This is a genomic window from Haloferula sp. (genome assembly GCF_049672945.1).
In the GTDB taxonomy this organism is placed as follows: domain Bacteria; phylum Verrucomicrobiota; class Verrucomicrobiia; order Verrucomicrobiales; family Akkermansiaceae; genus Haloferula.
Window position 1 is genome coordinate 1 of the sequence record NZ_JBATWY010000181.1, and the last position, 57,671, is coordinate 57,671.

Annotated in this window: 49 protein-coding genes (1 of these 49 running past the window's edge); 25 read left to right on the plus strand and 24 right to left on the minus strand. The window is 57.7% G+C overall.

Annotated features, from left to right (window positions below; genetic code table 11):
- The coding region (locus WBG04_RS16235) for an amino acid adenylation domain-containing protein (RefSeq protein ID WP_424315577.1) at positions 1-2,542 on the plus strand (2,542 nt) is incomplete at its 5' end.
- Positions 2,543-2,582: 40 nt separating this feature from the next.
- On the opposite strand, the gene WBG04_RS16240 is transcribed toward WBG04_RS16235, so the two are convergent.
- A complete protein-coding gene (locus WBG04_RS16240) occupies positions 2,583-3,029 on the minus strand; it encodes a nucleoside deaminase (protein WP_424315579.1) in 447 nt (148 codons plus the stop codon).
- 71 nt (positions 3,030-3,100) lie between these two features.
- On the opposite strand from WBG04_RS16240, the gene WBG04_RS16245 reads away from it, so the two are divergent.
- A complete protein-coding gene (locus WBG04_RS16245; protein WP_424315581.1) occupies positions 3,101-4,159 on the plus strand; it encodes an LOG family protein in 1,059 nt (352 codons plus the stop codon).
- 3 nt (positions 4,160-4,162) lie between these two features.
- Here WBG04_RS16245 and WBG04_RS16250 read toward each other — a convergent pair whose 3' ends face one another.
- The 4 genes from WBG04_RS16250 to WBG04_RS16265 form a co-directional block, all read right to left on the minus strand.
- Complete coding sequence (locus WBG04_RS16250) at positions 4,163-5,260, minus strand: pyridoxal-phosphate-dependent aminotransferase family protein (RefSeq protein WP_424315583.1); 1,098 nt, start codon at positions 5,258-5,260, stop codon at positions 4,163-4,165.
- A 65-nt stretch (positions 5,261-5,325) separates the two neighbouring features.
- Positions 5,326-6,612, minus strand: a complete 1,287-nt coding sequence (aroA, locus tag WBG04_RS16255; protein WP_424315585.1) for a 3-phosphoshikimate 1-carboxyvinyltransferase — start codon at positions 6,610-6,612, stop codon at positions 5,326-5,328.
- A gap of 86 nt (positions 6,613-6,698) precedes the next feature.
- On the minus strand, positions 6,699-7,613 hold the full coding sequence (locus WBG04_RS16260) for a hypothetical protein (protein ID WP_424315587.1): 915 nt from the start codon (positions 7,611-7,613) through the stop codon (positions 6,699-6,701).
- Positions 7,606-8,151 (minus strand): RNA polymerase sigma factor, encoded by a 546-nt coding sequence (locus WBG04_RS16265; RefSeq protein WP_424315588.1) that lies wholly within the window; start codon positions 8,149-8,151, stop codon positions 7,606-7,608. The genes WBG04_RS16260 and WBG04_RS16265 overlap by 8 nt, the downstream gene beginning before the upstream one ends.
- An 820-nt stretch (positions 8,152-8,971) precedes the next feature.
- Here WBG04_RS16265 and rpmB point away from each other — a divergent pair.
- Entirely contained in the window at positions 8,972-9,235 is a 264-nt protein-coding gene (gene rpmB / locus WBG04_RS16270) for a 50S ribosomal protein L28 (RefSeq protein WP_424315590.1), read from the plus strand.
- 69 nt (positions 9,236-9,304) lie between these two features.
- On the opposite strand, the gene WBG04_RS16275 is transcribed toward rpmB, so the two are convergent.
- Together WBG04_RS16275 and ruvA are read right to left on the minus strand one after the other, a co-directional pair.
- Positions 9,305-10,582, minus strand: a complete 1,278-nt coding sequence (locus WBG04_RS16275; RefSeq protein WP_424315592.1) for a hypothetical protein — start codon at positions 10,580-10,582, stop codon at positions 9,305-9,307.
- Positions 10,579-11,172, minus strand: a complete 594-nt coding sequence (ruvA, locus tag WBG04_RS16280) for a Holliday junction branch migration protein RuvA (protein ID WP_424315594.1) — start codon at positions 11,170-11,172, stop codon at positions 10,579-10,581. Before ruvA ends, WBG04_RS16275 begins: the two co-directional genes overlap by 4 nt.
- Positions 11,173-11,558: 386 nt before the next feature.
- Here ruvA and WBG04_RS16285 point away from each other — a divergent pair, with 386 nt between their 5' ends.
- Together WBG04_RS16285 and WBG04_RS16290 are read left to right on the plus strand one after the other, a co-directional pair.
- Positions 11,559-11,870 carry a hypothetical protein gene (locus WBG04_RS16285; protein WP_379709842.1) on the plus strand — a complete coding sequence of 104 codons (312 nt, stop codon included), beginning with the start codon at positions 11,559-11,561 and terminating at the stop codon, positions 11,868-11,870.
- 170 nt (positions 11,871-12,040) lie between these two features.
- The gene (locus WBG04_RS16290) at positions 12,041-12,412 is read left to right on the plus strand and encodes an NADH-quinone oxidoreductase subunit A (protein WP_424315596.1); all 372 of its coding nucleotides are present in this window, start codon (positions 12,041-12,043) and stop codon (positions 12,410-12,412) included.
- Positions 12,413-12,487: 75 nt separating this feature from the next.
- Here WBG04_RS16290 and gyrA read toward each other — a convergent pair whose 3' ends face one another.
- The 10 genes from gyrA to WBG04_RS16340 form a co-directional block, all read right to left on the minus strand.
- Entirely contained in the window at positions 12,488-15,100 is a 2,613-nt protein-coding gene (gene gyrA / locus WBG04_RS16295) for a DNA gyrase subunit A (protein ID WP_424315598.1), read from the minus strand.
- 35 nt (positions 15,101-15,135) lie between these two features.
- The gene (gyrB, locus tag WBG04_RS16300; RefSeq protein ID WP_424315600.1) at positions 15,136-17,691 is read right to left on the minus strand and encodes a DNA topoisomerase (ATP-hydrolyzing) subunit B; all 2,556 of its coding nucleotides are present in this window, start codon (positions 17,689-17,691) and stop codon (positions 15,136-15,138) included.
- Between the two features lie 159 nt (positions 17,692-17,850).
- Positions 17,851-18,924 (minus strand): ribonuclease D, encoded by a 1,074-nt coding sequence (locus tag WBG04_RS16305; protein WP_424315602.1) that lies wholly within the window; start codon positions 18,922-18,924, stop codon positions 17,851-17,853.
- 135 nt (positions 18,925-19,059) lie between these two features.
- Positions 19,060-20,583, minus strand: a complete 1,524-nt coding sequence (locus tag WBG04_RS16310; protein ID WP_424315604.1) for a hypothetical protein — start codon at positions 20,581-20,583, stop codon at positions 19,060-19,062.
- An 85-nt stretch (positions 20,584-20,668) separates the two neighbouring features.
- The gene (rho, locus tag WBG04_RS16315; RefSeq protein ID WP_424315606.1) at positions 20,669-22,588 is read right to left on the minus strand and encodes a transcription termination factor Rho; all 1,920 of its coding nucleotides are present in this window, start codon (positions 22,586-22,588) and stop codon (positions 20,669-20,671) included.
- A 153-nt stretch (positions 22,589-22,741) separates the two neighbouring features.
- Positions 22,742-25,324 carry an Amuc_1098 family type IV pilus outer membrane protein gene (locus tag WBG04_RS16320; RefSeq protein ID WP_424315608.1) on the minus strand — a complete coding sequence of 861 codons (2,583 nt, stop codon included), beginning with the start codon at positions 25,322-25,324 and terminating at the stop codon, positions 22,742-22,744.
- Positions 25,325-25,392: 68 nt separating this feature from the next.
- Entirely contained in the window at positions 25,393-26,487 is a 1,095-nt protein-coding gene (locus WBG04_RS16325; RefSeq protein ID WP_424315610.1) for an Amuc_1099 family pilus-like system protein, read from the minus strand.
- A 14-nt stretch (positions 26,488-26,501) separates the two neighbouring features.
- Positions 26,502-27,479 carry an Amuc_1100 family pilus-like protein gene (locus tag WBG04_RS16330; protein ID WP_424315612.1) on the minus strand — a complete coding sequence of 326 codons (978 nt, stop codon included), beginning with the start codon at positions 27,477-27,479 and terminating at the stop codon, positions 26,502-26,504.
- 12 nt (positions 27,480-27,491) lie between these two features.
- Positions 27,492-29,300 (minus strand): Amuc_1101 family PilM-like pilus complex protein, encoded by a 1,809-nt coding sequence (locus WBG04_RS16335; RefSeq protein ID WP_424315614.1) that lies wholly within the window; start codon positions 29,298-29,300, stop codon positions 27,492-27,494.
- 50 nt (positions 29,301-29,350) lie between these two features.
- On the minus strand, positions 29,351-29,974 hold the full coding sequence (locus tag WBG04_RS16340) for an Amuc_1102 family pilus-like protein (RefSeq protein ID WP_424315616.1): 624 nt from the start codon (positions 29,972-29,974) through the stop codon (positions 29,351-29,353).
- Positions 29,975-30,134: 160 nt separating this feature from the next.
- On the opposite strand from WBG04_RS16340, the gene WBG04_RS16345 reads away from it, so the two are divergent.
- Positions 30,135-30,848 (plus strand): type I 3-dehydroquinate dehydratase, encoded by a 714-nt coding sequence (locus WBG04_RS16345; RefSeq protein WP_424315618.1) that lies wholly within the window; start codon positions 30,135-30,137, stop codon positions 30,846-30,848.
- Positions 30,849-30,885: 37 nt separating this feature from the next.
- Here WBG04_RS16345 and WBG04_RS16350 read toward each other — a convergent pair whose 3' ends face one another.
- Positions 30,886-31,926, minus strand: coding sequence for a transposase (locus WBG04_RS16350; protein WP_424315620.1), 1,041 nt, complete (start codon positions 31,924-31,926; stop codon positions 30,886-30,888).
- Positions 31,927-32,231: 305 nt separating this feature from the next.
- Between WBG04_RS16350 and pnuC the strand changes: the two genes are divergently transcribed.
- The 4 genes from pnuC (at position 32,232) to WBG04_RS16370 (ending at position 35,771) form a co-directional block, all read left to right on the plus strand.
- Entirely contained in the window at positions 32,232-32,870 is a 639-nt protein-coding gene (pnuC, locus tag WBG04_RS16355) for a nicotinamide riboside transporter PnuC (protein ID WP_424315621.1), read from the plus strand.
- Positions 32,867-33,859, plus strand: coding sequence for an AAA family ATPase (locus tag WBG04_RS16360; protein WP_424315623.1), 993 nt, complete (start codon positions 32,867-32,869; stop codon positions 33,857-33,859). Before pnuC ends, WBG04_RS16360 begins: the two co-directional genes overlap by 4 nt.
- 88 nt (positions 33,860-33,947) lie before the next feature.
- A complete protein-coding gene (gene mgtE / locus WBG04_RS16365; protein ID WP_424315625.1) occupies positions 33,948-35,348 on the plus strand; it encodes a magnesium transporter in 1,401 nt (466 codons plus the stop codon).
- A 12-nt stretch (positions 35,349-35,360) separates the two neighbouring features.
- Complete coding sequence (locus WBG04_RS16370; protein WP_424315626.1) at positions 35,361-35,771, plus strand: serine/threonine protein phosphatase; 411 nt, start codon at positions 35,361-35,363, stop codon at positions 35,769-35,771.
- Here WBG04_RS16370 and WBG04_RS16375 read toward each other — a convergent pair.
- Positions 35,768-36,349, minus strand: a complete 582-nt coding sequence (locus WBG04_RS16375) for a hypothetical protein (protein ID WP_424315628.1) — start codon at positions 36,347-36,349, stop codon at positions 35,768-35,770. The two genes, WBG04_RS16370 and WBG04_RS16375, sit on opposite strands and share 4 nt — an antisense overlap.
- Positions 36,350-36,711: 362 nt before the next feature.
- On the opposite strand from WBG04_RS16375, the gene deoC reads away from it, so the two are divergent.
- From deoC to WBG04_RS16390, 3 genes are all read left to right on the plus strand, one after another.
- Positions 36,712-37,638 (plus strand): deoxyribose-phosphate aldolase, encoded by a 927-nt coding sequence (gene deoC, locus WBG04_RS16380; RefSeq protein WP_424315630.1) that lies wholly within the window; start codon positions 36,712-36,714, stop codon positions 37,636-37,638.
- A gap of 93 nt (positions 37,639-37,731) precedes the next feature.
- Positions 37,732-39,225 (plus strand): aldehyde dehydrogenase family protein, encoded by a 1,494-nt coding sequence (locus WBG04_RS16385; protein WP_424315632.1) that lies wholly within the window; start codon positions 37,732-37,734, stop codon positions 39,223-39,225.
- A 184-nt stretch (positions 39,226-39,409) separates the two neighbouring features.
- Positions 39,410-40,237, plus strand: a complete 828-nt coding sequence (locus WBG04_RS16390; protein ID WP_424315634.1) for an aldehyde dehydrogenase family protein — start codon at positions 39,410-39,412, stop codon at positions 40,235-40,237.
- 23 nt (positions 40,238-40,260) lie between these two features.
- Here WBG04_RS16390 and WBG04_RS16395 read toward each other — a convergent pair whose 3' ends face one another.
- On the minus strand, positions 40,261-40,602 hold the full coding sequence (locus tag WBG04_RS16395; protein WP_424315636.1) for a YchJ family protein: 342 nt from the start codon (positions 40,600-40,602) through the stop codon (positions 40,261-40,263).
- Between the two features lie 240 nt (positions 40,603-40,842).
- On the opposite strand from WBG04_RS16395, the gene WBG04_RS16400 reads away from it, so the two are divergent.
- Together WBG04_RS16400 and WBG04_RS16405 are read left to right on the plus strand one after the other, a co-directional pair.
- On the plus strand, positions 40,843-40,989 hold the full coding sequence (locus WBG04_RS16400) for a hypothetical protein (protein ID WP_424315637.1): 147 nt from the start codon (positions 40,843-40,845) through the stop codon (positions 40,987-40,989).
- Positions 40,990-41,083: 94 nt separating this feature from the next.
- The gene (locus WBG04_RS16405; RefSeq protein ID WP_424315639.1) at positions 41,084-42,343 is read left to right on the plus strand and encodes an MDR family MFS transporter; all 1,260 of its coding nucleotides are present in this window, start codon (positions 41,084-41,086) and stop codon (positions 42,341-42,343) included.
- Between the two features lie 21 nt (positions 42,344-42,364).
- On the opposite strand, the gene WBG04_RS16410 is transcribed toward WBG04_RS16405, so the two are convergent.
- Positions 42,365-45,856, minus strand: coding sequence for a hypothetical protein (locus WBG04_RS16410; protein ID WP_424315641.1), 3,492 nt, complete (start codon positions 45,854-45,856; stop codon positions 42,365-42,367).
- 116 nt (positions 45,857-45,972) lie between these two features.
- Here WBG04_RS16410 and WBG04_RS16415 point away from each other — a divergent pair, with 116 nt between their 5' ends.
- The gene (locus WBG04_RS16415) at positions 45,973-46,308 is read left to right on the plus strand and encodes a hypothetical protein (protein WP_424315642.1); all 336 of its coding nucleotides are present in this window, start codon (positions 45,973-45,975) and stop codon (positions 46,306-46,308) included.
- Positions 46,309-46,317: 9 nt separating this feature from the next.
- Here the strand turns inward: WBG04_RS16415 and WBG04_RS16420 are convergent, their stop codons facing one another.
- A complete protein-coding gene (locus tag WBG04_RS16420) occupies positions 46,318-47,478 on the minus strand; it encodes a lactonase family protein (protein WP_424315644.1) in 1,161 nt (386 codons plus the stop codon).
- A gap of 106 nt (positions 47,479-47,584) precedes the next feature.
- Complete coding sequence (gene folP, locus WBG04_RS16425; RefSeq protein ID WP_424315646.1) at positions 47,585-48,427, minus strand: dihydropteroate synthase; 843 nt, start codon at positions 48,425-48,427, stop codon at positions 47,585-47,587.
- 57 nt (positions 48,428-48,484) lie between these two features.
- Between folP and WBG04_RS16430 the strand changes: the two genes are divergently transcribed.
- The 3 genes from WBG04_RS16430 to WBG04_RS16440 are packed head-to-tail and all read left to right on the plus strand — an operon-like array spanning position 48,485 to position 50,686.
- On the plus strand, positions 48,485-49,084 hold the full coding sequence (locus tag WBG04_RS16430; protein ID WP_424315648.1) for a hypothetical protein: 600 nt from the start codon (positions 48,485-48,487) through the stop codon (positions 49,082-49,084).
- A gap of 10 nt (positions 49,085-49,094) precedes the next feature.
- Positions 49,095-50,357, plus strand: a complete 1,263-nt coding sequence (locus WBG04_RS16435; RefSeq protein ID WP_424315650.1) for a hypothetical protein — start codon at positions 49,095-49,097, stop codon at positions 50,355-50,357.
- Between the two features lie 53 nt (positions 50,358-50,410).
- The gene (locus WBG04_RS16440; RefSeq protein WP_424315652.1) at positions 50,411-50,686 is read left to right on the plus strand and encodes an acylphosphatase; all 276 of its coding nucleotides are present in this window, start codon (positions 50,411-50,413) and stop codon (positions 50,684-50,686) included.
- A 2-nt stretch (positions 50,687-50,688) separates the two neighbouring features.
- Here the strand turns inward: WBG04_RS16440 and cutA are convergent, their stop codons facing one another.
- Positions 50,689-51,012, minus strand: a complete 324-nt coding sequence (gene cutA, locus WBG04_RS16445) for a divalent-cation tolerance protein CutA (RefSeq protein WP_424315654.1) — start codon at positions 51,010-51,012, stop codon at positions 50,689-50,691.
- A 161-nt stretch (positions 51,013-51,173) separates the two neighbouring features.
- Between cutA and WBG04_RS16450 the strand changes: the two genes are divergently transcribed.
- The 6 genes from WBG04_RS16450 to dxs form a co-directional block, all read left to right on the plus strand.
- The gene (locus WBG04_RS16450) at positions 51,174-52,343 is read left to right on the plus strand and encodes a two-component system sensor histidine kinase NtrB (protein WP_424315656.1); all 1,170 of its coding nucleotides are present in this window, start codon (positions 51,174-51,176) and stop codon (positions 52,341-52,343) included.
- Positions 52,344-52,391: 48 nt separating this feature from the next.
- Positions 52,392-52,778, plus strand: a complete 387-nt coding sequence (locus WBG04_RS16455; protein ID WP_424315658.1) for a GxxExxY protein — start codon at positions 52,392-52,394, stop codon at positions 52,776-52,778.
- Between the two features lie 65 nt (positions 52,779-52,843).
- Entirely contained in the window at positions 52,844-54,208 is a 1,365-nt protein-coding gene (locus tag WBG04_RS16460) for a sigma-54-dependent transcriptional regulator (RefSeq protein WP_424315660.1), read from the plus strand.
- 29 nt (positions 54,209-54,237) lie between these two features.
- Positions 54,238-56,061: an ArnT family glycosyltransferase gene (locus WBG04_RS16465; RefSeq protein WP_424315662.1), complete on the plus strand. Its 1,824-nt coding sequence runs from the start codon at positions 54,238-54,240 to the stop codon at positions 56,059-56,061.
- A complete protein-coding gene (xseB, locus tag WBG04_RS16470) occupies positions 56,061-56,360 on the plus strand; it encodes an exodeoxyribonuclease VII small subunit (RefSeq protein WP_424315663.1) in 300 nt (99 codons plus the stop codon). Before WBG04_RS16465 ends, xseB begins: the two co-directional genes overlap by 1 nt.
- A protein-coding gene (gene dxs, locus WBG04_RS16475; RefSeq protein ID WP_424315665.1) for a 1-deoxy-D-xylulose-5-phosphate synthase crosses the window boundary here: on the plus strand, positions 56,338-57,671 show its 5' portion. Its footprint extends 559 nt past the window's final position; 1,334 of the gene's 1,893 nt are visible here — the first part of the coding sequence; it begins with the start codon at positions 56,338-56,340; the stop codon falls past the right edge of the window. The genes xseB and dxs overlap by 23 nt, the downstream gene beginning before the upstream one ends.

The following is a 57,671-nucleotide window of genomic DNA, read 5'->3' on the forward strand; positions in this document are numbered from 1 at the left end:
GCAACAGGTGGCGCGAACGCCGCACGCCACGGCCATCCTTCATGTCGATCGACAACTCGACTACCAAACGCTCAACGATCACGCGGATCGATTGGCCCGCAGGATCATCGACACCGGCCTTCACCGATCCGGGATAATTGCCATCCTCATCAATCGAAGTATCGAGAGCGTCACCGCCATGCTTGCCGTCCTGAAAGCGGGCGCGGCCTACCTTCCGCTTGATCCCGACCATCCTTCCGAGCGACTGGAATCGACAGTACGGGATTGTGGTGCCCGGCTCCTTCTCTACCACGAAACCAAGGTCAACATCGGCGGGGTTAGCAGCCTGGATATCGGCAAAGGTAGCGAACCGAGCACAGCGCTCCCTCCTCGAAACAGCAAAGGCCACGATCCGGCCTACGTCATCCACACCTCGGGATCCACCGGCGCTCCCAAAGGCGTCCGCATTCCCCATCGCGGCGTGCTGAGACTGGTGCTGAACACCAACTACATCAATATCCGAGAAGACGACCGGATCGCCCACGCATCCAATCCGGCTTTCGATGCGTCGACCTTTGAGATCTGGGGAGCCCTCCTCAACGGTGCCTGCCTGACCATCGTCGATCGGGAAGAGCTTCTTTCCCCGCAGCTTCTCCGTCGTCGACTGCTCACCGACCGGATCAGCGTGATGTTTCTAACAACCTCACTTTTCAACCTCGCTGCCGAACTCGCTCCGGAAAGCTTCGACTCCCTGCGGGTTCTTCTCTTCGGTGGTGAGGCAGCGGATCCCGAAAAGGTCCGTCGAGTCTGCGAACGGGACCACGATGTCGAGATCCTCAATGTTTACGGTCCAACAGAAAGCACCAGCTTCGCCACCTTTTACCGGATAGAAACTGACAAGGTTTCGAACCTGCTTCCAATCGGGCGGGCCATTTCGAATACCTCCCTCCACGTTCTCGATCCCCATGGCAAACGGGTGCCGCCGGGCATTGCGGGGGAGCTCTTCATTGGTGGCGACGGTCTGGCCATCGACTACTGGCAAAGTCCCGAACTCACGGCCGAACGCTTTCCGACGCTCCACCTCGAAGGTGGGAATCAGCGTCTCTACCGCAGTGGTGACCGGGTTCGCTGGAACCGCGAGGGTGAGCTCGAATTCCTCGGCCGTCTTGATCGGCAAATCAAGATGCGCGGCTTCAGGATCGAACCGGGCGAGATCGAAGCCACTCTAACATCGCATCCGGATGTGTCCGCTGCAGTGGTAATCGTGGTCAATGATGGCGCCGCCGGGCCGCGGCTTGTTGCCTATGTCGTGACGGTTTCAAAGATCGAAAAGCTCTCCACTTTCCTTGCGGCTCGACTTCCAGGCTACATGGTCCCCGCCACGATCATCCCGCTTGCCGAACTGCCACTCACTCCAAATGGAAAACTTGACCGCAAGCGCCTCCCATCCCCCCAACGCCGTCCGGTCTCACCAGACAACGAACGGCTCAGCGACCAGCAACAGAAGCTTGCTGAAATTTGGCGTGATCTGCTGGGACTCGATCAGGTGAGCCTTGATGATGACTTCTTTTCCCTCGGTGGCCACTCCCTGTTAAGCCTGCGACTGATCCACCGAATCGAAGCCGAGTTCGACAAGAGCATTCCCCTAACAGCCCTCTTCAAGCAACCGACGATCCGCGGGCTCTCCGAGCGCCTCAACGAATCGTCTTCGGATCTCCTCGCGCTTCAATTTGCTGGAAAACTGACTCCTGTCTTTTTCCTTTACGCCGACTATTTGAACGGAAGGGGGTTTAGTCAGGCGCTTGCCGAAAGACTTGGCTCAGATCGCCCGCTGCATGTCTTGCCACCTCTGAGTAGTCGCGTTCAACGCTTGAGTTCGGGTATCGAGGAGGAAGCCTCCAATCAGGTCACCAAGCTCAAGGAGGCCACGCCGCGGGGACCATGGATTCTCGCGGGATACTGCGCCGGCGCGTGGGTTGCCTACGAAATGGCACGCCAACTCGAACAGGCCGGAGAAAGCGTCGAATCGCTCATCCTGGTCGAACTCCCCTCCCCCGATCAACCGACACTGAACCTCGTCGGTGACGGCATTGTCAAAGCCGGAGGACTTTTCGGACTCGATCCAGGGCGACAACTGGCACTCTTTTCTTTGCTCTGGTCGCTCCGCTGGAAAGCCCGGGGCTTTTCCAAACTTCTTCGGAGTCCGGGCGAATGGTCAAGCATCCCGACACGCTGCTGGCGCTGGATCGAAGAGAGCCTGCTCTACGCAGGCCGTGCCAAAAGCGGATGGAACGGCGAGAAAGAATCCGCTGATCCGATACGCGACGGCTCCCTCGAACTTCTCTGGCAACGCGCCCGATATCGAGCCGGGAACTACTCGGGCCCTGTCCATTTGCTACTTGCCGAATCGGCGACTCCCGAAGCCGCCAAAAGGGCGCTTGCCTCGTGGCAGCGACTGGCCCCAGCAACGAGCCTGACTCTCATCCCCGGCGATCATGAAAGCTGCGTTCAGGAACACCGGAGCGATTTTGCCGATCGATTCACGAAGCTACTGGACTCATGAAAGCCACCCTGAAGCGAAGCCCAAACCAGGAATCGGGATCCTAAACCCCGATATCCTCGTTCCACAACTCCGGTTTCTCCCGGATAAAGGTTTCCATCATGTCAATGCACTCAGAATCATCGACAACGACCACCTCCACCCCGCGGCTTCTGAGCAGTTCCTCCTCTCCCATGAAGGTTTTATTCTCGCCAACCACGACCTTCGGAATGCCGTAGAGCAGAATCGCTCCCGAGCACATGCTGCAGGGCGAGAGGGTGGTATAGATCACGCTCTCACGATAGACCGCTGCCGGCTGCCTCTTGGCATTTTCAAGCGCATCCATCTCCCCGTGAAGAGTCGGGCTGCCACTCTGCACGCGCCGATTGTGTCCCCGACCGATGATTTTCCCACCATGGACGAGCACGCTCCCTATCGGAATTCCGCCTTCATCCAGGCCGAGCCGGGCTTCTTCGATTGCTGATTTAAGGAATTGATCCACGATGGGCATATTTTACGCTATCGTCCTTCCAGCGCCAGTCGTTTCATTTGCAAACTGGCGTTTTCATCCAACATTCCAACATGCCTATTGTACGCCTTTCCGGCACCGTTCTCGGAGCCGATGATCCCGGTCGCTCCACCCGCGCCAAACTTCTCTTCCTTCTCTTCCAAGCCGGTTGGGACATCTACAATTCAAACGGCGACCAGAGAATTTCCCTCTCCAACATCGAGGAAAAGATCATCGAGTCCGATGCCTTCGTCTTCACTCCCGGAGCCACGATTGAGGATATGTTCAAGGCGATCTCGGTCTTCGTCGGCTATCAGACACTCGATCGTTTTCTTGCCGGAAAACCCACGATTATCCTCAATTCCGACCAGTCGTGGAACTCGCTATACAAGGTCCTGATCCACCTCGAGAAGATGGGAACGATCAAGCAGGATCACTCCGAATTCATGCTGAACGCCGAGGCACCGGAAGACGTGATTCGACTTCTCGATCAGGCACGGGATCAAGGAATCCCCGATGCCGATCGGGAGAAGATCTGCGCGGCAACCATCCCAACGGCCAACACTCCGCCACCTTCAGACTATCGGGGCAATGTCTGTGTCTTCTGCTCCGCGACTCTCGAGGACCCTGCCTTCATCGCTGATGGAGAGGCCCTTGGCAGACTGCTTGCCGAGAACCGTCTCGGCTGCGTTTCTGGCGCAGGAAAATCGGGAATCATGGGTGCCGTCGTGCGCGGGTCGGTAGGAGCGGGAGGTTGGACCGCCGGTTCAAATGTCCCCCACATCATCGAACTTGAAGGCCTCCCTGATGGCCTCTCGCAGTTCTGGCTGCGCGAGGACATCTACACGCGCATGGAAGTGATGATTGAGCATTCAAACGCCTTCGTCATCTTCCCCGGTGGTGCGGGCACCATCCAGGAGTTACTGGCCCTCATGATCTTCAAACATCGGGATCATCCCGTCATGAAGAACAAGCCGGTGGTCATTTTCAACCGTCCGGGCCCGGATGGAAACGGATTCTGGGATCCGCTCATCGGTCTGCTCGAAGATCAGTGCAAGTCAGACGACTTTGTGGTGGCGACATCTCTTGAAGAGATCATTCCTGCCGTGACCCGACACCTCGAACCAGCCTGACCCTCACTCCAGGCAGTCACAAAGGGCAGCCAGCACGAGATCGACATTCGCCTGAGTCGCCGAATGTCCCATCAGGCCGATCCGCCACGCCTCGCCTTGGAACGGTCCGAGTCCTCCACCGATCTCAATCCCGTAGGTCTCCAGCATCCTCGCACGTACGGCTTCATCCTCGACTCCGTCCGGAATCCTCACGCAGTTCAAGCTGTGGAGTGATCGATCAGGAATGTAACTCAGACCCAGTTCTTCAAGGCCCGCCCTCAATCTGCGATGGAGCTTTTCATGCCGCTCAAAGCGGGCCTCAAGCCCCTCCTCAAGCACAAGGGCTAGAGCTTCGTTCAAGGCATACACCATGTTCACGGGAGCCGTGTGGTGGTGATGCCTCCCTCCACTACCTGTATAGTAGTCCTTGAGCAGGGAAACATCGAAATACCAGCTGCGGACACTGGTCTTTCGTCGCTCCATGACTTCAAGCGCTGCCTCTGAAAATGAGATCGGTGACAGGCCCGGAGGACAGGACAGGCACTCCTGAGTTGCCGAATACACCGCGTCGATATGCCACTCGTCCACCTTCAAAGGGTGACCCGCCAACGAACCCGTGGCGTCCACAATAAGCAGCATGCCCTCTTCATTGAGGAGCTTGGCGATACCTTCAAGCGGCTGATGCGCTCCAGTCGAGATCTCACCGTGTACGATAGCCAGTGCCTTGGCCTTCGGGTAGCGTTGCACGACTTCGCCGATCTGCTCCTCGGTAAAGGTCTTACCCCACTCGACATCGAGCACATGGACCGTGACACCGTTGCGCTTCATCACCTCCACCATTCTCTTTCCGAAGACCCCGTTGACGCAGACGATTGCCTCATCGCCGGGCTCCATCAGATTGGTCACGACGCATTCCATCCCACCGACACCCGTGGCCGAGATTGGAAAGGTCAGCGAATTGTCCGTCTGATAGACTTCCCGCAACTTGGCGCAGGTGTCGTCCATGATCTCGATGAAGCGGGGATCGAGGTGACCAAGTGTCGGCGAAGCCATTGCCCTGAGAACCCGTTGGGGAACGGTGGTCGGGCCTGGCCCCATGAGAATGCGTTCGGGAATATTCATCGTGTGGATGCACTAACAATCACCCGGAAATCACAACGGGGTCAATTCCGCGAACAGGGAACCCCTCACTTCCCGCAAATCCGGGCAAATTCATCAAAATAAGTCGGGAAGGTCTTCGACGTGCAGCCGGGGTCGAGAATGGTCACCGGCGTGTCCGACAAAGCCACCAGTGAAAAGCACATGGCGATCCGGTGATCATTGTAGGTTTCAATTTCCGCATGCTTCAGCGACTCGGGAGGGACAATGGTGAGGTAATCCTCGCCTTCATCCACCGTTGCCCCGACTTTCCGGAGCTCGGTCGCCATCGCCGCCAGCCGATCGGTCTCCTTGACCCGCCAGTTGGCAATGTTGCGGATGGTCGTCGGGCCATCGGCGAAAAGGGCCGTGGTCGCAATGGTCATCGCGGCGTCCGGGATGTGATTCATGTCCTGGTCAATTCCCTTGAGCGGCCCCGTTCTTGAAACGGTGATGTGGTCTTCCGCCATCGTCACCTTGGCACCCATCTCGGCCAGAACGCTGGCAAATGCGGTGTCTCCCTGAAGCGAACGCTCACCAATCCCCGTCACTGTCACCTCCCCACCACGAATCGCCGCGGCGGCGAGAAAGTATGAGGCCGAAGAAGCATCGCCTTCCACCAGAAAACCTCCCGGCGAACGGTAGCTTTGGCCGGCTCGGATGGCGAAACTTTCGTAATGCTTGTTCTCCACCTCAACCCCGAAAGCCTTCATCAACGCCAAGGTGATATCGATGTAGGGTTTGGAAACAAGATTGCCCTCGATCTCCAGCACCACCTCGCCATCCGCCAAGGGCGCTGCCATCAACATCGCTGTTAGAAATTGGGACGACACGCTTCCATCGATCTTCGCCCGGCCACCGGGCAGGCGCTTGCCCCGGATCCTCAGCGGCGGATAGCCCTCGTTCTTCTCGCACACAAGATCCGCCCCCAATTGCCTCAAGGCATCTAACAAATGGCCGATCGGGCGTTCTTCCATCCGTGGCTCCCCCGTCAACAGCACCTCGACGGGAGAGAGTGCGAGCGCCGCAGCCAGCGGCCTCATCGCCGTGCCCGCATTGCCCAGGAAAAGCTCAGTGACTCCTTCCGCAGAAAACGCCCCACCCAGGCCCCGCACTCTGCATGTTCTCCCGTCTTCACTGAGTGAAAACTCCACTCCCAGAAGTCTCAGACCCGCGAGCATGTGCTCGACATCATCGCTGACGAGCAGATTGCTCAGTTCGGTTTCCCCTTCGGAAAGAGCTGCCAGCAGCAGGGCCCGGTTCGAAATGCTCTTGGAGCCCGGCAGATGGATCGTCCCGGAAACATGAGAAATGGGTTCAAGAGTCAGCGAAGTCATCGGTCAGCGGAGCCTCCGAAAAGCAACCGACATTTGCAAGTCGGACCGAATCCTGCCTGCTCCCTTGGAAGAGAAGCCAAGCCCGCTCAAAAAAGCTCACCCAGATGCTCGGCGCTGGTCTGACCTAGGAGCACGAATGCCCGATTATCTTGCTCCCAGCTGGCCACGGCCCAATCACCGCTCTGCTCGAATTGAGGCCGACCATCGCTTGGCAAAGAACCGGAAACATCCTTGCGGCGGAACACAACGAGATGAACAACCTCGTTCTCGCCCCGCTTGAAGCAGATGATCGCACCTGGCTTCCCATCGATTTCGATCACGCGACAGCCAAGGCCTGGAATCTTTTCGAGCCCCTCCGGGATGCACCCTGACGGGCAGGCTCTTCCCGATTTGTGGATGAACTCAAACAAGGTGTCGTGGTCCGGATTCTTGAGGTCCAACGCGAACTCGGGAGACTCCAGAGCCGCGATCGCCTCGGACTGAACGAAGGATACTGGTACTGCAGAACCTCCATTCTCGAGACCCGAATCGACGCTGCTATCGCCTGTTGGCGGCTGCTCCGACTGAATGACAAGAGCCAAAGCGATTCCGGCAGCTGCCGCAAGCGGCACTCCAAAGCGCCACCATGACGACCCACGTCGCGATCCCGCCTTCGGAGCGCTTTGTTCCATCGCCGCCAGAATCTCATCTCGCATTCCCTCCGGTGGTTTCACGGTCGCCAAGGCACCAATGAACGAGGCATCGATTTTGTCGGCCTGAGGCAAATCTCCACGCTCCGCGGCAAGGCCCGCGAGGATTTCCTCACGCAGACCATCAGGGAGCGGAAGCGTTCCCAGCACCTCCGAAAAATCGGCGTCCAGCGCACGCTCCTTCGCCAGCCATTCGCCGAGATCACGATCAGCAGCCGCAAGTTGCAGCGCTTCGGCAAACTCCGGATCGGCGGCATCGGAACCGCCGGGACGGAAACACCTTAAAATAAATCGAGCTTCTTCCTTATCCATGGCTCTTCAAGGTTCCGGGTTTCATTTGCAAAAGGTTCTTCGGAGCACTCGCAGGCTCCGCAGTCATCCGGCGGCGGATCATCTCCTTCGCCCGGGAAATCCGCGACATCACCGTGCCGATCGGAATATCCAAAATCTCAGCGATCTCCTTGTAGCTGTGCTGTTGGAGATAGAAGAGGGTGATCGGAGCGCGGAAAGTCTCCTCCAAGTCACCTAGTAGTTCGAGGGCCCGCTGCCCGTCCATCTGCCGATCCGTTTCGTCCTCTGAAGACTCCAATCGGCCGGCAACCGCCTCGGTCAGTTCCTGATCACTGAAGCGCTTGGACTTGCGAGCATGAGAAAGAAACTCACGATGAAGCGTGGTAAAGAGCCAGGTCTTCGCTCGCGAACGCTCCCGCAACTGATGCCCTTTCTGGGCCCAGATGCAAAAAGTCTGCTGAACCAGATCCGACGCCGTGTCGGGGTTCTTCGCCAGCGACATCGCAAAGCGATACAACGCCTGATAATGCGCATCAACCAGTTGCTCGAATTCACTCATCAACGTCCCTGAGAGCCTTAGCCCCCGGGAATATTCCCGCGATGAGAAAAATTCTGCAAAAATCCCTCCGCGATCGCCTCAGCGATTGCCGGGAAACTCGATGACGTTGCTTGGCAGCGATCGCCCTTTGTGGTCCCCGCGGGTGTTGCGGTCCATCAAACGGGAGGCGAGCTCCAAAACTTTGCGAAGATCAGTGTGACTCGGTTCCTTCGGTGGGAAGGCAATTTTTTTTACGGCCTGTCGGCTCATGGTCTTTGTAAGGAGGGGTTGGGTGAGAACCACTCCCGTCTCGGCCTGACCTTGGGGGGCACGGGCTGGACCATCCGGGTGTGTATGGGTGGGACGCCGGATAGTCAACATTACCCACATTACAAGGCAAGGCATAAATCGCTGATTCGTAGATACTTTTGTTCACTTAAATATCTTAGGTTCCTAGTAATTCACTCTTATTAACACCTTAATGACCGGATTTCCCCACCGGCATTCTTTCGTAACCCTTTGATTGAGCGTTCCCCACGCATTTCGATCCGGTAGCCCAAAGCTGCACCAACCTCGTTTCCACCCCAGGCTTTTCGAAGGAGTCAGGGGATTTCGAGGACCAAAAAAGATCTAAAAAATTAGGCCTGGATGCCTACAAACTCCCCAAGCTCGAAGATCCCCAAGTCATCTCCCGGACAGCTTGCGGGCTCTGCTGAGACTTACCCTGACCCGATTCTTTCCCTGACTTGATTGACCTGAAGAAAGCACCCGCGATTTGCCTTGACGGTCCAAACGCCCCGTGCATTCTTCGCCGCCCGTTCAAAACGAACCCCTTTTTATCATGGCTAGAGTTTGCAGCATCCGAGGAAGCCGAGTCCGCTCAGGCGGAATTATCAATCGTTCAGGTCTCGCCAAGAAAAAGGGCGGTATCGGTCGTCACGTTACCAAAGTGGTCAAACGCAAGGTAACCCCCAACCTGCAGAGCAAGCGCATCTGGATTCCTGAGGAAAACCGCTGGGTGCGTCTGACGCTTTCCTGCCGGGCACTGAAGACGATCAACAAGAATGGTGCTTACGCCACTCTCAAAAAGGCCGGGTTGATTTAAATCAGCCCCCGATTCCAACATTCTGACAAGCGGCCCGGAGGAACCTCCCGGCCGCTTTTTCGTGCCCGCTCATCCGACCACCACCGGCACCAGCACCCCATCCTTCATGCCGTGAATCTTCTTTTTGTCGGCTGGGACGATGGTCGCCAGGCATCCTCCCAATTCCGTCCGCCCGTCGTCATCCGTGAAGTAGTAAGGACAGAGCCTTACCCGTCCCTTCATGATTTCAACGGTGCCATCTTCTCGGAAAACCGGGTGCTCAATGACCCTCGTCTCACGAAACTCCTGCATCATCCACGGCTGCTGTTCGAAGTCCTCCAAGGCCGCTTCGAGCCGCGTCTTCCATTCGTCCTTTGATAAATCCTGACCGACGAAGACACCGCGTGATCCCCACGCTGTCTCGTGAAATCCGCTGATCTTCAAAACCAGCTCCCGCTCCTTCTGACTGAAGTTCGCCACCTCCGCCCATGAATTGACATCCAGTTTCGGCAAGGCGGCCTGTGGCGGCAAGGGTGAGGGATCGACGATCCAGCCAAAAGGCACCAGATCACGAATTCGGTCCAAATGACTGCCGCGCATCATCTCCTCCCAGACCGCTCTCAGCGCTGGAGTCCAGAGAAGAGCCAGCCAAATCTTGTCCTCGAGGTGAGGCTTGCAAGGCGGGCTTAGCTTGAGCCCATCGGATGCCGAACGTTCCGCCAAGCTTCTCGCCATCGGAATTGCCATCCAATCGAACCACTCGAAAAAGCGGTAGAGAGCCTTTTCATCCGCTTGATACGCCTCGGCGTCGGAAACCTCCCGCCCTCCGCCCGCCTGCGCTACGAGCCATTCCATTTCGCGACGGTAATCCGTGGCCTCCTCAGAGATCAGAACTCTCCCCCCCTCGTCGAGAATTGACGAGAAGCCCTCGACCATCCCCCGCGCTCCCCCGGCGACCTCATAACCAGCATCAGCGTAGAGCTGCGAAAGCCACGCAGTGATCCCCAAGCCACCCGGCACGGCATCCAGCTCAGTCAGCGAAAAACCCTTTTCACCCAGCAACAAATCAGGCCGGATGATGCGAGGAAAGACGTCACCCAAAGCGGCTTCGCGCTGAAGATCCACCATCCACGTTGGCTTCCCGGTATCCAAGATCTCGGCAATCCAAGCCGGTAAACTCCCGCTCGCGCTGCGACGATAAATGGCATCGCAGGTCCGCTGGAATCGAGCCAGGGGATGACCGAGGCCCTTGATGAATCTCATCTCACCTTTCGACAGCGTCAATGGCTCTGGCGAGTAGCGCCAGCCGCCATCGTAGAGACCGCCCTTCGGCAAAGCCGCGTGGATTTGCGATAATTCAAGACTCATGACATTGAACGCAAGGCCCCACGGATCAATTCTTCCGTGCTTGCTCCGGGAACCTCATCAAGCATTTTCCGCACCGCTTTCCGGGCATCCACCTGCTTGTAACCCAAAGCCACCAAAGCCAACTCCGCATCCGCCGTTGTCGGAGCCATCGTGCCACTTGCCACCTCGGCCCAGGTCTCGGCCACCCCAACCTTATCTTTAAGCTCAAGGATGATCCGTTCCGCCGTTTTCTTGCCGAGCCCCTTGATTTTCGAAAGCTCCACAGCCTCCCCACCCGCCACACAGGCCTTGAAGCGACCCACCGGCATGCCGCTCAACACCGCCATCGCAATCACCGGGCCGATTCCGCTCACCCTTTCGATCAGTAGCAGAAACACATCGCGCTCCTCCTCAGTGGCAAAACCATAGAGCACCTGCGTGTTCTCACGCACATGAAAGTAGGTCCTCAACTCAAGCACCTCACCAAGCACCGGATTCAATTGATCGACACTCGAAACCGGCACCAGCACCTCGTACCCGACCCCACCGACATCCAGCACCAGACGATTCGGAAAACTCTCCCATACTTTTCCCCGCAGCCTGACGATCATTGGGCCGTAGCTTGCCGCGCACCCGCCCTCCGTCAATTCCGATCACCTACCAATCGCCAGAGGGCGATCAAGCTAAGGGGAAACCAACTCCTACTGAGCACATTCTTGGACCAGGATGGATCGGATTTTGGAGTCATCGTCTGCGATCAACGGCCAGCACTTGGCCCAATCACGATCAAAAACCTGATGATTTCTGAATCTCATTGCCTACATCCTTTTGATCCTATCCATCCTGGTCCGATCCTTTCCTAGCTTGATCGCCCCGGCAAAAATTTTCGGAACTTTTTACTTGAAATTTAAGACATGTTAAATTTCTATAGTATTTCTTCATCCCGGGCTTTTTTGCGGTCGCTTTTCTAGTATCTTGCTGCTATGATACAACCGTTATGGCAACCACCACGAAACGCACTCGGTTTTCACGCCGACTTCCCGATCATGTCACTGATGAACTTTGCGTCGTCCTTGCGGAGGACAAAGTCTTTGGTTTCAACGACCTGTTTGAGCGCGTCTTCGAGAATCTGAAAGTTCGCAACGCCGTCAGCGGCGGCGAAGAAATGCTTCGCCTCCGGGCCTATGAGAAGCTTCAGAACCTCGTGACCCGCGGCTTGGTCGAAAAGCTCGGTAAGGAATATAAAGGAACTGACCGCGTTCACGAAGCCTCCTCAGAGTGGCTCGCGAAGCAGGCTCAGGAAGATTGATTCCAAAAGAATCTGCTCTTTTCCCTTAACCCGCCCCGGACTTAAAAACCCGCGGCGGGTTTTCTTTTGCCACTGAACATCGCGAGATTCCACTCAAGTCCCCCGAAGTTCCACTATCTTATCGCTTGGCACCCGTCCTCCGGCCGCTTATCACCCCCCTTGTTCCGCCAATGATCGATCAATTCCTTCCCGTCTTTTTCCAGATTCTGGTCGCCTCCGGATTCGCGGTTGTCGCTCTGACCCTCAGCGTCGTCCTCGGAAAATCGGCAAAAACCAACGCCACCAAGGACTCGGCCTACGAGTGCGGCATGGTGCCGATCGGTGAAGGTGCGCCTCGGTTCTCGGTGAAGTTCTATCTGGTCGCGATGCTCTTCGTGATCTTCGATATCGAAGTCGTCTTCATGTATCCGTGGGCGGTCCAGTTCCGCGACCTCGTCGCAGGCGGCAATGTGGTCCCACTTCTCAGTATGGCGAGCTTTGCAGGGATTCTGGCATTCGCCTATGTCTACGCCCTGCGCAAGGGAGCGCTGAGCTGGAAGTAAGCAAGGGTCACCCTCACCCCCGCCGGGCTCTAGCAGAAAGCGGAGCCTGAAGTTCCTTCGCTCTCGCCCGGGCCCTCACTCAGATGTCTCGACTTCCGGTGCATCATCTTCAGAAATACCGCTTTCCGTGTCCTCGTCATCCGCATCTGCATCCGGAATGACTCGAGCAATATCCTGAAGCTTCTCACCTTCATTCAGGCTGAGTAGTTTGACACCCATCGTATTTCGGCCCGCTTCACGAACCTCTGAAACACGGATTCGGATCGATTGGCCACCCGAAGTCATCAGCATGAGCTCGTCCTCTTCCCTAACGCTCACCGCCCTGACCACTTCGCCAGTCTTCTCGCCGACCTTCATCGTGATGATGCCCTTACCACCGCGCGATTGGCTCCGATAGTCATCAAACGGCGTCCGCTTGCCGATCCCCTTCTCAGAGGCCACAAGAAGCGTCGAATCTTCGGAAACAATGGCCAAGCCGACCACATAGTCTCCCTCACCCGGCTTGATCCCTGCAACTCCGGCCGTCGCGCGGCCCATCGCCCGCGATTGCTCCTCGGGGAATCGCAGGCTCAGACCCTTGCGGGTTACGAGGATCGCCTCGTCCTTGCCGGAAGTCAGTCGCACATCAATCAGCACATTTCCCTCTTCAAGGCGTATCGCTATGATGCCGTCTTTGCGGTAATTGCGGAAGTCATTCAGCGGTGTCTTCTTCACCTTGCCACTGCGCGTGGCAAACAGCACATAGCCCGCATCCTCGCGGAAAGTGATGTCATTGCCATCCTCATCAACCGCTCGCTCAAGACGAAGTACCGCTGCGACACTCTCTTCCGCCTGAAGATTGAGCACATTCTTGATGCTCCGACCTTTCGCCGAGCGAGACGCTTCGGGAATCCCGTAGACGCGCTCGACATAGACCCTGCCGGTGTTGGTGAAGAACATCAGGTAGTCGTGGGCCTGGACCGAGAACATCTGCTCGACGAAATCCTTCTCGTCCTCGTCCTTCGGATTGCGGGTCTCCATCCCACGCACGCCTTTTCCTCCGCGTGCCTGAACGCGGTACTCGCTGGCCGCTGTCCGCTTCACATAGCCACGATGGCTGAGCGTCACGATCATGCCATCGTTGGCAATCAGATCCTCGATCGCAATCTCGCCCTCATCCGGAAGAATCGGGCAGCGCCGCGGCGTCCCATACTTTTCCTGAATGGCCCGCAGTTCCTCCTTGATGATCGCGAGCACGCGAGACTCCTTTTCAAGGATGTCCATGAAGTCCTTGATCTCCTCGATGATGGCATCGTACTCGCCCTTGATCTTGTCCTGCTCCATCGCCGTGAGCTGATAGAGGCGGAGTTCGAGGATCGCATTGACCTGGCGGTCGGTGAATTCGTAGCGATCGCCCTTGATGCTCGGCTGGCTGCGGATCAAAACGCCCAAACGCTCGGCCGTGGCAATGGAGAAGTCGTAGGCCTTGAGCTTCTCGCGCGCCTCCTCACGGTTCCTCGATTCGCGGATGATCTTGATGAAATCGTCAAGGTGACCCAAGGCCAGCAGGAACGCTTCGAGGTTCTCCGCACGGTCCTCCGCTTTCTTGAGCAGGAAGCGGGTCCGACGGATGACGACCTCACGCCGATGGTCAATGAAGGCATCAAGGCAATCGATCACCGACATCTGTTTCGGACGACGCTCGTGAATCGCCAGCATGTTGACCCCGAACGAGGTTTCCATGGCCGTCAACTTGTAGAGCTGATTAACGACCACTTGCGGACGGGCCTCACGCTTCAGCGTGATCTCGATTCGCGTCTCCTCATCCGAGAGGTCACGCATCCCGGAAATATCCACCAGCACCTTCTCCCTCACCAATTCGGCAATGCGCTGTTGCAGCGTCGCCCGGTTCACCCCGTGAGGAACTTGCCGGATCGTGATCGTCGAAGTGCCTGAGGCATTCTCTTCGATCTCCATCGTACCTCGGATCTTCACGCTGCCACGACCGGTGCGGAAATAACTGTCGATCCCCTTGAAACCCCGAATCTCGCAGGCCGAGGCAAAGTCTGGGCCCTTGATGAATTCCTTGATGCCCTCGACAGAAATCGTCGGGTCATCGATGCGGGCACAAACGCCGTCGATTACTTCACCAAGATTGTGCGACGGAATGTTTGTCGCCATGCCCACAGCGATCCCCGTCCCGCCATTGACGAGCAGGTTCGGAATCGAAGCAGGAAGCACCACGGGCTCCACCGAGTTTTCATCGTAGGTGATCTGGTGGTCGACCGTCTCCTTTTCGATGTCGGTCAGCATGGCCGAACCCATCGGCGTCATCCGGGCTTCGGTATATCGCATCGCGGCCGGTGCATCGCCTTCCACCGAACCGAAGTTACCCTGACCATCGACAAGCGGCTCACGCAAGGTCCATGGCTGAGCCATGTTGACCAAGGTCGGATAAATCGCCCCATCACCGTGGGGGTGATACTTACCCATCGTCTCACCGACGATACGCGCACACTTCAAATGCGGCTTGCCCTGGGTGAGCGAAAGGTCGTGATGCATCGCATAGAGCAGGCGTCGCTGCGATGGCTTCAATCCATCCCGTGCATCGGGAAGGGCTCGGGAAATAATGACCGACATCGAGTAGTCCAAAAAGGACTTCGACATTTCGTCGGCAACGTTGATCCACTTGATCTGTTCTTCAGACATCTTTTGAAAAATTGGTTTCTACTATCCTCGATTCCTCAGACATCGAGGTTCTGGACGTTCAGGGCATTGTCCTCAATGAAGCGCTTGCGAGGCTCCACGATGTCGCCCATCAACACGTCGAACATCGTGTCCGCTTCCAGTTGATTTTCCTCATCGAGCCGCACTCGCAGCAGCTTGCGGGTCGCAGGGTCCATGGTGGTTGAATAAAGTTCCTTGGCATTCATTTCACCAAGGCCCTTGAATCGCTGAATTCGCATCCCCCGACGCCCGATCTCAAGCACCCGATCAAGGATCTCGAATAGATTGAACACCGGACTAGGGTCCGCGTCCTTGCCGTCTCCTTCGATCAGTTCGTAGATCGGTTCATCATCGGAAAAGAAAGGATCTGTCTGAACCCCGAACTCACGCAGACGTTCCAAAAGCTTCGAAATGGCAGTCGCCTCGTGGAGTTCATACTTCACGGCACGGCGTGGCATGCTGCCATACTTTTCCTTGATGGCCGCATCTTCCTCCTCGCTCAACTCCTCATTGAACAAGCGCAGATCGCGGTTTCCGGCTGAAAATGACAGCACTGATCGCTCGTCGGCAAAGTAATGAATGTCTTCAACATTACCTTCACGAACCCGGACCAGATACTCAGGCAGTTTGCCATCGACGGAGGCCTCCAGCAAGTCCCGGAAAGTCCCGCCATGACCCTCCAAAGCCTTCGTGTAACGCGTCATCTGCGCCAGTACATCGAGCACGCTCTGAAGTAGATCGCTGGCAACAAACTCCTGGGTTCCGGGCTTTTGCAAGCGCACGTCATCCGATCCCAGTGAGATCAGGATCTTGTTCAGTGCCGCATCGTCTGCCACGTACTCCTCCCGCTTCTTGCGGGTGACTTTGTAAAGGGGCGGCTGGGCGATGTAGAGGTAACCCGCCTTGACCATCTCCGGCATGTGTCGACAGAAGAAGGTCAACAGCAGCGTCCGAATGTGGGAACCATCCACATCGGCATCGGTCATGATGATCACCTTGTGGTAACGAACCTTCTCCAACTTAAAGGCACCCTCCTGGTCACCATCGCCGATACCCGCGCCAATCGCCGTGATCATGGCTTGGATTTCCTTGTTCTGAAGAGCTCGATGAAGACGTGCCTTCTCGACATTGATCACCTTGCCTCGCAAAGGAAGAATCGCCTGGGTCGTCCGATTTCGGCCGGACTTCGCAGAGCCACCGGCCGAGTCTCCTTCCACAATATAGATCTCTGACTTTGCCGGATCACGCTCGGAACAATCCGCCAACTTGCCGGGAAGTCCGCCGCCGGAGAGCACCGACTTTCGGACGGTCTCGCGCGCCTTGCGGGCCGCATCCCTCGCACGTGCGGCGTTGACCGCCTTGTCGATGATCGTCTTGGCCAGGTTCGGGTTCTCGTCGAAGTAGGTCTGCAGACCATCGTAGACGATCGAACTCACCACCCCTTCGATCTCCGCGTTGACCAGTTTGTCCTTGGTCTGGGAACTGAAGCGCGGATTCGGCATCTTGACGCTAATCACGCAGACGATGCCTTCACGAACATCGTCACCGGAAAGTGCGGGATCCTTATCCTTGAGAATCTTGTTTCCTTTGGCGTACTGATTGATCGCGCGGGTCAGAGCACCACGGAAACCGGTAAGGTGCGCTCCCCCGTCGGCGTTCGGAATCGAATTGGCGAAACAAAGGATCTGATCGTTGTAGCTGTCGTTATACTGAAAAACGACGTCAGCGAACACGTCGTCCTTGGCGATCTTACCGTCATAGTCGACTTCCACTTTTCGCTTGCCCCTGAGGATGACCGGTTCGGCGTGAACCAGCGTCTTGTTCTCACCCAACTGGGCGACAAATTCCTCAATCCCTTTGGCATAGTAGAAGGTCGTCTTCTCGGCGCTCTCCGGTCGTTCGTCTTCAAGTTCGATCGTCAGCCCCGGATTGAGGAAGGCCAGTTCGCGCAGACGTTTGGCAAGTCGATCGAATTCGAAATCGATGGTGTCCGTGAAAATCGTCGCATCGGGAAAGAAGGTAATGCTGGTCCCCGTCTGCCCGACAGGCACCTCGCCAATGACTTCCAAAGGCTTGGTCGTCTTGCCACGTTCGAAAGTGATCGCATGAACCTTTCCTTCACGGCGGACCTCCGCCTTGAACCAGTCGGAAAGCGCATTGACGCACTTGGCACCAACACCGTGAAGGCCCCCTGAATACTTGTAGGCACCCTGGCCGAATTTCCCACCCGCATGAAGACTGGTCAGCACCAGCTCGACTGCGGGAATGCCAAACTTCGGATGAATGTCGACCGGAATTCCACGACCGTCATCGGTAATACTGACCGAGCCATCAACATGGATCGCGATCTTGATCAGATTGCAATAGCCCGCCAGATGCTCATCGATCGAGTTGTCAAGGACCTCAAAAACGCAGTGATGAAGACCTCGGATATCGGGGTCTCCGATATACATTCCCGGCCGCTTTCGCACGGCCTCCAACCCCTCAAGTTTGTCAATCTGCTCGGCACCGTATAGCTGCTCCCCACTGACCTTGGTTTCGGCCTCTTCAGGCTCTTTTGACTCGTCGGACATGAACTGGCTGATCGTCCGAAATGGCGCCGACCGAGGCAAGGCCGATCACCCGAAATTCGGTCCTTTTTTCAAGGCTCTCGAGCCAGCATCAATGAGCTGATTCTTAGCGGCTTCGGGTGACTCGATTGTGAGGGGAATTGCGAACTCCAGCTCCTCGGATCAGACCAGGTCCAGACACTCTTTTTGCCACTTCAACAACAAATCATCAGCACCTTCATCATCACTCATCAGAGTTTCGATGACGGCTCGCGAGGCAATCAACGATGAATCAATTTCAAGCTCCTCGGCCTTGCGATCACGGATGGCCAGCATCTCGTTGACCCGATTCTCGAAATCGCTGTCTCTCCGTCGACGCAGACCCTTGATCTTCTCTGGAAAATCTGTGGGTGCTTGCTTTCCTGCCTTCGACAAGGCGGCTTCAAGTCGGCGACGGCGATCGGACCGAAAGTGACCGGGAAATTCAACCTTCTTGCCGGCGGCGAGGCTGCCGCTCCACTCGAGAAGATTTCGATTCGTCGCCACCATGAAGGAAGGACGATCCCAGCTCTCCGCTTCCCCATCACGCCACTGCCACAAGGCACGAAGATAGTTCAATCCCTTCCTGTCCAAGCGTCCCGATCCCTGAACCCGCCACGGATCCTCCTTCAACTCGTCCCGCTCCAGAACCTTTTGTCGTGCGGCATCGCAGCTCTCCACGAACCACTCGTATCGGCCCTTCTCCTTGAGCTCTTCGACAATCCTCTCCCCCATCGGCAAAAGATAGCGAACATCGTTCAGTGCATACTCCCTCATTTTGGATGATAAGGGTCGCTTCCCCCAGTCGGCCTTCTGGGAAGTCTTGGACAAGACGACTCCAAAATAATGCTCCACCAGATTCGCCAGCCCAAATTTTTGCACACCCAGTAGGCGTGCTCCGATTTGGGTGTCGTAAACGACCGGAGAAATTTCGTCGAATTCCCGGCGCAGCATCGTCATGTCGTAGTCCGCCCCATGCATCCACACCGTCGCCGTGCGGAGAAAGCTGCCGAGAGCATCCATCTGGTCCAGAGCGAGAGGATCAATCAACACCGACTCAGATCCCACAGCAAACTGAATCAGACACAGCGACTCCTTGTAACGATGCAGGCTGTCAGCCTCGGTATCGATGGCACAAACCTCCCCGGGTGACAAAGGGCTCAACAATCGATCCAATCCGTCAGGGGTGTCGATCATTTCGCTTTCTCCAGTTTCCATCTCTCTACGATTCAAGTGGGGGGCAATCAGAGCGGCAGACGGCTTTCCTTACACGAAGTAAGAATCACCCAGCCTGAGACAGTCCGCGATCTTGGACCACAGAAAGCGGGATCCATTCCCCAAACCCTGCCTCAATTAACGAACGGAAACCTCACGGATAGGAATCTCACGGATCAGAGGCAGCGCCAGGAAATCCGCAGGATCGGCCGCCTCTTTGGTCGTGATCACATAAGCAGTATCATCGTTCTGAACAATATCCCAAACCTGATCGTTGGGAGTGATGGTCGAATATCTTTCTCCGCCATCAGTCGAAATCCGATACTGATAGGTAGCCGCACCAAACGGGCGTTTGGCCATCGTAAACGAAACCTTCCCTTCGGTGTCCACGGTAGGTGTCACCACGCTAGCGGGATACATGATAGCCGCATCCGTTGGGTCACCCAAAAGCGCATACTCCTGAACGTTGGTCTGGCCGTCACCATCAAAATCAGCGTTGGCAGATGTAATATTATCCGGCTGGCCCGTCGGGAAGCTAGCGATTCTGTAACCTTGGTAAGAATCCACGAACAGAATCTTAAAGCTGAACAGTCGGGTCGAAGTATCGAATGCAATCGCACTGGTGCCGCGAAAGCGCTGAAAGCGAAGACGAAAGAATGCCTGCTGTCCAAACACATTCTCGGGATTGGCGGGATCCTCGAAACCGCTAAGGAGCGGCGGAAGGATGTATCTCTGTTCGAGAGGGCTATCGAGAACGAGACTCGGTGCTGCGTTCTCACCCTCTTCGCCGGTATCAGGATCAGTGCCACCACTGGGAGGGAAAAGCACCGCATCCTCGTTTTCATCGAGAATACTGATCCTGATTTGGTCGGTCGCTGGAGAGGTGTTGGAAGGATCATTTCCAACCCATGTGACCTCGGTGGTAAGTCGGTGATCCATCAGGTAATTGCCATTGGCGTCATAGATTCCCGAGGTAAACTGGAATGGATTCACCTGCAAATTCAGCGCAGGATTAAGAGCCTCTGGAATCGAAGTGAAGCTGACTGCAATGGGGACGAAGCGCAAAGGATCGCCCAAGCGAGGGAAAACAAATTGGTAAGTACCATAGACGATCTCGCGATTGAACTGCGCAAGGCCATTGGGCCCTGGCGGATAATTGCGCGCAAACTCGTAGATGCTCACATTGTACTGACGCACCGCTACCGTCAGGATGTTGAAGAAAATGATGGAACCGCGATCAACAAAGGGGCCAAGAGGCCGGGGAAGTTCCGATGGAGGAGCCGAGATCAACTGGCAGAGATCCGGCAGGAAGGGTTCGACAAGGATGGCGGGAATCACCTGAGAGATCGAATAGAAGCTCAGGTCGTCCCGCACACCGTCACCATTAAAGTCACCGCTTGCGATGAAACCCGTAGTCCCGATCGGACAGAAAATATAGGGACGGACGATGACGGGAGAAGGGTCATCGACGCATTGAGCAAAGGACACGCCGCCATCACGGAAGCCGACAAACAGATCGCCGCCGCGGAAATCGAGCGCGGCCTGTCCACGCTGCAGGAAGTCCTGACCCGTCGAAAAGGTCAAGATGATCTCAGACGAAGCAGGAACCGCTGACGCGACCAGTGCAAACGCTGATATGAAGAGCTTTGAAAGGGGTTTCATTGCGAAGAAGCTCGTCTTTCCCCCCCTTGGTGACAAGCGTTTTCTCTGTTCTCGAGCCCACCCCTTTGTCGACTTTTCAAGCAATCTAGCGCAATCCTCGAAGAAGAAGCTCGGTATTGCTCTTCGTGGTCCCGAGATTCTTCATCAGCGTCTCAATCGCTTCACCCACAGGCAGCTGAGCCAACTGACGCCGAATATCGACCACTTTGGCAAATTCATCGGGATGGTAGAGCCGATCGTCATTTCGAGTCCCACTTTGAGGGATGTGGATCGCCGGGTAAATCCGCCGTTCGGCCAACTCTCGGTCGAGCCGGACCTCCATGTTTCCCGTTCCTTTGAATTCCTCAAAAATTACGTCGTCCATGCGACTTTCCGTCTCGATCAAGGCCGTCGCAAGCACCGTCAGACTCCCCCCCTCTTCCACATTGCGGGCATTTCCGAAGAATTTTCGCGATTTCTGAAGGGCTGCCGGGCTGACGCCTCCACTTCCAATCGGTCCACCTTGAGACGCGGAATTATGCCCCCGGGCGAGGCGCGTCAAACTATCCAGCAGCAGCACGACGTCCTTTTTCTGCTCAACCAGCCGCCGAGCGCGTTCAATCACCAGATCAGCCACCTGCGCGTGGCGTTTTGCAGGTTCGTCGAAGGTTGAGGCGAAAACCGTTGCGCCAACCGTTTCCTCGAAATCGGTGACCTCCTCGGGGCGCTCATCAAGCAACACCACGATCAGCTCGATTTCGGGATGGTTGGCGTGAATCGAGCGCGCGATTTGCTTGAGCAAAATGGTCTTTCCTCCTCGTGGCGGGGCCACAATCAGGCCTCGCTGGCCCTTGCCAAGCGGCGCGATCAAATCGATCGCCCGCGGACTCAGAAAATCCACTCCCTCCCCTTCGAGGATGATTCGCTCCTCAGGGAAAAGCGGCGTGAGCTTGTCAAAATCCTTGCCTGCTTCGAATTCATCGACAGGCACTCCCTCGATCTCAAGCACTTCGATCGCGCTCAGAAACTTGTCCCGATCGCGCGGACAACGAACCCTCACCTTGACCCGGTTGCCCGGGCGAATGCCGTGATCCTTCAGCAGGTTGCCATTCAGGTGCAAGTCATCGGGTGCTGTTCGGAAACTCCGGGCTGGATCACGCAGCATCGCATAGTTCTCTTTTGCCTGTTCGACGATGCCCTCACCGACCAGCACCGCGCCTTCGCGGGCTTGAAAGGTCAGCAATTCAAAAATCAACTGCGCTTTGGTCGGGGCGATCGGCATGCGACCGGGCACGGCCTCAGCCATCGACTGGAGTTCAGCCAGCGACTTCTGACGAAATTCATTGATGTCGATCACCGGAGCCTCGACGGCGTCGGTTTCAATTTCGGGCGCAGCCGCGGTCTCGGTGTCTGGGGTATCTTCGCTCATAATGGCGTGGAAATGCAGGAAGCGGGTGAGCTGCGATCTCAGTTGATCTCGCGGCCCTTCGTTCCAAAAAACAACATCCGCCCGCCGGATCTTTTCCTCCGCCCCCATCTGGGCGGCTAGAATCGAACGGGCCAAGGCATCGTCGAAGCCGTTGCGTTGCTTGAGACGCTCAAGTTGGGTGTCCCAACTTGTCGCCACCAGGAGATTGAGTGCCTGTCCAAAATCGAAGTCGGTTTCAAACAGTAGCGGAACATCCGCAACGAACAACGGCGAGGAGAGTTTGCGCGCAGATTCCAGCGATTCAAGACATTCCTCCTGAACCCGGGGGTGGAGAATTTTTTCCAGCTGTTCCCGCGCGCCCGAGTCTCCGAACACGATCGCCCTCAGAGCCGACCGGTCCACCCCACCCGCCGGCAATCGGCAAGAGTCCCCAAAAACCGCCGCGACCTCGTTCTCAACTTCCCGATGGGTCTCGAGAAGGGCTCTGACGCAGCGGTCTGAGTCAAAAAAGCCAAGCTTCGGGCAGAGTGCCTTCAGCATGTCGCAGGCGGTCGACTTGCCGCTGGCAATTCCCCCTGTAAGTCCAAGAACGAGCATCTCAGGAAACTAGTGTCGACGCTTGCGACGATCCAGCGGGAACCTCGGATCTGGTTCAAATTGCCTGGAATACTGCCAGCCTCGTTCCATCGAGATAAAAAAAAGCGGGCGGAGGGAAAAACCCTCCGCCCGCTGGGAATAATCAGGAATTGATCACTGGAGCGGTGGCAGGACGCCGTCGACACCACCTCCAAGGTCGCTGACTGGTTCCACCTTGTCCTTAATGTTCCGACCGGTCGCATCGATGATGTTCGCGGTAACGAAGATGATCAGGTTGCTCTTGATCCGGTTCTCAGCACGGCTCTGGAAGAGACGGCCGATGAACGGGATGTCGCCAAGAATCGGCACCTTGTCTTCCACGTTCTGGACGTCTTCACGCATCAGACCACCGACCGCGACGGTGTAGCCGTCAAAGATGGTGAGTGCGGTCGTCACACTGCGCTTGGAGAAGACCGGCATTTCGATCCGGTTTTCCGTGATGGTCACCGTCGTCGGGTTACCCAGCAAATCGGTCGATGGCGACTGAATCGGGCTACCGTAGTTGATGAAGCCTTCGAATTCGACGATCTCCGGAGCAAAGTTCAGGTCGATCACGAAGTTATTGGCTCCAATGTTCGGCGCGATTTCGAGGGTCACACCCGTATTCCGTGTCTCAAAGGACGTCGGAGTCGCGGGAGTCACCGGGAAGCTCTGGCTGCCGCCTCCAACGAGGCCGCCACCGCCACCACCAAAGCCACCACCGACGCTGTTTGGAAGTTCAGGTGGCTCGTATTCGGTAGGATAGATAAACTCACGAATGATCTCGATGGTCGCCTTCTCACCCGAACGGGCGGTCACGCTTGGTGCCGTCATCAGGTCCGAACCCTTCTTCTGGGAAAGACCGCGCATGATCAGCTGCACCTGACCGTCGGAGAACAGACCGGTGAGGGCAAGGATGCCAGGGGCGGGACTTGCCGTTTGAGCCGTCCGGTTCGGATTGTTGAGGATCGAGTTGATGCTGTTACGGGTAATCGCGCCGTCTCCGGAACGGTTACCAGCACCAATGATGTTGGTGACATCAGCACCCGGTGTCGCCGGAATTCCCGGAATGGTCACACCATCCACGGGCGAGATGAAGTCGGCATTGGTTCTGGACTGTCCACTTCCGACGGTGCCACCGCCAAGGAAAGTCGTGTCCTGAGCAATACCGAACGGAGTCACGATCCAGTCGAAGCTGAGTTCGTCCGAATTCTCTTGGGAAACCTCCACGAACTTCGTCGAGATCTTCACCTGCTTCGGAGCAAGGTCCTGAATGCTGGCAACAATCGTCTCAACCATATCGAGGTTGCTTGGCGTGTTGCGCACCATCAGGGTGCTGTTCGCAGAGAAGAACTGAGCCGAAGCATCGGTCGGGAACTTCACACCGTTCGACTTCAGGGCTTCCACCACATTCATCTTCGGCTTGAGTGAACTGCCACCACCGTCGCTAGGAGCGGCAAATGGGTCGACATCTCCACCACCACCGTCACCGCCGCCACCTTCGCTGATGCGGGTGACGAAGTCAGGTGGGACATTGAAAGTCCGGGTGAAGAGATCCTCACCGGTTTCGGTCGCTGGCTTGATGGTGACGGCGAAATCGTCAACCGACCAACGCAGGCGGGTCGCCTCGCAGATGTAGTTGAGCGCTTCAGCAAGCGGCACGTTGCGCAGACGGAGTTCGTTGATACGGGCGGTGCCGACATCAGCTGAAGCTCCACCATCAGCACTCAGACCATCATCACCACCACCTGCACGAGGCTTGCGGATGACAAAGTTGATGCCCTTCCTGTCAGGGTCCATTTCCCAGGTGTCGAGCTCGATCGAGCGGACACGAAGGTAATCGATGGCTTCCTCGACCGAGGTATCCTCAAAGTCGATGATCGGAATAATGATGTTCCTAAGCTTCTGGAGAATCAGTGTCGCTCCGACTGAAGTGGTGGCCGGACCGCTGGTACCGATATCGATCTGTGGCTCATCGGGTGGCACGGCCAGTTCCCATGCACGGTCAACCTGCATCAGCAGCTCAGCGCGAGCTTGATCGTAGGCAGCGCGGTAATAGTCGGTCTTGGCGGCGTTCACACGCTCGAGTCCACGGCGGGCGGCGGTGTTGTAAGGATCGATGCGAATGACCTTATCATACTCCTCCTTGGCCTGATCATATTTGCCGAGATCAAAGGCACCCTCAGCCATGTAGAGTCCACGACGGACAGCGTCGACATCCTGGGTGTGTTCGTAAGTAAGCGCCGGGTTGGTCCGAATCGGATCATCGAGCCACTCCGACTTGGTCTTGGCGGCGATGTTGTCGGGATCAACTTCAAGCACGGCGTCGACCAGTTGATGGGCCTCATCATACTTGCCAGTGCGGCGATACTGTTCAGCCAAGGCGACCGACGCATCACCAAGCGACTTCTTGAGGAAGTCCCGGCGATCCTGAAGAAGCGGTGCGTCCGGAAGGATTTGAAGCGCTTCCGAATACTTGTCGTAGGCTTCCTTGTAATCGCCACTGGCGTAGGCTTCACGGGCTTCGTCACGGAGACGATCGGATTCGGCGACCTGTTGCTGGCGACGGATCATTTCCTTCTGGGCAAGGCTGCTGTAGCCACCCGAGGAATATCCCTCACCTGCATTGGCCACGGTCATGGCGACCGGCATCACGGAAGCCGCCGCCAGAAGGCCGGCTAGAGTGGTGCGATAGGAATGCTTTGGCGTTTTTTGCATGGTTGAGAAGGGGTTTTGCCGATCATCCCGGCATTTGGAAAGCGTTTTCTTTGAAGCTGTCACAGTGTTTACTTGGTAGTTTTCATGTCCGGGAGGCCGCCTTTGGGGATGGTGACCGACTGAGTTTTTCCTTCCTCATCCAGCCATTCGACGACGATGGACTCGGGAGTGACTTCCTTGAGGAGGTAAGTTTTCTCTTCGGCTGTTGGAGGCAGTGCGAACTTCGTCCGCTCCTCGACCTTGAACTCCTGACCACCCATGCCGAGGGCCTGGAGATCGAACACTGCGGTGCGGTCGAATTGCTGGAAGTCCGCACGCTGGGCGTTTGGAAGGCGATTTGGCACTTCGTAACGCAGACCCAACTTATTTGGCTTCTGGTCTTCGAAAATTCCGTATCTCAGAGTCTGGTCAATTCCAATACGCTCATTTTTCTCGGTCCGCTCTTGTATCTCGATGAACTTGAATCGGTTTTTCATCGGCTCTTCTGCGAAGAACAATTCACCCGGCTTAAGCCCCTTGTCGAAGGCGACCCGATTCTTCGGCCCAGGCTCTTCCGGCAAGGCACCCGTCCTCAATTTCGGGATCCAAGCCCCGCCGGATTCGAAGCCGAATTCCACACGCCATGGCTCGGACTCATCCTTCACGTAGGAAAGTTTGGCCACCAGTGGTGGGTGACTCTTCGAATCGCCCGGATTGGTGTTGGCTTCAAACTCCTCAATGTTGGAAAAGCCATCTTCGTCATCGTCCCGCTGCGGGGAATCCGCGAACTGAGGTGACACATTGTACTTCAACCACCAAACATTCGGAATCGGCGGATGCACGTCGGGACTCGTCACCAGATCAACCGGATTGTTCGGATCGTCCCGGTTGGCGAAAAGAGGAACACCGATGAAAAGATTCACCTCGCGCTGACCCCCTTCGAGCTTGTCAGAAGGAATGGTGCCGACATCGAGGGTCCGGTCGCCGGTGCGCGAGGAAACCGTTTCGGTCACCAGCATTCCCCCCTTGATTTCGGTTTCCGTTCCGTGCGTGCCGCTCGGATTGCTGCTAAATTCCTCTCCCACCGCACTCGATTTGGACATGCCCAGATAGACAAGTCCCCCAGCGGCCACCACGGCGACGCCGAGCAGGATCTTTTCAATATTTTTTGGAGCTTTTGACATGGATTACAAAGGGTTCAGCCTTTCGGGAGAGGCTTGGGATCAAGAAACTGGATGACATCGATTCGCACGAAAACCTCGGTCAGTTCGTCGCCAAGGACCTGCTTGAGAATCTGACCGCTGTCTGAAGGTCCTGCCGGCTCTGCGGGAGTCTCTTCAGCGGCGACTTCCTCTTCCGCTGCGGGCTCTTCTTCGTCAGGGAAGGTAAAACCTCCGTCACCGAAAGGGCTCGCATCCGCAGCGGCGGCCGCCTTGGGCACCTCGAAGCGTGCGTCCTTGGCATTGGGTGCCGTGGTCCGCTCATTTCGAATGCGGATCACACGAACGACGTAGGCGAACTTGTCCGAATCATCGATAGCGCTCAGGAAATCCCGCAAAGAGGATTCGCGGCCAGTGAAGGTGATCTCGATCGGATGCTGCCGATAGGAGCGACCTTGCAGATCGACCTTCTTATTTGACTCCTCGGGAAGTTCCGGGCGGTAGATGTTGGTGACCTTTGCGACCCTTGCATTGGCAAGCATGTCAAAGAGTTCCTCGAAAGCCTGCAACTGATAGAGAAGGACGCCGGTATTCTTCTTATTGACCGTCTCACGGGTATAGATGCCAAGACCCAGATGGGCGTCCGCCGGCATTTCGGTTTTTGAAGCCTCGAACTTGTCGACCAACTCATTGCGCGCCTTGCGCAAGGCATCACCAAAGACGTCCACACCCACGTTCTCGAGCTTGGTCGCCCGATACTTGTCAAAAGCCTTTTGCAAGCCATCAACGGAGGCGCGGTATTCCGACACAGCCTTTTCCTTGGCGGCGACATTGGCGGAGTCCGGATAAGCCGGCCCCTTGGTCAGTTTGGAAATCTCCGAGGCAGCGGCATCATAGTCCTGCTTGGCAGTCTCGTATTTTCCGGAGCTGGAGATGCCCCAGTAGGCCAGACCTCCGACGAGAACGGCGGTGGTGGCCCCCAGGATGATGGGAAAGCGGTTTTCTTGAAAACTCATAATCTAAGTGGGTTACTCGAAGGGAACCTCAGTTGAAAGAGGCAGGATGATTTCGAAGGAGGCGGCGAATTGCCCTTCCTCTGGAGCGGCATCCAGTCGAGGGACGAGTTGCTTGTCCTCGAGCGGGACCTGCTTGCCTTCCCTCTCGACTGTAAAGCGGTAGTGGCTGTTTGCACCGGCATTCTCCCGCAGCTTGTTGAGCAGATCGTAGACGACGTTCGATTTCCGCGGATTATCCCGCCAGAAACCCTTGATTCTCACGGCATTGGCAACCTTCTTCACCGGATTGTTTGGATTACCTCCACCGATATTCTCGAGCGCCGAATTACCAAAGGCGATCCGTGCGAAGTCGGGTTTGACGATCGTCTTGCCGGGCGCCTGCTCATTTGTCGGATTGTAATTGGCGAGTGGCTCGTAATCGACGATCCACGCTGCGTCGCTGGCAAAGCTCGCCTTGAGTTCCTGAAGCGCATCGAGCCAGAAGGTCCGCTGCTTCTCAATTTGGATGTACTCGTTGGCAATGTTCCGGAGCTGATCCTCCTGCTTGCCCAGTTGGTTGAGCTTGCCTGCCGGGCCTCTGAGGCTATCGGCCTGGCGCTCCATGTCTTCCTTCTTTTCGTTCGCTGAACTGGCAGCACTCATCTGGAAGAAACCCCACGCACCCGTGCCGAGCACGAGCAGGGCCGCCGCGGCAATCAGGAACGGCTTGCGCTTTTCCGATTCACGCGCCTGCCCGACCTTGGAAGGAACCAGGTCGATGTTGAGCTTGGATTTTCCAATGCCGCGCAACCCGAGACCGACAAGCTCACCCATGGTGTGGGCTTCTTTTGAAAGCCGATCGGTGTCAACACCCTTGCCAATGCTGATGGCCGGAAGTGGATTGAAATAGTCCACCGGCAGCTTCAGCTTCTCTTCGAAGAACTCCTTGGCATACGGAAGGTTCGCCCCTCCACCGGCAAGGAACACGTGCTTCGGCGCACTGCCTCCATGCTGGCTCCGATAGTAATTGGTAGTGCGCGGAATCTCCGTCGCAAGACGGGTCATCGCATTGCGGATGCACATCGCAAGCGCTGCAGTGGACTCATCGAGTGACTCGGTATGACCACCGCCAAGAGCAACCAGTCCATTCTGCGTCTTGTGCGCTTCCGCTTCCGCAAAAGGCACGTTGAACTCCTTGGCAATCGCTGCGGTCACCGTGGCACCACCTGTCGCGGCACTGCGTGTGAAAAAGCGGTCACCCTCGATGTAGAGCAGATCGCTGGTCTTGGCTCCGACATCGATCAGAAGAACCGGGTCGGTGACGTCCGGGTAAGCCGCCCGGAAAGAATTGTAGAGCGCCATCGGTGCCACATCGACTTCGGCGGTGCCCAAGCCGGTGGCATTGACGCTGTCGTTGATGTCTTCCAAGGCATCCCCCTTGATGGCGACGATCACCACTTCCTTTTCGCCACCTGACTCAAGGATCTCGTAGTCCCAGACCACCTCCTCCAAGGGGAACGGCACATGCTGCTGGGCCTCGAAGGTTACCAACTGCTCGATGTTGTCGTCGTCCAGCGGCGGCAGTTTGACAAAACGAATAAAGACCGCCTGACCGGAAATCGTGTAGCGGACCTTGCCCTTGGCCTTCAGGCGGCCAGCGAGATCGGCAATGGCCTGCCGAATGTGGCTGGCTCGTGTGCTTTCAGATGCGGGATCCGCCAGAACGGATTCGGCGTCGTAGGACTTGAGGACGAGCCCGCCTGACTTCGATGGTTCGAAGACGGCCATGCTGATCCGCTGCGTCCCTATGTTGAGTGCGACGGTGGACTGGTTATCTGCCATGATGGGTGAATGAAAAAATTGTATGCGAGCTCGAAAGGGATTTGCAGAACTTATCGCTGCTCCTCGATTTCAGCGTAACGATCCCACCAGAGCATCTTGAACGGGGTTTCGATTTTGTTGAGCAGAGGGAAGCGGCGGGATTGATCGGAGAGGCTCGGGGAATTGGCCCAGTCAGGCTTTCCTTTCGAACTCTCGGCACCCATCGAGCGACCGTTGACCAACACTTCGACCATGACCCGATCAACCGATCCCCTGCTCACGGAGTCGCTACCAGTGACTCGCTTGACGGTATTGGGTGAAAGATAAACCGAGCTGTAAACCTCTTCGTCAATCGGAACGTTGATGTGGGTGACGTCTTTGGTCAGAAGAATGAATCCCTTACCGTCAGGATTTTCGACTGCCACCGACCACTTGACGAGAATCTTGTCGACGAAGCCCGACTTCTTCTCCTCGGCATTGGTTGCCGGAAGCGTGAGGCCCACCTCGAACTCGAGCCAGTCCTTCGGCTTCCAACTTTTCGAGTCTCCCGTCGCCACCTGAGGAGACTGGAGCTTATCGAAGGCGATCTTCCCAATTTGGAGCTGACCCTGTCCAAAAGCAGAGGAAGTGAGCACGGCGGCGGTCGCAGCAGCGACGGCTGCGCCTTTACGAAGCAGAGAAAGTGAGTTTTTCATACAAGTTGAGGTTTCAAGAGAACTAGGGCCTCGTAGCCCGCATTGGCCAGAAGAAAGCCCGTAATCGAAAGAGAAAAATTACCCTTGTATTCACAATGGAAAACTCAGCAGACGACTGACGCGGTTGACAATCACGCGCTCCGAACGCTTCGCTTGCGCCGTGCCCCGCATTCCCATCGACCTCCAGGCTGGTGTTCCTCTCATCGTCGGCAGCTTCGGTGATCTCGAAAGTCTGAACTCCATTCCGATCCACGAAATCCGCGAATCCTGCGATCTGGTCGAGATCCGGCTCGACCTATTGCCTTGGGAGCCAATGGATTTGGAACAGGCGCCCTGGCTTCGGCTCATGGAACTTCCGCTGCTGTTCACCGCGCGCCGGGGAAGTGAGGGAGGCGCCGGCAACCTGGACGCCATGGCCAGAATGACGCGCCTCCGGTCCGTGATCGAGGTGGCTTCATTGATCGATATCGAAGTGGCTTCGATCACGGAGATGCAGTCATTGATCGAAGAACTGGCCGCCAAAGACCTTCCCTGGATCGGCTCCTTCCACAATTTCGCCGAGGCCTCCTGCCCCGATGTACTCTCCGCCCAGCGGATGCTCGCCAGAAATGCGGGAGCCTCAGGCTTCAAAGCGGCCGTCGAACTCGGCTGGAACATGGACCTGCTCGCCCCCCTTTCCCTCTTTCTTCAGCAGGCCAAGGATTACCCGGTATCGCTGATGGGCATGGGGCCGCTGGCACCCGTCTCACGCGTGCTCTTCGCGCAACTCGGCTCAGTCCTGAACTACGGCTACCTCGGCCACACTCCCACCGCCCCAGGCCAGTGGAGCGCCCGCCAACTCAAGGAGGCAATCAGCGCCACCGTCAAAGCCTGACCCCTCAAAAGACGATCTCGAGGCACCTAAAAAAGTGTCAGGTGATAAATCTTGCAATCTCATCCTTGAGTTTCGCGGTTTTCCTGTCGCCCATCTCGAGCTTCTCCCGCACTTCCCTCGCCAAGCGACTCACATACGGTGCGCTCCCCATCGCCAATTCCTCGACAATCCACTTCTGCCTCACACTGGTGCGCTCCATCAGCAGGTGAGCCAAGAGCGCCTTCCTCGGATCGTTCTTGGGCAGTCCCGGCAACACCTTCCTGTCCAGCTTCAAAATCCGAAGACCCTCCTTCACGATCTTCTCCGCAACCTTCAGGTCCAAATCCTTCAACTCGGCACTCGTGTAGCGTTTCCGATCCTTCACCACGGACACCTCCCCATCCAAGCCGGCGATCTTGAGCAACTTCTCCCGAAACGCTTGCTCCCCGAAATACCAACCGCGCCGCAGTGTCGATTGCAGGCCCTGCCCTTCCCAGAGCACCCGCCCGGCCTCATTTGCTTTGCTCCAGTCCACCTGTTGCTCAAGTCGTTCGATGAACTTCCGACGCCCTGCCACCGTGTCCTTCAGTTCACAACACTCGAAGCCTTTCGCTGTTTCCATCCATTCGAAGCGCTTGCTTGGCGGCTTGCGATACTCCCGAAGGCTGGTCCACTCCGCGCTGTCGAACCCATCCGCCTTCCGTAGCAAGCCTGCCCGCACCGGATTCAGATGCACGTAGTCCAGTAATTGCCGGAAATAGTGACCCTTGCGACCCTGCACCACGATCGACTTGTAGCGCCCACCGAAAAGATGACCCCACTTGGCATTCTTCACGTTGAATCGGCGGGTGTAGGTCGTCTGGAACCACTGCATCCCCGCCACGAGATTCGCCTTCGGTGTTTCGAGCACAAGGTGGTAATGGTTGTCCATCAAGGCATAGGCATGCACCCGGATCCCCGTCCTCTTCGCCATCTCTCCGAGGGTCCTCAGAAACATCCAGCGATCATCGTCGCCGTGGACAATGTCCTCCCGACCATCCCCGCGCGCCAAAACATGGTAGATCGCCCCAGGAAATTCGATTCTCGGCCCCCGTCCCATGAGAAGATCGTTAGTCTCCAACGGAGAAAATTGCAAGATTTATTACCTGACACCTTTTTTATTTATGTGACACCTTTTTTACGATCCCATTAGTGATGACGCATGCAATAACCACGTGAATACGACCTTTTCTCCACCTTTTACCACTGTGTGATTCGCCCTCGATCAGAACAGTGAGTTCATCCTCCGAATCGCGGCTCAAAGTCTGTCCTACGCTTTTGCTGACGCCCACTAAACCCATAGCTGTCTTGTCAGAGCATCCGCCACCATCGATGAAACCAGCCCCCCCTCCCCGGAGCCGACCCATGACATTCACAGAAACGCTCCACGAACTTTGCCGCAATCCTCCTTGGTTGGAAATCGTTGCCAACACGGTCAACCTCATCGCGATTGCGCTGGCCACCCGCAACTCGATTCATACCTGGTGGACCGGGATCGCAGGTTGCGCGCTCTTCGGATGGCTCTTTTTCACTGCCCGGCTTTACGCCGACGTCACGCTGCAGGTCTTCTTCATTGCCACCAGCGCACTCGGTTGGTGGCACTGGCTTCACCATCGGGGAAGACGTATCGAGCGCCCCATCACCCGCTCGGATCCCTCCGAACTGTTCGTGACGATCCCACTCGGTGCGCTCGCTTCGATTGGCTACGGCTGGTTACTCCACCGATTCACTGATGCCTATGCACCTTTCATCGATTCGGCTGTTCTCGCGCTCAGTGTTGCAGCGCAACTACTCTTGATGCGTCGCAAGCTTGAGACCTGGATCTTCTGGTTCGTTGCCAATACCGTCATGGTCTTCCTATTCGCCTCTCGCGAACTATGGATCACCGCCTTTTTCTACACCCTTTTCTGGATCAACGCCCCCATCGGCTTCTTTCGCTGGCGACGCGAACTTCTTGGTGATTCCCTCATCCCGTCCGATTCCTCCACTGAGCCTTCCCCATGAAGTCATTCCGCACCGGCCTCGTGGTGGGAAAATTCGCACCACTCCACCTCGGTCACGAACATACCATCCGCACCGCCCTCCAGCACTGCGATCATGTCGTCATCCTGAGTTATTCCCGCCCCGAATTCCCGGGCTACGGACCGTCAAGGCGCGCCGAGTGGCTTGCATGTCGCTTTCCTGAGACGACTCGGATCGTCCTCAGTCACCCCTCGGAGCCGATACCTAACAACACAGAATCGGACCTCACTCACCGCGCCTTCTGCGCCACCGTTCTACAACGAAAAATCGACCTCCCCATCGACGCGATTTTCTCAAGTGAAGCCTACGGCCTGGGTTTCGCCGAAAATCTCGCAAAAAGACAGGGTTCGCCCGTTGCCCACATCTCAGTGGATCAAGCACGAACGATGGTTCCCATCTCCGGCACGGCCCTGCGTGCTGATATTCATGGTCTCCGCCATTTCATGTCACCCGAAGTCTACGCCAGCTTCATCGAGCGAGTTGCATTTCTCGGCGGTGAATCCACTGGAAAAAGCACTCTCGCCGCCGCGCTGGCTGAGGACTTCAAGACAAGCCACGTCTCCGAGTACGGTCGCGAACTCTGGGATTTGAAAAACGGGCGACTCGCATTCGAAGACATGCTTGCAATCGCTCGCGAACAGGTTCGCCGCGAAGAAGCCGCACTCCTCGAAAACGGAACCCATCGCTTCCTCTTCTGCGACACCACGCCACTCACGACACTCTTCTATTCACGTGAGATGTTCGGTCGCGCCGCACCGGAGCTGACGCAACTGGCTGGGCGGAGCTATCACCACCTCTTTCTCTGCGATGACGACTTCCCTTTCTCACAAGACGGCACCCGCCGCGACTCTGGTTTCCGAGCCAAGGGTCAGGACTGGTACCGCGAGCAACTCAGGGAGCTACCACACCAATCGCTTCACGGTCCCCTTCGTTCCCGAATGGCTCAAGTTCGCTCCTGGATCTGTGATTGACTTGAAGGAGGACACGACGTGAAGGCTCACCCGCAATCGCCACCTTCCCGGGCTTGCGGTGACGCTGGGCCGCCCCCAAACTCGCCGCATGCCTGACGAGATCGCACCTTTGCCCATCGAAGATCTCGCGCGTGCGATCGAGGCGGAAGACCAGAGCGCCATCCGCGCCTTGGCGGGTGAAATGCACTATGCCGACCTCGCCCATATCTATCAGGACACGGATGAGGAGAAGCACTCGCTCATCCTAAAAACCATCGGCCCGGTGATCGCGGCCGATATGATCGTCCAGCTCCCCGACTCGATGATCGAGGAGGCGCTCGACTACTTCAGCCCGTCCGAGCTGAAGATTCTCTTCCGCGAACTATCCGACGATGACCGCGTCGACATTCTCCAGGACGTTGGCGACGAGGCACGGCTCCGCTTTCTCGGACTGCTCGGTCCCGAGGACGAGGAACTGACCCGAAGCCTGCTGCGCTACGAAGAGGACACTGCCGGCGGACGCATGACCACCCGCTTCGGCCGCTTGTTCGCCAACATGACGATCAAGGAGGCGATCGACATGCTTCGGCGAGAACAGGAAAGCACCGAAACCCTCAGCCGGATTTTCGTGGTCGATGTCAAAGGCCGGCTCATCGGCCGGGTTCGCTTGCGCGACCTCGCTTTCAACACATGGAACACCCCGATCAGGGACATCATGAAGGAGGTCGGCCCGGAACAACGGATCCTCGCCACCGCCGACCAGGAAGACGCCGCCAACCTGCTCTTGAAGTACGATCTCATCGTACTTCCCGTTGTCGATGAGTTCGGGCATCTGCTCGGGATCATCACCCACGATGATGCGATGGAGATTCTTCAGGAAGAGAGCACCGAGGACATGGAAAAACTCGCGGGCATCGCCGGAGAAACCGTCGAGGAAACCTACCTCCAGGCCTCCGTCGCCACGCACTTCAAACGCCGCTTCGTCTGGCTCTTTTTTCTCGCCCTGCTCGCGATTGCCTCGGGCTACGTCATGATGCGCTTCGAGGGCACCTTGATGAAAATTTTCCTGCTCTCGCTCTACCTGCCGATGGTCGTCGCCGCCGGCGGCAATACCGGCGGTCAGGCATCAACCATGGTCATCCGCGCCATGTCACTCGGTGAACTCATCCCTGGCACCGCCAGCCGTGTCCTGTGGAAGGAGCTTCGCCTCGGGATCTTCCTCGGCTGCACTCTCGGCTGCTCAATCGCCGCGCTTACCATCTTCATTCTCCCAGCCTTCCGCCCCGAGTTGCCCGAGGGCATCACCTTCACTCGCTTTGGCATGACGATTGCCATTGCCCTCGCCGCCCAAATTACCACCTCGACGGTCATCGGAGCCTTGCTTCCTCTCGGCGCCCGTGCCATTCGTCTCGACCCGGCTGTTGTCGCTGCTCCGGCGATCACCACCGTTGTCGATGTCTCCGGCATGGTCATTTATTTTACCATCGCCCAGGCTGTGCTTGGGCTGTGACCGTTTGAAATCATGAAAGAACTAAAAGATGGAATCCGCGCCGAAGTCCGGCTCGACTGGATGAATCGAGTCCACAAAAGGCTACGCGGCACCGATGCGGACAAGCGCTACGCCACCGAAGTGGAAGTCCTGAAGGTCCTCGAAGAACGTGGCTGCCCGAATGTCCCGCGACTGCTTGAAGAACACCCTGAAGAATACTACTTCGTCAGTACCTCCTGCGGTCAGCCGGCACCCAACATATCGGATAAGAAAATCAAACAACTCTTTGCCGAACTTGAACAGAAATATGGCATCCGTCACCTCGACGCCGAGCGCCGCAATGTCACTTACGACCCCCATGAGGGCCGCTTCTGTCTGATTGACTTCGAGCTCGCCGAGATTCTTCCGGACCCCTCCGGGCCAGCGGAAAAAACGACGCTTTAGACCGCCACCAACTGCTCGGGAATACCCAGCGCCTTGCGTTTGCTCGCACGGACACGCTCGGACTCCGACAACCATTCAAGGAAGTGCCCTGCCACATGAGTCACAAGCGACGTGTCTTCGCACAGATCCGGATCGACCCAGGAACTGATCGCCGCATCCTCACAGTGGTCACACTTGCAGATCATCACTTCGCAGACGTTTGGCAAGCCGCGGGCCGAGTCAATGGCACCCTGCCCACAAAGCACCACACCGCCAAGTGAGGCCAGCGCTCGCAGCACCAGAGCATAGTCATTCCAACGCTCATACTCCGGGCCTGCCATTTCAGCCCGATCAATGAGAAAATCACGAACCGCGGGTTCTCCCGCAATGTAGCGAATATCTTCATAGTCGAAGCACCCGAACTCTTCATCCGAATGAAGCGCGGCCTCATTCACGCGTTCGCAGATCTCTTTTTCGATCCGCGCCAGGTCGCAACCACAGGTCGCACCCACGGCCAGTGAAAACGGGGGAGACGACGCCTCACACCATTTGATGAGACGCCCGACCGCAGACAACTGCCGATCATTAGTAGTTTTCATAACGGACTATCCTCTCAGCACCCAAAACCAATTGCAATTCCGCTCTTCAACTATCTGCTCCCGGAGCAAAATCTGCCTGAATTTTGAAAAAAACTGCGAACTCCTGGATCCAGCTCCCCGCCGGAAACCTTGCTGCCACGACGGAGGCCTCGGCACCCGCCGTGCTCGACCGTTCCCGAAGGCGATCAATTTTTAATCAGAATCAGGACCATTCTCGATTAAAAGTTCGGATCCCCGAAGCACCTGCCACCCATTGCATCTAATTGCGGGGAGGCTTCCGCCCATTTCTCCCGGCCAATCGCCCGAAAACCGCCCAACTCCCTGATTGTCGCCACCACACCCCACGTCCATAGTCCCCATCAATGAACGCAACGGCCCATCGACGCCTCCTCAACGACATCGGAACCGTCGACGCTGTCGGCATCGAATCCCGCGTCGCGAAATACTCCACCCGCTCGATCAAGAAGGCCTCAAAAATTCAGGGGCTCAAACTCGCCGCCTCAATGGTCGACCTGACCACCCTCGAAGGCAAGGACACCGCCGGCAAAGTCGCTTCTCTCTGCCGGAAAGCACTAACCCCTCACGCCGGACTTGATGTCCCCCGCCCCGCCGCGGTCTGCGTCTACCCGTCGATGGTTCGTCATGCCGCCAAGCACGTCAAAGGCACCGGCGTCCGCATCGCCTCCGTTGCCACCGCCTTCCCCTCCGGCCAGGCTCCGCTGAAGACGCGCCTCGCCGAGGTGAAGAAAGCCGTCGCCGACGGTGCCGACGAGATCGATATGGTGATCAATCGCGGCGCCTTCCACCAAGGAGAGTTCCAACTCGTGCAGGATGAAATCGCCGCCGTGCTCGAAGCCTGCGGCGACGCCACCCTCAAGGTGATTCTTGAGACTTCCGAACTCGAAACTTACGACAACATCCGCCTCGCTTCCTTTATCGCCATGCAGGTCCTTCGCGAAGGCGACTTCATCAAGACCTCCACCGGCAAGACCTCATCCAACGCCACTCTTGGGAACAATCAGGTCATGCTCGACTCCATCCGCGACCACTACCTCGCCACCGGCATCGAGATCGCCATGAAACCCGCCGGCGGCATCAAGACCGCCAAGCAATCCCTCCAATTTCTCATCGCCGTAAAGGAGACTCTCGGCGACCAATGGCTCTCGAACACTCGCTACCGATTCGGAGCCTCCAGTCTGCTAAACGACCTTCTTCGCCAACTCGAAAAGCAACGCACCGGCGCCTACCAAGCCCCCTACACCTTCACCGAAGACTCCAGTGGTTACTAACAATTGAAGCACTGGCTTTCGTCCACATTCCAAGTAATCCCATCCAAACTTGGCGCCCTTTGCGCCTTTGCGTTTCCAAAACTTTCCACCTCCATGTCCGCCAAATCATCCCGCCCGCAGAAGTCCAAAACCCAGGCCCGCGAACTCCTCTTCGGCGACCTCTGGGAATTCGACCCGGCTCCCGAGTCCGCCTCCCCGCGCATCCTCGACCGCTATCAGCTCTTTATCGGCGGCAAGCATGTCGCCCCGAAGTCCAAGAAGCACTTCGACTCCATCTCCCCGCGCGACGGAAAGAAGCTCACCTCCATCCCCCAAGCCGGCAAAGCCGATGTCGACGCCGCTTTCTCAGCCGCGAAGAAAGCCTTCACTTCCTGGTCAAAGCTCCCCGGCGCCGAACGTGGCAAGTATCTTTTCCGCATCGCCCGCCTCTTGCAGGACCGTTCGCGTGAGTTCGCCGTCGCCGAAACCCTCGACGGCGGTAAGCCGATCAAGGAATCCCGCGACTTCGACCTGCCAATGGCCGCCGCGCATTTCTTCTACCACGCCGGCTGGGCCGATAAGCTCGAATACGTCGCTCCGGGCCGCACGCTCAAGCCGCTCGGTGTCGTCGGCCAGATCATCCCATGGAATTTCCCGATGCTGATGCTCGCCTGGAAGATCGCGCCCGCACTTGCTACGGGAAACACCGTAGTGATCAAGCCTGCTGAAACCACCTCGGTCACCGCACTCAAGTTTGCCACCATCCTCGAACAAGCCGGCCTGCCGCCGGGCGTCGTCAACATCATCAGTGGCGACGGAGAAACCGGCAAACTCATCGTCAATCATCCCGATGCCGCCAAGATCGCCTTCACCGGGTCCACCGAAGTGGGAAAAATCATCCAACGCTCGCTTGCTGGCACTGGCAAGAAACTCACGCTCGAACTCGGAGGAAAGGCCGCCAACATCGTCTTCGATGACGCACCCATCGACCAGGCCGTCGAGGGCGTCATCAACGGCATTTTCTTCAACCAGGGCCACGTCTGCTGTGCCGGATCACGCCTGCTCGTTCAGGAAAGCATCGCGGAAGAATTCACCGCCCGCCTCAAGCGCCGCCTTGCCGTGCTGCGAGTTGGTGACCCTCTCGACAAGAATACCGACGTCGGCGCGATCAACTCCGCCGAACAACTCGACAAGATCAAGGAACTCGTGAAAAGCGGCGTTGATGAAGGTGCGGAGATTCATCAACCGAAGTGCAAGCTGCCGAAGAGCGGCTACTACTTCGCCCCGACGCTCTTTACCGGCGTCGCCCAGAGCCACCGCATCGCCAACGAAGAAATCTTCGGCCCCGTTTTATCCATCCTCACCTTCCGCACTCCGGAGGAGGCCATTGAGAAAGCCAACAACACTCCCTTCGGCCTCAGCGCCGGCATCTGGACGGACAAGGGTTCCAAAATCCTCAACATGGCCAGCAAGCTCAAAGCCGGTGTCGTCTGGGCCAACACCTACAATCAATTCGACCCCAGTTCGCCCTTCGGCGGCTACAAGCAATCCGGCTTCGGTCGCGAAGGCGGCAAACACGGCCTGCTCGACTACGCCTCACTTGTCTAACATCGGACCACATCAACCAACTCAACAAGCTTTGGGGAACAGGGATCAGGATTCAGGGATCAGAAAGGCCGCATTCGTCGCCATCCCCTGCCTTTCCGACCACTAAGCCCTGAATCCTGCCTGCCCGCCATAGCTGATACAGCGACGGCGGGACTCCAAAAGCCCGAACTCATCTACCGCTCCTATGCTCACCATCACCAAGACCCCGAAATGCTACGTTGGCGGAAAATTCATCCGCAGCGAGTCCGCACGCACCTACGAGCTTCATCGTAGCAATGGCGAATTCCTCGCCCACATCCCGCTGTGTTCGCGCAAGGATGTCCGCAATGCCGTCGAAGCCGCCGCATCCGCCGGCCCCGGGTGGGCGAAACGCTCGCCCTACAACCGAGCTCAGATCCTCTACCGTCTTGCCGAAATGATCGAATCCCGTTTCGCGGAACTGGCCACGGATACCAGCGACAAGGAAGTCCGTGCCACCATCGACCGCACCGTCCACTACGCCGGATGGGCCGATAAATACGAACAGGTTCTGGGCAGCGTCAATCCGGTCGCCAGCTCCCATTTCAATTTCACTGTCAGCGAACCGATGGGCATCATCGGCATCCTCGCCCCGGAGGAAAATCCCCTGCTCGCGCTGATGACCCTGATTCTCCCCGCCATCACCTCGGGAAACACCGTCGTCGCCCTCGCCTCCGAAAGCGCCCCCTACCCCTCCATCCTCCTCGGCGAAATGATGGCCGTCAGCGACCTCCCCGGTGGCGTCGTCAATCTGCTCACCGGCCCGCGCAGCGAGATGCTCGATACGTTTGCCACCCACGAACACATCCGCGCCCTGAGCGCTGTCGCCGATCAGGAGGAAGCCACCGCCCTCCAGCAGAGCGCGTCCGAATCCGTCAAACGCGTCCGACTCCACGCTCCGAACTCCGACTGGTTCTCCAAAGACCAAGATTCCCCCTACGCCATCCGCGACTTCCTCGAAGCCAAGACCGTCTGGCACCCGATCGGCAGCTGAGCTGGAACGACCACTGCGGAAGCTCAATCCTTCCCATCCAGATACTTCCAATCGCCCTTGTAGCGCTTGAAGCGGGACACCTCGTGCAGCTCCTGTGGTTCACCATTGACGAAGTAGTTGGCGATGAACTCGACCTTGCCGACCCTGTCTTCCTTCCCGCCCTTGGCGGTGGCGACGATCGTCAGGTTCGCCCAGTTCACCTGATAGACCATTTTCGTCAGATCTTTCCTCAGTCTGGGAGCACGCGTGTCCGGATGAGTGGTTTCGACCAGATAGTCCACACGACGGAAGAAATAGGCGCTGTAGCGGGCCCTCATCAACTGCTCCGCCGTTGCTGGCTTCGCCTTCGAATGGTGGAAAGGCATGCAACAATTCGCGTAGTTGATCATGCTCTTGCAGGGGCACAACGATGCCTCGCGCTCCTTCATCGGCCTTACCGTTTTATCGCTCACTGCAAAGGATCATTCGCCCACAAGCCGGGAATTGAAAGCAATCCTTTGATGCCTCCACGAATCCCTGAAAAGGCGCCTCTCTCGGAGGTCATCATAAAAAACTCTCGCCTCAGTTATTGACCTTTCGCGATTTCCATTCAGCCTCCCGCCCCGATGAACCACCTGTCCATGCACCTCATTTGTTCCAAACGCTTCGGCGGTGGGATGATCGTGCGTCCATGGCTCAAGCCAATCGTTCAGGGTTTCACCTTCATTCTATTCACGGCGGGACATCGTAGACATCGGCAGGCAATGACCTGATCCCCGACTCCAACTTTTCTTTCTACGAGCCCCGCCACCCACCAGGTGCGCGGGGCTTTTTCGTTTCCCCATCTCTTCTCATCGCAATGACACCATGAACAAGCAAACCAGCACTCCTCCGATCAGGGGGAGCCTTATATCCGACCTGAAGCTGTTGCCGAGGCCCTTCTATCTCCTGATGGCAGGAACCTTCATCAACCGCTTCGGACACTTTGTGATCCCCTTTCTGGCCATCTATCTGCGTCAGCTTGGATTCGCGCCCTCGGTGACCGGCTACGCCCTCGGCGCCTTCGGCCTTGGTGGCTTCATGGCATCCTTCATCGGCGGCTACCTCGCCGATCGAATCGGCCGTAAGCCCACCCTGCTGATCTCGTGCTTCGGCGCAGCCACGGCCATGCTCATCCTCAGCACCGCCCGCACGGTGCCGTCATTGATCTGCGGAACCTTCCTTTCCGGATTGATGACCTGCATCTACTATCCGGCCAGCAGTTCGCTGATTGCCGACCTCATTCCCAAGCCGCTTCGTTTGCGGGCATTCGCCGTCCAGCGTTTCGCCATCAATCTGGCTTTCGGGCTCGGCATGTGCACTGCCGGACTAGTCGCCGCATCGTCGTTCTTCTGGTTGTTCATCGCAGACGCCGCTACCACCATCGTGCTTGGACTGGTCATTCTGTTCGGGCTCAAACGTGGCATCGGCCGCAAGGCCGTCTCAGGCGCCGGATGGGGCAAGGCGATTCCGGTGATTGCCAAGGATGGCACCTTCCTACGCGCCACCCTTGCCTCATCCCTGATCGCCGTGGTTTTCTGGCAGACGAGTAGCACACTCGGTCTGCAGGTCACCGAACATTCGGGCTTCGATGAAAGAGTCTTCGGCTTCTTGCTCGGACTGAACGGGTTGATGATCGTCTTCCTCGAGCTCCCTCTCACCACTTGGACGAAGAGGCTTCGGCCTCAGCGCGCCATTGCATTGGGCTATGGTCTGATCGGCCTGTCACTGGCGCTTCTCGCCCTTGATGCGGACCTGCCAATGCTGATCACCTCGATGGTCATCCTGACGATCGGTGAAATGATCGCCCTTCCCGTCAACAGTGGCTTCATCGCCGACCTCGCCCCCGAAGACATGCGGGGACGCTACATGGGCGTGATGGGACTGAGCTGGAATGCCGCGATCGGCATCGGCCCCATGGTCGGATTGTGGGTGTTCGCCCGGAGTCCCGAGATGCTGTGGATCCTCTGCGGGGTCACAGGCCTCATCTCAGCTTGGATCATTCTCCTTCACCCCGCAAAGGTGAAGGAGCCGAGCACCCAAGTTGCCTCAAGCGATCTCAACCCCACGCTCGAAATGGAAGAATGACTCCAACGCCGGAATCCTGTCTCAACCCAATGCCGGGTCGAGTCCGAGGGTTCCGGCGTAAAGTTGCGCCGCATCTTCGCCCTGCAAAGCCTCCAATTCGGCTTGGGCCTGCTTGAGTTGCTGATCCATATCGGCAAGCTCACCGGCCTGGAGCCGCGAACGCTTCTGAAGGAAATCCGACAGGTCCGCCACATGGCGCTCCCACAAGCGGCGGTCCGCACGGGCTTTCGCCTCGAGCCTGGCCGCATACCAGTCACTCGAAAGCATGGCTTCGCGACTGAAGAGCCCGCGCACTTCCGGATCATGCACGGTCTTACCCTCCCATTCACCATGCGCCATGATGGTTAGCAACGCCCTGAGTGGCGGAATCGCGTGATCGATCGAACCGTCCTCGAAGTAGTTCGACGCCACCTTCTGATGGGCTTCTGCGATGTGCTCGATCCCATCCACATAGTCATCAAGGTTCTGCTCTTCAGGACAGAGCATGTCCGAGGGAAAGACCGAACCGGAATCACTGAAGACCCGGCCAAAGAAGCGCTGCACGAAATCCGGGGTGATACGCCAGCCCAGGCGACTTGCAGGAATCGTCCGTCCCTCATGTTCGAAATCGGACAAAGGTTCAAGCAAGCCGTTCTCCAGCAACCACTTGGGATGGCGTTCTGAAATGTGCATCCGACTCCAGACCTCCGGCATGATCAAACTGATATCGTGATCGACCTGGTACTTCCGCCCGATGTGGCCTGCGGCACTGCAAAAGGCACCCGCCCCTGTTAGAAGCATCGCAATCAGGGCGTTGTTGATGTCGTGGATCGGCAACAGGCAATTGAACGGACCCTTTGTTAGAGCGCCTTCCGAACCCGCTCCAGTGGTCGACGGAGACTTGCCGGTGAGGCTTGCCACATAGTCCATGAAGAGTTCGGGGAGTTCCTGATAATGGATCGGCCCGAATACCGCGAGCGGACGGATACCCGCTTCGGGATCCGCCGGATTATTGCGGCGACCCGGAAGAATTGCATGCACCGGATTGAGCACCGGCTGACCGGGCTTGAGCCTCCGATAAAGCTTCGCGCCCACGCTTGCCAGATACTCACCATGCGGATTGTCCAGATCAGGCCGATTCTGCAAATAGCGTGGATTCTTGGTCGGCTTCCCGTCGACGACCCGCGGATTGGCAGTGCAGACAAACCAGTCGGGGCTCTCGGACCCAGCCACATCCCGGATCATCTGCCGGGCCGCAGGAGTAAACTGCTCGAAGCGAATCGCGTCCTCCATCATCTCTTTTGCCTCGGCACGGGGCAGCGGTTCATAATTGGAAAAGAACATCCCTGTTCGGGCAAAGTCGGACTCGGTCGCCCGATCGTAGCCGCGGATGACGGCGTCATCCGGCCGTTGGAAAAGCCGGTACTCGCAGTTCGTGACAAACTTGTAGGCCGTCTCATCGAGCAAGGGATGAAGGCCTGAAAGCTTCTCAGCGGGGACCACCACGGAAGCCGAAATATCGTCCTCACGCTGAAGCTTCACCGCTGGTGAGAAGTCCTTGCGGATCCCGAATGTCCGCCACGCACCTGACTCGGTGAAGCCGATCCGCAGATAACGAGTCACCAGCATTTGATTGCGGAACTTCAGCTCGATGCCGGGCTGGCCATCGATGATATCAACCGTGAAGCGAGAAGCCCAGTCGTCACCCCATTCCGGCTGATAGCGCCGCTTCAGAACCAGCACCAGGCCCCTCACCCAGCGGGGAATTGTCCGCAGCCACTCGTTGTATGTCTCGGTGAACTGGTGACTCGGCGTCAGCATTCGCACCACGGAACCAAAGGACCGACTTGGATCGAGGATCAAGCGGCTCGGCCGCTGGGGTTGGCGCGGATTGATGAAACGCGCCGTGAAAAAATCCTGTCCCATGGCAAGGATCTCGCGGACCTGTTCGAGATCCTTCTCGAGATTATTGACGGTCACCGGACCGGACAGCATGGCATCCGAAAGCGCCTTCGAGATCTCGGACTTTCCTCCACCCGATACCGTCGAGGGCTTGTGGCAAAAGGTTCCTTCAGCCTGGGTCCCGACGAGCCGCCAGCGCTGGCCCTTGATGCTCTGGCTCATCTGCACCTTGTAGCCGGAGGGCATCACATAGGTCTCGCCCACGAGCAATTTCCGCTCGGACGAAGACCCATCGGCCTTCGTCCAAGTGATCCTCAGGTTCCGCAAATCGATGTGGCTCGTCTCCGGAAGATAGATGATGTTCTTCCACTGCCGATCAATGCCGAAACCCTCGGGCTGAAGATCCATTTGATCACCGTGCAAACGCACCACCTCATCCCACGTGTGATCGACCACCGAGCCCAGCTGATCGACCGAAAAGCTCTCACCGAGATCGAATGAAGGAAAGGCCAGAGCCCCTCCCGCATGCTCCTCTTCACACAAGCCAAAGAGGTTGGCCGAAAAACTGATCTGGGTTTTCACCTCCTTCTTACAGTATCCATAGTAGCTATCGGCGATTAGTGTGACACAGACTCCCGAGGCATCGCGGCAGGCCACCTTGAAGGCGCCACCGTCGTTATAAAGCTCGTCCTCATTCTCCCAACACATGCCATCCTTGATCTGACGCGGGCTCGCTTCCGACTTGTGCGGCAGTCCGAGATCTTTCTTTTTCAGTGTCGTCAGCTGAGGTGCCAGAATCACGCACCCGCTGTGACCTGTCCAGTGTCCAGCATCGAGACGGGCGTCATTCTCGGGAAGGAAGGGATCGCCAGCATTGCCGAAAATGCTTTCGACAAAATCAAGATTACTGACCAGCACTCCGGGCGCAAAGAACCGGATCTCCATCGTCCGCCGGGGCAGCACGCCCGGAACCTCCGGACAGACCACCGGGCGCAGCAGCAGGCTGACAAAGGTGTCGGCCCTTTCCCCTTCCGGACGCGTCGCGGTGTAGGGCAGCCGGAGGAGTTTCTCCGGCGGATTGAGTGCCGCCTTCAGCAGACCGGCAAAGGCACGCCGTGGCACACCCTTCTTATCGAAAGGAATCGGCAGTCCGTCCTCAACGACGTGGAACACCCCCTCGGTCGTTCGCCGATCCTTGGCGGGATTGTGGCAGACGCCCTGATGAACCCGATACGAGGACAGAATGTCTGAAGTCAGCGTATCGGAATCCGCCGGCACCGAGAACACCCGGGCCAGACCATGACGATCCAGAGCCAAGGATGAACTTGGCACCAGCGCCTCACCAGGCTCGAAGATACCGTCCAGATGCTCGCCCAGATACCGCTCGAGAAAGTCCTGAATCGCCTGGTCCGCTGGACAAAGTGGCTCGCCGAAAATCCGCAGTTTCTCCTCGAAATTTGCCAGCAGCGAGCGCCCGAGCGCCAGCAAGGGCGAATCCTCATCGCCATCCGGCACTGCATAACCGCGCGACGCCAGCTTCACATTTGCCAGTTCCGCCAAACGTCCGCGAGCCGCGGCAGCCTCACGCTCTGATGAGAAAAATCCTAGGGTTTCTTGAGGTCTTCGGTGCACGTTGGGAAAGTAATCCACTCAGCACACGCCTTGCCAGCTCTAGCTTTGAAAGCTTTTCCTCGGAAAGATCCACGACGGAGCTCATCAATGACCGCAACCCACGACCTAAAACATCCATGAAGCGATTCCTTCTGATCAGCTCTTTCATGTTCGCCATGCCCTCTTTCGCCGCTGATCAAAAAACCATCGAAGCCGAACAACTCAGGATCGGCTCGATGGTGATGGCGATTGATGCCGCCCTCAAAAAGCCGGCGGACCAGAGCTCTCTCGAAACCATTGCCCGTTTCGGAACCGACAGCCGCCATTATGTGATGATCCGCGGTTGGTTGGTCGAGTTGCTCAAGGGTAGCGAGAGTCAGCTCGCAGCGACTCAGGATCCCGACCTCAAAGCCAAGCATCGCCAGAAGGTCGACTTCCTGAAAAAGGCCATCCGCCGGATCGATCTGGAGTAGTCCTCGAGCTTAGGGCTGGGCAGATCCCATCGAACCAGGTTTGCCGGGAAGCTTGATCGGCTCGCCAAGCGATTTCAACTGCCCACTTTCCACCGCAAACACACTCAGATCCTCGCTGTCGAGATTCGCGACAAACAGACGACGCCCATCTGCACTGAAGGCGATGCCCTCGGGGAACGCACCCGTCTCGGCGCGGTTCCGTTCCTTCAAGTTCTTGCCATCAACTTCATAGAGCACCACTTCACCATTCGGGTGATGAAACCACTGACCTTTGAAGATATCGGTGCTGCCATTGAGCAAAGGAACCGCCACATACTTCCCATCCGCGCTGACCGCCAAACCTTCCGGTCCATCACCAACAGAGATCGTGTGGCACACATGAGGCGCTTCTCCGCTGAAATCGATCAGGCTCAGGGTATCCACATGACCATCCGGCAGGCCGTTGTTTCCGGTGTTGCAAACAATCGCCATCTCGCCACTGGGCAGAAACTTGACGTTGTAGGGTGAACGACCGACGGGAATGTCATTTGCCGCATCATAGCTGAGCTTGTTTCCATCGATCCCAATCCGAGCCACAAGGTGCTCGCCGAACTTGGTGACCAACGCGCTCTTTCCATCCGGATGGAAGGCAACGGCTGCCGCATCCCCGTCGATGACCACCGTATCAAGCATCTCGACCTTCTTACCGCTGATGCTGAAAAGGGAAACCGAGCGGTCGGCGCGATTCGCCACTAACAGACGGCCACCATCCCGGCTAATCGATAGACCCGACGGTTGAGCTTTGGTTTCGACCGCTGACACCTCACCCGGCGCACCCCCTTCCAGATCGATGACCTGAAGCAGCTTCGCCGGCTCTGAGTTCCAGACGCCATCGACCTCGATCCAATTCACCGAATTGGCGACGATTGCCAGTTTCTGATCGGGAGTGATCGCGACATTGGTCGGCGGACCAAAAATCGAATTGGGAAGTCCAAGATTCGTCAAATTCTTTGGCAAGGTCTCGCTCTCCGCGAGATTGATGAAGGTCACCGTGTCCTGACCGGGCGCCACCTTGGTCAGCCCCTCAGGACGACACTCGATCTTGGTATCATTCCCGATGATCAACCATTCGGGCCCGGCGATGAGTGGAGTGCTTGCAAAGACAAACAGCAAGACGAAGGCGGCTTTCATCCTCCGAGATGAACGCAGGACCCGGCTGGGTGGCAAGCTCGTAGATCCTGAGTAGTCATGGATCTCCCGCGAAGCGTCCAGTTTGCTGCAACGACTCAAGCCCGGCTCAATGAACCGTGCCAACCATCACCGCCTCAACCATTTGCAGGGCCTCGCGATTCGGCCGCACCTGATGCACCCGATGAATCATCGCACCGCTCTCGCGCGCCCAGGCCGTGAGCGCAACCGTCGGCCAATCGCGATCCTCCAACACGTCACTCCCGAGCAGTCGCCCGATGAAACTTTTTCGCGACAGTCCGATCAGCAAGGGGCAACTCCCAACCTGGAGCTGCTCCAATCCGCGGAGTAGTTCGAGATTGTGCTCAAGCGTTTTTCCGAAACCGATCCCGGGATCAAAACACAGCGCTTCTTCCGCAATCCCGGCAGCTGTTAGATCGGCCAGACGCACGGAAAAAAACTGCCTGACCTCGGCAAGCACATCCCCGTATTCCGGCTTCACCTGCATCGTCCGTGGCTCGCCCTGCATGTGCATCACCACCACCCCACAGCCACTCTCCGCACAGACCCGGACCATTTCCGGGTCGCGGAGACCACTGACGTCATTGACGATATCCGCGCCGGCCTCGAGAGCCGCACGCGCGGTTTCAGGTTTCATCGTATCGATCGAAATCAAGCCCTCCCATTCATTCCGCAGGGCCCGGATCACAGGCAGGGTCCGTGCCATTTCCTCGGCAGCACCCACCTCGTCCGCACCCGGCCGGGTCGACTCTCCACCCACATCAATGATCGCCGCCCCTTCGGCAATCATCTGCCGAGCCCGCACCAAAGCGGCCGCCGGAGAATCGTGATCACCTCCATCGGAAAAGGAGTCCGGCGTGACGTTCAGGATCCCCATGACGATCGCCCGTTCACTCAGATCCAGGGTGGAGGCTCGTGTTTTCCAACGCATCTAACTCTGGAAATGCCCCCTTGCCCCTACCCAAGCCAAGCATTATTCTCCGCCGCCATGACCTTGAAGCGCCTAACCCTGATCCTCGGACTCATCGTCTCCCCTCTCGTCTCCGCCCAGATTCCCGGCGTCGATATCGACGGGCCCTTCGTCCGCGTGAAGCGAAATGAAGACGGTACCAAAACGGAATTCAGCCGCGGCAACGATCGCAAGACCCTGACCAAGAAGACCTACAGCGCCCAGAAGCGCGTCGTCATGACCACCGTCTACCGCCTCGACGACCGCGGCAACCCGCTGAAGTGCGACATCTTTGATGGCGCCGGGAACAAGCTCTACAAAACCAGCTTCGGCTACAGCAAACGCCCCGGACCTACCTTTGGAAAACTCGTCCAGGAACTCCTCTTCGACGTCCGGGTGAAACGCTACTTCGACCTCCCCGATGCCAACGGCAAACGCAAAGAGAAGCCGGTCCACATGTTCATCTACTCCTACAATGCCGACGGCTCTGCCAACCTGCCCGTCGGCATGACCCTGATCAAGGGCAAGACCGCGGAAGAAGTCTTCGGCACCGGTGTGGAATCCCAGGTCATTCCGAATCTCGAGGAATTCGAAAAGGTCGAACCCGCCAATCCAAACGCCCGACCGGTCGGGCGCTGACCCCAGCTTCATGCAGCCACAAACCCTGCTATCGCTCCTCGTAGGGGCCGCCGTCGCTGCGGGCGGCATCTTGCAAGGCATTCAGTGGAAAAATGCGGCAAGCACTGCCGCCGATGAGGACCTCCAGGGCCAGATCACCGCTCTTGAAAACGAGATCGCCCTCCTCAAGCGCGAGAACGAAAGCCTGCGTTCGCTCGCGCAAGGCGGTGGCGAAATCAAGGTCCCTCCCGAGCTCATCACCTTCGTCGAAAAGGGACTCGGTCTCGACTTCCGCAGCAGCCCGGTGGTCCACCGCATCGCCACCGAAGAACTTCGCGACCGCGTGACCGCTTCCATCGAGAGCCGCTACCCGCCGAACAGCCTCGGTTACCGTCAGCAAGCCTGGGCGCTGATGGGCCTGCTCACACCCGACGATCGATTCGCGCCCCAGCTCGCAGCGATGCGCAGTCTCGGCGCGCGCTCGTGGTTCGACGATCAGACCGGCGAAGCCTGGGTGACCGACCGTTTTGATGAAGCCAGCGTCCCGGATCAGTCGGCGCTGGTCCGCGCGCTTGGTCGCATTCTCATCTTCCAGAACTACCCCCCAACACCCGGCTACCCCGGAGATGACGCCTCGAATGCCCGCGAGGCCATTCATCACGGTGCTGCCATGGCCGTGGAAAACCGCTTCATCGCCCGTCAGGCAGTCGGACTCGGATTCGCCGGCACCCAGACCGATTCCGGTGCCCGCGACCTGCTGGAAAGCCTGCCGGTCTTCGTCCAGGGCACCGCCACCTTTCCCTCGCTGCTCGGCACGCCGAAAGTCGAGCGCCTGATGAATCAGGACAAGCTGCTCGAGTCCCTGCACGAACCTCCCGACACCAGCTCATGGTTCTTTCCCGGAGGTGAGACCTTAACTACGACTTATCCCGTACTTCCCGAAGCGAACGGCGAACTCGTCATTGAAGAGTCTCTTGGTATGCTGGGTTTGAATCTCTGGTTGCGGACTCTTGACCCCGAACTCGGCCAAATCGCTCTAAGCTGGCGCGGTGATCGCTACCGACTCACGGCAAAAACTGACATCGCATTGGATCTCGTTTGGGACATCCAACTTGAGAACGAGCAGTCCGCGGAAGAAATCCTCGAACTTGCCCTCGCCATGAGCGGCGCCCTTGCGGGGGCCGAAAAGGACCCGCTGGTCGACGAAACGCTGACCAGCCCGGATGGCCGGCGTCTTCAAGTCTCAAAGCCGAGCCCGCAGACCATCCGCTTCAGCAATTCCTCTCCGGAATAGCCTACGTGAAGAATTCCTCGACTGGACCGCCATCCTGTCGCATTCCTCCCGGCATGACCGCACGACGCGTGATTTTCGAAGGCCGGGTCCAGGGCGTGGGCTTCCGTTACACCTGCAAGGACCTCGCCAAGGGTTTTGAGGTCGTTGGAACTGTAAGGAACCTTCCCGAGGGCACGGTCGAAGTTGAAGTCATGGGCGAAACCGAAGAAGTCGAGGACTTCATCAAGGAAATCGCCGAAGAAAGCTCCCTCGCCCACAACATCAAGGGCATGTTCGTCTCCAACATTTCGCCGCTCGATGGCGTGAAGGGCTTTTCGATCGTCAGCTGAGCTCAGATCGAGACGCTATCGGCAACCCAGCGCAGGTACTTCTCCGCCCCCCGCCCAATCGGCAGCGCCAGCACCTCCGGCGTCTCATACGGATGGAGCTCTAAAATTGCCGCCTCCAGCGCAGGATAGGCCTCCGCCGTCGTCTTGATGACTCCGAGCACCTCGCTCTCCTCTTCAATCTTGCCTTCCCAGCGATAAATCGAAGTCGCCCCCGGGAGCAGATTGATGCACGCCGCCACTTGCCTTTCCACCAGGCCTGCGCCAATCTGTCGCGCCTTCTCGAAATCCGGAAAGGTGCAGAGCACCACCATTACTTCACTTTTCATACTCCTTTCCTAGCCTTCCCGCTGCTGAATTTGAAACGCCAAGACGCCAAGATCGCCAAGTTTTTCCAGCATCTACTTTCCCGCCATCTTTTGAAAACCAAGACCCGCGTCCCATCCTGCTTGGCGAACTTTGCGTCTTGGCGTTTCCAAATTCTCCTCCCATGAAATCCGGCTTTCTCGAAAAACTCCTGTCCCGGCTCGATCGCATCGATCCCGCCGAGGCACAGCAGCTCCTTTCGCGATTGATCCGCGAGAAAGGCTTCCTCGAACAGGTCTTCGAAGCCCTTCACGAAGGGGTCATCGTGCTCGATGAAGAAGGCCACGTCACCTTCATCAATGCCGCCGCCCAGCGATTCTTCGGACTCAGCGATGATGTCCTTGGCGAGCTGCTGATGCAGAAAATCCCGGGATTGGATTGGGAAAACATCGCCAAACCCGGCAAGACCGTTTCCCGCGATCTCGAAGTCTTCTACCCCGAGAACCGCTACCTGAATTTCTACCTCTCGCCGATCACCTCCGCCCTCGGCAACGAAGCTTTCGGCTGGGTCATGCTGGTCCGCGACCAGACCGCGACCCGCCGCGAGGCCGAAGACAGCCTCGAAAGCGAGCGCCTCAATGCCCTGACCCTGCTCGCTGCCGGCGTAGCCCACGAAATCGGCAATCCGCTCAACTCGCTCGACATCCACCTCCAACTGCTCGCCCGCAAACTGAAGAAACTCCCCCCCGGTGACCGGAAACCCCTCGAGGAAAACCTCGATACCGCGCGACGCGAAATCCAGCGGCTCGACACCATCCTGCGGCAGTTCCTCGAAGCCATCCGTCCGACCACTCCCCAACGTGAGCAGTGCGACCTTCATCAGGTGATTGGAGAAACCCTCGAACTGCTCGAACCCGAACTCGCCTCTCGCGACATCGCCGTCGAGCTTGATCTCGCCAAGGACCTGCCCCCGATGAGCCTGGATGCCACCCAGTTCCAGCAGGTCATCTACAACCTCTTGAGAAACGCCTACCAGGCCCTCCAGGGCGACGGCGGCCTGATCCGGATCTCCACCGGCTACAACGACTATGAGTGCCGTATTTCGATCTCCGACAACGGCAGCGGCATCCCCCCCGAACAAATGGGATCCCTCTTCGAACCCTATCGGACCACCAAACAATCCGGCACCGGCCTTGGGCTGCTGATTGTCCGTCGCGTGATCCGCGAGCACGGCGGTGAAATCGAAATCGAAAGCGAACCCGATGCCGGCACCACCATCCACATCCACATCCCCCGAGGCCCCAAACCCGTCCGCCTACTGGAATCCACCGATAAGATCATCGATATTGATTAGGGGAAATTTGAAACGCCAAGACGCCAAGTTCGCCAAGTTTTTTGAGTTATGAATACGACTGATCAGATTGCCAAAGATATCGTAGATGCCGCTTTCAAAGTTCACAACAAACTGGGGCCAGGGCTTCTTGAAAGCGCTTATGAGGCATGCCTTGCCCATGAACTGACTCGTCGAGGCTATCAAATTGAACGACAGAAAGAGCAGCCCGTGATCTATGAAGGGCTGGAAATCGAAGTCGGCTATCGCCTCGACATCCTCGTCGACGACAAGGTCATCATCGAACTGAAAGCGGTCGAACAAATGCTACCAATCCATCAAGCTCAGATCATGACCTATCTGAAGCTTTCACAGAAAACCCTCGGACTTCTCATCAACTTCAACGTCCCTCTGATCAAGCATGGCATCAAACGCGTCGCCATGAATCACCCAGAGTAGTCCTTCAAAATCTTCAGCATCCCCAGCCTTGGCGAACTTCGCGTCTTGGCGTTTCAAAATTTGCCATGACCCCAACCCTCCTCATCGTCGACGACGAAAAGGCCACCCGCGACGGACTCCGCTCCGCCTTGGACGAGGAATTCGATGTTTTCCTCGCCTCCAACCACAAGGAAGCTTCCTCGGTCCTCAAATCCGAGAAAATCGACCTGCTCCTCACCGACCTCCGCCTCGGTGGCGACTCCGGCATGGACATCCTCGACGAGGTGCTGGCGATGGAGAACCCACCGGTCGCGATCATGATGACGGCCTACGGTTCGGTCGACACCGCGGTCGAAGCGATGCGCCGTGGCGCGTGGCACTTCGTCACCAAGCCCCTCAACCTCGATGAAGTCGAAATGCTGCTGAAACGCGCGATGCGCAGCCAGCAACTCGAAACCGAGAACCGCCAACTCCGCGAACAAGTCCCCGACCCCGCCGGCCTCGGCCGCCTCACCGGAAAGTCCGCCGGCATCCAGCGCGTCATCGACACCGTCAAACAAGTCGCCCCGACCCGCGCCACGGTGCTGATCGAAGGGGAAAGCGGCACCGGCAAGGAAGTCGTCGCCCACGCCATCCACCAGCTCTCCGGACGACCTGCGGAAAAACTGGTCATCGTCCACTGCGCCGCCCTCTCCCCCCAGCTCCTCGAGTCCGAACTTTTCGGCCACGAAAAAGGCGCCTTCACCGGCGCGGCCCAGCGGCGGATCGGACGCTTCGAGCAGGCCGATGGCGGGACCCTCTTTCTCGATGAAATCGGCGAAATCGACGCCACGACCCAGGTCAAACTGCTCCGCGCTCTCTCCGAACGTACCATCGAACGGGTCGGATCCAATACGACCGTCAAGGTCGACGTCCGCGTCATCGCCGCGACCAACAAAAACCTCGCGACCCTCGTCGAGGCCGGGGATTTCCGCGAAGATCTCTACTTCCGACTCAACGTCGTGCGCATCGAAATGCCACCACTGCGCCAGCGCACCGACGACATCGTGCTGCTGACCGGCGGCTTCCTCAAGGAATTCGCCGAAGAGAACGGTCGACCGATCAAACCCCTGACCGACGAAGCCCTCGCCCTTCTCCGCCATCATGCCTGGCCCGGAAACGTCCGCGAACTGCGCACGGCGATCGAACATGGCGTGGTGATGTCGAACGACCCGGTCATCGACGTCCGGCACCTCCCAAACAGCCTCCAAGGCGGCTCTCCCACTCCACGGCCAAGCCCTGATGGGAAAATCGCCCTTGCGGGTCCTCCTGAATTCAACTTGCATGCGCTCGAAACCCAAGCCATCCGGACCGCACTGAGCGAAGCCGGAGGGAATCGAACCCGTGCCGCCGAACTCCTTGGCATCAGCCGCCGCACCCTGCAGCGGAAACTCAAGGATCTCGTCGACTAGGTTAGACCCGGCTTTTCAGTCCTTCCCCAATGAGAGATTCTACTACCCAGTTCGACGGTTCCGTCATCGTCCGTCGGATCATTTTCTTCGTTGTCCTCGTCTGCCTGACCCTGATCCACCTGCTGGTGCTCTTTCGAGGTCTCGGAACCGAACAGGCCATGGACCAGGCCCAAATTGGACGTCAGGTCGCTCGCGGGGAGGGATTGACGACAAAAAACATCCGGCCGCTCGAGCATCACCTCGCCGAGACCCAGGCCGAGTCCACCCTGCCCTTCACCGGCCTGCGCGACACCTACCACGCTCCGCTTAATCCGCTCGTCCTCGGCGCGGTCTTCAAGTTGGTCGGCGTCGACAAGGAGGATTCTTGGGAAATGGGTCCAAAGGAACTGATTTACCCGCTCGACCGGGTCGTCGCCCTCGTCTCCACCCTCTTCTTTCTCATGGCAATCGGGGTCACCTATCTGCTGGTGAGTCGCGTCTTCGATGGGAAAATTGCCGGGGTCACGGCGCTCCTAATGCTTTTATGCAATCTCTTCTGGAGCTTTTCCCAGAGCGGCCTACCCCAGATGCTCCTGCTGCTGCTCTTCACCTGCGGTCTCTACTTCACCTACCGCGCCGTCGAGTCTCAAGAAGAAGGACGAGGCTCCCTGTTGCCCGCGGTCTTTGCGTCCGTCTTCTTCTCGCTCATGGTCCTCACCCACTGGATCACTGCCTGGATCTTCTTCGGCTTCCTGATCTACGCCGCCATCGCCTTCCGACCTCGTGGCATCGTCGCGCTCTCGTCGCTGGCGGTTCTCGCGATCGCCGTCGTCTGGCCCATCTACCGGATGGCCGATGCTTCGGGAGAACCCTTTGGCATCGCCCGCTTCGTCTTCTACAATGGCCTCTCCGGTGGCAGTGAAGCACTTGTCATGCGGACCCAGGATCTCAGCAACGTTCCCCTGGGGATCGATGGCCTGATGCTGAAAATTCTCGGCACCACCCTCGTTCAAGCGACCGACCTGATCCCCTTCCTCGGAGGCATCATCGCGGCACCGATCTTCTTCCTCTCCCTGCTGCATCCCTTCAAGCGGCCCTCGATCGCCAGCTTCCGTTGGCTGATCCTGCTGATGTGGTTCTTCGGAGCCATTGGCATGGCGATCTTCGGCATCGATAGCGACATCGCCCTGCATCCCAATCAAATCCACATCCTCTTCGCCCCCATCATGGCGGCCTATGGTCTCGCCTTCGTGTCGATCCTCTGGAGTCGGCTCAATGTGGTCTCGACCCAGCCGATGCTGCGAAATGTCCACTACATTGCGATCGTCGCCTTCTCGGCAGCACCGATGCTCCTCAGCCTTCCCAAGGACATCCGCATGTATCTCACGATTTCGGACAAAGGCGGTTGGCCGCAATGGCCTCCCTACTACCCGCTGGTGCTCAACCGCGGTCTCGGCGATTGGGTCGTGAAGGATGAACGTCAGCCGGAAATCGTCGTCTCCGACCTCCCGTGGGCCGTCGCCTGGTATTCGGACGCCCACTGCATCTGGCTGCCGAATTCCAAGGAGGAACTCCTCAGTCTGGACAACAAGGCGACCGATCTGGGAACCCGACTTTCAGGCATCCTCATCACGCCGAATTCGCGAGCTGAAGGAAACACCTACGAACGTGGTGACTTCGCCCCTCTCGTTCTCGACGGCACGATCGCGTCGGTCACCGGACCCACCCCAACAAGACCCGGCTTCTCGATTTACGACAAGGCACCGACCCTCGCTGAAATCCAGCGGCGCTTCCCCTACCGGATGCCGATCCTTGGTCAGCAGATGATCTACTACAGCGAAAAGCAGATCTCCGATTCAACCCAGAGCAATTGATGCCCCGCAAGAAAGCCAACCCCAGCGAGGAAACCGGACCCAACTTCGAGAAGGCCATGGCCGAACTCGAGCAGATTGTCGGCGCCATGGAGGAAGATCAACTTCCCCTCGAAGACTTGGTCGCCAAGTTCGAACAAGGCACCCAGTTGTTGACCCACTGCGAATCCGTGCTCGCCTCAGCCAAGAAACGACTTCAAACCATTGCGGCGCAACAATCCGCTCCTGACTCCAGCTTGTCCCCTGACACGTCCGATGAATCGGACGACACCGACGACGATGACGACATCCGCCTCTTCTGACCGCCCCACCCTTGGACCCATCCTCACCGGCATCCGCTCTCCGGATGACGTCAAATCCCTTTCCGAAGCCGACCTGCTCAAGCTGGCCGATGAGATCCGTGAAGCCCTCATCACCAATCTGGCCCGCACCGGCGGCCATCTCGGACCCAACCTCGGTGTCGTCGAACTCACCATCGCCCTCCACAAGATCTTCTCCACCCCGAAGGATCACTTTGTCTTCGACGTCGCCCACCAGGGATACGTCCACAAAATGCTCACCGGTCGGGCCGACAAGATCGATACGATCAGGACCTACAAGGGCCTCAACGGCTTCCTGCTGCGCACCGAATCCGAACACGACTGCTACGGCGCGGGCCACGCCGGCACCGCCCTTTCCGCCGCACTCGGCATGGCCGCCGCCCGCGACCTTCTGAAAGACGATTCCCACGTCGTCGCCCTCGCCGGTGATGCCGCCTTCACTTGCGGACCGACCCTCGAGGCTCTCAACAACATCGCCGAAACGACCAAAAAATTCATCGTCGTCCTCAATGACAACGAGTGGTCGATCGACAAGAACGTCGGTGCCATCGCCCGCTACTTCAATGCCCTCCAAACCCACTCGACCTACGCCTCGGTGCGCCACACCGCCGCCGACTTCGTCGAGAAAATTGCCGGCAAGGCCGCCCGCAACCTCGCCCACAAGGTCGAGGAAAGCGCCAAGAACCTGATCTTTCCGAACGTCCTCTTCGAGAAATTCGGCATCCGCTACTTCGGCCCGATCGATGGCCACGACCTGCCATTGCTGATCCGCACCTTCGAATACCTCAAGACCCTCAACGAACCGGTCGTCCTCCACATCATCACCGAAAAGGGCCGCGGCTACCAACCCGCCCTCGACAACCCGGGGAAATTCCACGGCCTCGGCACCTACAAGGTCGAGGACGGCTCCACTAGTGCTTCCAGCACCCCGACCGCTTCGGAAATCTTCGGCCGCACCGTCACCGACCTCGCCAAGGAAGACGAAAAGATCGTCGCCATCACCCCCGCCATGCCCGGCGGCAGCAAGCTCGATATCTTCAAGAAAGAGATCCCCGAGCGCTACTTCGACGTCGGGATCGCCGAGGAACATGCCGCGCTTTTCGCCTGTGGCCTCGCGACGAAAGGCATCCGCCCCTTCCTCTCGATCTACTCGACCTTCATGCAACGCGCCTACGACATGATCATTCATGACATGGCCCTGCAGAACCTGCCTGTTAGATTGTGCATGGACCGCGGCGGCCTCTCCGGCGACGACGGCCCGACTCACCACGGCCTCTTCGATATCGGCTACCT

Bases quoted from the DNA above. Each gene is read 5' to 3' on its own strand.
- cutA (WP_424315654.1), bottom strand. From the start codon at position 51,012: ATGAAAAGTGAAGTAATGGTGGTGCTCTGCACCTTTCCGGATTTCGAG.
- WBG04_RS16430 (WP_424315648.1), top strand. From the start codon at position 48,485: ATGACCTTGAAGCGCCTAACCCTGATCCTCGGACTCATCGTCTCCCCT.
- mgtE (WP_424315625.1), top strand. From the start codon at position 33,948: ATGCCTGACGAGATCGCACCTTTGCCCATCGAAGATCTCGCGCGTGCG.
- WBG04_RS16440 (WP_424315652.1), top strand. From the start codon at position 50,411: ATGACCGCACGACGCGTGATTTTCGAAGGCCGGGTCCAGGGCGTGGGC.
- WBG04_RS16250 (WP_424315583.1), bottom strand. From the start codon at position 5,260: ATGAATATTCCCGAACGCATTCTCATGGGGCCAGGCCCGACCACCGTT.
- WBG04_RS16285 (WP_379709842.1), top strand. From the start codon at position 11,559: ATGGCAACCACCACGAAACGCACTCGGTTTTCACGCCGACTTCCCGAT.
- WBG04_RS16390 (WP_424315634.1), top strand. From the start codon at position 39,410: ATGCTCACCATCACCAAGACCCCGAAATGCTACGTTGGCGGAAAATTC.
- deoC (WP_424315630.1), top strand. From the start codon at position 36,712: ATGAACGCAACGGCCCATCGACGCCTCCTCAACGACATCGGAACCGTC.
- WBG04_RS16290 (WP_424315596.1), top strand. From the start codon at position 12,041: ATGATCGATCAATTCCTTCCCGTCTTTTTCCAGATTCTGGTCGCCTCC.
- aroA (WP_424315585.1), bottom strand. From the start codon at position 6,612: ATGACTTCGCTGACTCTTGAACCCATTTCTCATGTTTCCGGGACGATC.
- WBG04_RS16450 (WP_424315656.1), top strand. From the start codon at position 51,174: ATGAAATCCGGCTTTCTCGAAAAACTCCTGTCCCGGCTCGATCGCATC.
- rpmB (WP_424315590.1), top strand. From the start codon at position 8,972: ATGGCTAGAGTTTGCAGCATCCGAGGAAGCCGAGTCCGCTCAGGCGGA.
- WBG04_RS16330 (WP_424315612.1), bottom strand. From the start codon at position 27,479: ATGAGTTTTCAAGAAAACCGCTTTCCCATCATCCTGGGGGCCACCACC.
- WBG04_RS16265 (WP_424315588.1), bottom strand. From the start codon at position 8,151: ATGAGTGAATTCGAGCAACTGGTTGATGCGCATTATCAGGCGTTGTAT.
- WBG04_RS16305 (WP_424315602.1), bottom strand. From the start codon at position 18,924: ATGGAAACTGGAGAAAGCGAAATGATCGACACCCCTGACGGATTGGAT.
- gyrB (WP_424315600.1), bottom strand. From the start codon at position 17,691: ATGTCCGACGAGTCAAAAGAGCCTGAAGAGGCCGAAACCAAGGTCAGT.
- rho (WP_424315606.1), bottom strand. From the start codon at position 22,588: ATGCTCGTTCTTGGACTTACAGGGGGAATTGCCAGCGGCAAGTCGACC.
- WBG04_RS16245 (WP_424315581.1), top strand. From the start codon at position 3,101: ATGCCTATTGTACGCCTTTCCGGCACCGTTCTCGGAGCCGATGATCCC.
- WBG04_RS16415 (WP_424315642.1), top strand. From the start codon at position 45,973: ATGAAGCGATTCCTTCTGATCAGCTCTTTCATGTTCGCCATGCCCTCT.
- WBG04_RS16395 (WP_424315636.1), bottom strand. From the start codon at position 40,602: ATGCCTTTCCACCATTCGAAGGCGAAGCCAGCAACGGCGGAGCAGTTG.
- WBG04_RS16405 (WP_424315639.1), top strand. From the start codon at position 41,084: ATGAACAAGCAAACCAGCACTCCTCCGATCAGGGGGAGCCTTATATCC.
- gyrA (WP_424315598.1), bottom strand. From the start codon at position 15,100: ATGTCTGAAGAACAGATCAAGTGGATCAACGTTGCCGACGAAATGTCG.
- WBG04_RS16420 (WP_424315644.1), bottom strand. From the start codon at position 47,478: ATGAAAGCCGCCTTCGTCTTGCTGTTTGTCTTTGCAAGCACTCCACTC.
- WBG04_RS16340 (WP_424315616.1), bottom strand. From the start codon at position 29,974: ATGAAAAACTCACTTTCTCTGCTTCGTAAAGGCGCAGCCGTCGCTGCT.
- WBG04_RS16400 (WP_424315637.1), top strand. From the start codon at position 40,843: ATGAACCACCTGTCCATGCACCTCATTTGTTCCAAACGCTTCGGCGGT.
- WBG04_RS16455 (WP_424315658.1), top strand. From the start codon at position 52,392: ATGAATACGACTGATCAGATTGCCAAAGATATCGTAGATGCCGCTTTC.
- WBG04_RS16385 (WP_424315632.1), top strand. From the start codon at position 37,732: ATGTCCGCCAAATCATCCCGCCCGCAGAAGTCCAAAACCCAGGCCCGC.
- WBG04_RS16350 (WP_424315620.1), bottom strand. From the start codon at position 31,926: ATGGGACGGGGGCCGAGAATCGAATTTCCTGGGGCGATCTACCATGTT.
- WBG04_RS16325 (WP_424315610.1), bottom strand. From the start codon at position 26,487: ATGTCAAAAGCTCCAAAAAATATTGAAAAGATCCTGCTCGGCGTCGCC.
- WBG04_RS16370 (WP_424315626.1), top strand. From the start codon at position 35,361: ATGAAAGAACTAAAAGATGGAATCCGCGCCGAAGTCCGGCTCGACTGG.
- WBG04_RS16275 (WP_424315592.1), bottom strand. From the start codon at position 10,582: ATGAGTCTTGAATTATCGCAAATCCACGCGGCTTTGCCGAAGGGCGGT.
- pnuC (WP_424315621.1), top strand. From the start codon at position 32,232: ATGACATTCACAGAAACGCTCCACGAACTTTGCCGCAATCCTCCTTGG.
- xseB (WP_424315663.1), top strand. From the start codon at position 56,061: ATGCCCCGCAAGAAAGCCAACCCCAGCGAGGAAACCGGACCCAACTTC.
- WBG04_RS16310 (WP_424315604.1), bottom strand. From the start codon at position 20,583: ATGAAACCCCTTTCAAAGCTCTTCATATCAGCGTTTGCACTGGTCGCG.
- WBG04_RS16465 (WP_424315662.1), top strand. From the start codon at position 54,238: ATGAGAGATTCTACTACCCAGTTCGACGGTTCCGTCATCGTCCGTCGG.
- WBG04_RS16260 (WP_424315587.1), bottom strand. From the start codon at position 7,613: ATGGATAAGGAAGAAGCTCGATTTATTTTAAGGTGTTTCCGTCCCGGC.
- WBG04_RS16360 (WP_424315623.1), top strand. From the start codon at position 32,867: ATGAAGTCATTCCGCACCGGCCTCGTGGTGGGAAAATTCGCACCACTC.
- WBG04_RS16240 (WP_424315579.1), bottom strand. From the start codon at position 3,029: ATGCCCATCGTGGATCAATTCCTTAAATCAGCAATCGAAGAAGCCCGG.
- WBG04_RS16435 (WP_424315650.1), top strand. From the start codon at position 49,095: ATGCAGCCACAAACCCTGCTATCGCTCCTCGTAGGGGCCGCCGTCGCT.
- WBG04_RS16460 (WP_424315660.1), top strand. From the start codon at position 52,844: ATGACCCCAACCCTCCTCATCGTCGACGACGAAAAGGCCACCCGCGAC.
- WBG04_RS16320 (WP_424315608.1), bottom strand. From the start codon at position 25,324: ATGCAAAAAACGCCAAAGCATTCCTATCGCACCACTCTAGCCGGCCTT.
- WBG04_RS16335 (WP_424315614.1), bottom strand. From the start codon at position 29,300: ATGGCAGATAACCAGTCCACCGTCGCACTCAACATAGGGACGCAGCGG.
- folP (WP_424315646.1), bottom strand. From the start codon at position 48,427: ATGCGTTGGAAAACACGAGCCTCCACCCTGGATCTGAGTGAACGGGCG.
- ruvA (WP_424315594.1), bottom strand. From the start codon at position 11,172: ATGATCGTCAGGCTGCGGGGAAAAGTATGGGAGAGTTTTCCGAATCGT.
- WBG04_RS16375 (WP_424315628.1), bottom strand. From the start codon at position 36,349: ATGAAAACTACTAATGATCGGCAGTTGTCTGCGGTCGGGCGTCTCATC.